Below are 54,161 nucleotides of genomic sequence, written 5' to 3'. Positions count from 1 at the left end.
CACGATCATCATCGGCAGGTTGTTCAGGCCGAAGAAGGCGATAATCGCCAAGGCAACGAGGCTGCCGAGCAGGCCGATGCGCAGGACCTTGGTGTAACCGAGGACCGGGGCAAGCCGGCCGCTGATGGGGCCGAACAGCCAGCCCAGCAGCGCGTAGGGGGTCAGGATAATGAGCGACATCTCGGTGGGGCCAACGCCGAAGCCGGGATCAGCTGCCTGAACATAGGCGGGGACTATGCCGTTGATGACGGCGAAGATGCCGGTCATGGTGAGGGTGGTGGTCAACAGTGGAGCCCAGGTGGAGCGCTGGCGCAGGTGCACGGTTTCCACCATGGGCTGCTTGGCGCGCTTCTCCACGGTCCAAAACGCAAAGAATGCGACGGCGGCGATCACCGTGAGCACGATCGCGAGGGTCAGGGTCCCGGCGTCGAAGGCCGTGGCCAGTTTGGCGCCCTCGTTCAGGGCGGTCAGCAGGGCGCCGACGGCGATGACGATGAAGAACACGCCCAGCCAGTCCATGGTGGTGCCTGCGCCAGGCTTGCTTTCGCCGGCCAGGACGGCGATCAGGACCGTAGCTACCAAGGCCAGCGCAACCATCAGCCAGAAGATGCTGCGGAAGCCAAAGTTTTCAGCGAAGTATCCGCCCACGAAAGAGTCGACGCCGGCCACGCCGCCGTTGACTGCCGTGATGAGGCCCATGAGGGTGCCGTACTTGCGCGGATTGGTGACCGCTGAACGGAGCATGATCAGGCAGAGCGGAACTGTCGGGCCGCTGACACCCTGGATGATGCGGCCCACGAACAGCCACGTGACGTCCGGCGCCATTGCTGCGATGACAGAGCCAACAGCCATCAGGAGCATCATGCCAACGAGGATCTTCTTGCGGCCAACGATGTCGCTGAGGCGCGGGAGGAAGAGGGAGAAGAGTGCTGCGGCGGTGAAGAACCAGGTCTGCGACAGGCCGATGGTGGCTTGGTCCGTGTTGAGTTCGTTGCCCATGGTGACAAGTGCGGGGCTGAGCATGGACGCGTTGAGCTGGAAGGCCACGCAGGCTGCCAGTAACGCAACCATGAGGGCGGTGACGTTGCCGCGGGTGGATTTGGATTCTGTTGTGGGGGAGGACATTACTTGGCTTCTCCTGCCAGGACCGTCTCGGCTACTTCGGTGGCGGTAGCGCCGGCGTCGTGCATTGGTTCGCCGATCCGTTCAATCGCATCGGTGACCAAATCCCAGAACTTCTTGTGGTCCAGGTCCACGGCAACGGAGGTGTGGCAGTCATCCGGCGCGGGTGCGCGGAAGTCTGCAACGGTCATGCCGAGGGTGAGTTTGCCCTGCAGTTCGATGTCCACCGGGACCTTGCGGGTGGTCATGACGGTGGGGTCGATGACATAGGCCACGGCGCACGGGTCGTGGACCGGCGGGAAATCGAAACCCTGGGCATCTTTGTAGGTCTTCTGAAAGAAATCCATGAGTTCCATGACGAACTTGGCGGGCTTGGTGCCAATTTTCGCGATGCGGTCCACCACTTCGTCCGTGGCCAGCGCCTGGTGCGTGAGGTCCAGGCCCACCATCACCAGGGGCCACTTTTCATTGAAGACAATGTGCGCAGCTTCGGGGTCGATGATGATGTTGAACTCCGCCACGGCGCTCCAGTTGCCCACGTGGTAGCCGCCGCCCATGAGGACAACTTCCTTCACGCGCTCAACGATGCGCGGCTCCTTGCGGGCAGCCATCGCGATGTTGGTGAGGCCCGCCGTGGGGACCAAAGTGACGGTTCCCGGCTCGTGCGCCATGACGGTTTCGATGATGAGGTCGACGGCGTGGCGCGGGTCCAGCTCGATGGCGGACTCGGGCTGCGCCGGGCCATCCATCCCGGAATCTCCGTGGATGCTGGGGGCCGTTTCGATGGTGCGCACCAAGGGGCGGTCGCAGCCGGCGGCGAAGGGGACGCCAGTGATGCCGGCAATGGTGGCTACGGAGAGCGCGTTCCGAGTGACCTTTTCAAGAGTCTGGTTTCCCACCACGGTGGTCACCGCCAGCAGTTCGATGTCCGGGTTGCCGTGAGCCAGCAGCAATGCCACTGCGTCGTCATGGCCAGGGTCGCAGTCAAGAATGATCTTCTTGCGTGCCGGTGTCATGGTGTTGGGTTCCACGGTTCTCTCCACGTCATTGGGGCCTGCCTGGTACTTGCCCGGGGCAGGGCGCTAAGCATTCAGGGGAATTCTGGCACTGCATTGCGGGGTACGTCAAACGCTTAACGTTCCTCCTGTGCTCGGTACGTCAAGCGCTTGATGCCTTCTCGCAGGTCAGAGCCGCTTATGAACGCTACGATCGATGCATGGAATCCCTGGATCGGCGCCACGGTCGCGCGCAGCGCTCACCTCGCGTGACGGCTGCGATGGTGGCCGCCCGGGCAGGCGTTTCGACGGCGACCGTCTCACTGGTGGCGAACGGAAAAACGCAAGGGCGGGTATCCGAGGACAACATTTCCCGAGTCCGTTCTGCCATCGCCGAACTCGGTTATGTGGTGGACAGCATTGGCAGTTCCCTGGCCCGCGGTGTCAGCTCGATCGTCATCTTGGTGACGCCGGACGTTTCCAACCCCTTCTTTGCCAACGTCATCGCGGGCGTGCGGGAATCATTGGGCGCCCGGTATCAGCTGCTGCTTTCCGTGACCGATGCCGGCGAGTCACCCCAGGCTGATGATGTCCGCAAGTTGCTGGCACTCCGCCCCGCCGGTCTGCTGGTGGGCGCTCCCAGCGCGGAATTCCTGGAAGACCTGTCCGCTGCGGGGCCTCTGGTGCTGTTGGACGCCCCGGGCCTCGAGTCCTACGCCCCTTCCGTGAATCTGGATGTTGCCCAAGGTGCGCGGGAGCTCGCCCGGCATTTGGCGTCTTCCGGGCACACCCGCGCGGCCTACGTGGACGGCGTGACAGGCACAACTACATTCCAGTTGCGCCGCGAAGCCTTCCTGGCGGAGGCTGCTGCGTGCGGACTTTCAGTGGCCGATGGGCACGTCATCAGCACCCCGATCGACGTCGGTGCTGCCGCCGCCGCGTTCGCCGAAGCCTGGCCGGAGTGGCAGCGCCAAGGGGTCACCGCCGTCGTCTGCGGTACGGATACGCATGCCTATGGCGTGCTGCAGGAAGCCCGCGTTGAGGGTGTCCGGATCCCTGAGGAACTGGCAGTTGCAGGCTTCGATGATCTTCCCTACTCGGCCACCAGCAATCCCAGCCTCACCAGCGTCCACCTGCCTGCGACGCCCCTGGGACGCAAAGCGGGGGAGCAGCTGCGGGGGCTGATGGAAGGCCTGCCGTTGGAGGAATCGCATGTGACGCTCGAGAGCTCGCTGGTGGTGCGGGGATCTACGTCTCTGAGCTAGGGGCAGCCTTTCTAGCTAGGAGATAGAGGGCGAAGCTGGTCCTCCGTCACGGGTAGCAAGACCGTGAAATATATCTGGGGAGCGGTCATGTCGCCCCAATCTTCCTTCTTCACTCGAACCACGGACGGCGTCACTTCCGCTATCCGCACGCGCAACCAACCGCCGTCGTCGAGCCGTAACTCGTGAGGGTCGGCGAGGTAGCGCAGCCCGAGTTCGTCAAGAGTTTCTTCCGCGCTCAACCAATCCACAACGTCGGTCCGGGGACGGCCCAGCAAGTCCACGGCAACAAACCCGTCATCCATGGGCTTCATCCAACCCACGTGCTCACCGTCGTCCGCGCGTCGGTGTTCGATCCACTCCGGTTCCATGCCCTCGACGGTAGCACCGGGGGTCGGCTGGGTTGCCTGGCTACTGCATTGATTTGAAGAGGCTAGTGAATGACTGCGAGCAGGATGCCCACCAGGACGAACAGGCAGCCGAAGACGCGATTGAGTACTTTCTGGCCACGCTGGTCGTGGGTGAAACGTTGGAATGACCGTGCCGCCAGGGCGAAGAAGAACCACATCACCAGGATGTCGATGACCAGAACGGTAGCTGTGAGCACGGCATATTGCTGGAGAAGCGGCTGGTCCGGCCTGATGAACTGCGGCATGAACGCCAGGAAGAACACGATGGCTTTCGGGTTCAGCAGGTTCACCCAGATGCCGCGCTGGAACATGGACAGGGCCGACTCGTTCTTTTGGCTGTCGACCTTTTCCTCGTCCAAATCCGGCTTGCGCAGGAACTGCCGGATCCCGAGGTACACCAGATACGCGGCGCCAGCATAGCGAATGACATTGAAGATGACGGGTGAGTTGGAAACCAGGACGCCCACGCCCAGGGCGACGATGACGATATGCATGACCAAGGCCACCTGCTGCCCGAGGATGCCCCAGATGGAGCGTCGGAAGCCGGAACTGAGCGAGTTGCTCATGGTGAAGATGGCGCCGGCGCCGGGAGTGAAACTGATCAGGGTGCCGGCACCAACCAGGGCCAGCCAAAGTGAAAACTGCACATCTCAGCTTATGCCCGTGAGGTGGGTGCTCGGGACGCGTTGCTTCACCACCTACTTTGGCGGATGACGGGGCGGAATGCACCCGCAAGAGGTTGATTTCCCTGCCAACTGAGCTCAAAGAAGGTCAGGAAGCCGCGGCTTAGGGCAAACTGGTGCCGTGAGCGGAATCCCGTGGGTGCTGCACGTTGACCTGGACCAGTTCATTGCCGCTGTGGAGATACTCCGGCGGCCTGAGCTCGCGGGCAATCCCGTCATTGTGGGAGGCAGGGGGGACCCCACGGAAAGGGCTGTAGTGTCCACGGCCTCCTATGAAGCCAGGGCGTTCGGCGTCGGCTCCGGCATGCCGCTGCGGATAGCGGCGCGGAAGGTGCCGGACGCCATCATCCTGCCGGTCGATCAAGAGGCCTACCTCGCGGCTTCGGAAGTAGTCATGACCACCCTCCGCGCACAGCCGGGCTCCACCGTTCAAGTACTGGGGTGGGATGAAGCATTCGTGGGCGTTGAAACTGAGGACCCTGAACAGTATGCGAAACAGATTCAAGCTGCCGTCCTGGAACAAACCCAGCTGCACTGCAGCGTGGGCATCGGTGACACTTTGGTGCGCGCCAAGAATGCGACCGACTTCGGCAAACCAGCCGGCATATTCAAGCTGACCAAAGAGAACTGGCTCGATGTCATGGGCGCCAAGCCCACCAAGGAGCTGTGGGGCGTTGGACCCAAAGTCTCGCAGCGGCTGGCGAAACACCACATCACCACGGTGGCAGAGCTAGCTGCGTGCGATCCCCAGGTCCTCGTCCCTGAGTTCGGCCCGAAGATGGGGCCTTGGTACGCGCAGTTGGGGCGTGGGGAAGGTTCCAGCGAGGTGGATGACACGCCGTGGGTCGCCCGGGCACATGGCCGCGAGACCACCTTCCAGCAGGACCTGACCGAGCCAACGCAGATCAGCGATGCCATCAAGGAGTTGACCGCGCGCGTCCTTGAGGACGTGGCAGCGGAGGGACGTCCTGTGATCGGACTGACCCTCAAAGTCCGCTATGCACCGTTTTTCACCAAGACCTACGCGAGGAAAATCCCGGAGACCTTCGACAAAGAAGAAGTCCTCACCCAAGCCTTGGACCTCACGGCGAAGATGGAGCCGGACCGTCCCATTCGGCTCCTCGGGCTGCGGGCAGAAATGTCCATGCCTGAAGAAGCCCGCAAGGGACATACGCCAACCCGCAGTGGTTGGTAACGCCGTCGGGCTCTAAGGGCCCGACGGCGGCCCGGAAGCTACCAGCGCGGGTGGATCGCTTCGCGGAAGTAGCGGTCATAGATGTCCCGAACTCCGTCAGCCAACCCTGCCCCGACGGATTGCATCCCGCCGGCCTCGGCATTTGCGGCTGCCTGCGAAGCGGATCGTGCACCCGGAATGACCGAGGTGACACCGTCCTGGGCGATAACCCAGGCGAGGGCCGCTTGTGCGGTGCTGACGCCGTCGGGCACTAACCCGCTGAACTCTTGGGCGGCTTTGACACCGGTTGCGAAATCGACGCCGGAGAACGTCTCGCCAACATCGAAGGAAGACCCGTCGCGGTTGTAATTCCGGTGGTCATCCTCGGGAAACTCGGTGTCCGGCGTGTACTTCCCGGACAGCAGGCCAGAGGCAAGCGGCACCCTGGCAATAATGCCAACGACTGCTTCCTTGGCTGCCGGCAGCACGTCGTCGAGGGGCTTCAGACGAAAGGCGTTGAGGATGATCTGCACGGATGCGGTGTTCCCGCGCTTAATCGCCTCAAGGGCTTCATCCGTACGTTCGACGCTGACGCCGTAATTGCGGATGGCGCCTTCGCTGACCAAGGTGTCCAAGGCATCGTAGACCTCGTCGCTGCTGTAGACGGACGTGGGAGGGCAGTGCAATTGGACGAGGTCAAGGGTGTCCTGCTGCAAGTTGCGCCGCGAACGGTCGGTCCACGCCCGGAAGTTCTCCAGCGTGTAATTTTCGTGGAGTTGATCCACGCGACGGCCCATTTTGGTGGCAACGGTGATGTCCAGGTCCGGATGTGCCCGGAGGAAGCGTCCGATGAACTGCTCGCTGCGGCCGTCTCCGTAAACGTCTGCGGTGTCGAAGAAATTGACGCCGCCTTCCACCGAGGCTTCAAGGACGGAATTGGCGTCCTCTTCAGTGACGGAACCCCAGTCGGCTCCAAGTTGCCAGGTTCCCAGACCGATGGTGGAGACGGACCGGCCGGTCTTGCCAAGTATGCGTTGTTCCATGGATTCGACTATATGGGCTATTGCTGGTCCATCCGCGCTACTTTTCCCATCAAGTACTTTCGTTCGGGCAGGCTTCCGGTCTTTTTGGCGGCGGACAGGTAGGCTGCGCGGGCCTCCACGTAGGAGCCCGACATCTCCAGTAAATGTCCCCTGACGGCGTCCAAGCGGTGCGTCCGGCCAAGCGCGTCATCCAACCCGACAAGCAGATCGAGTCCGGCGGACGGTCCATGAACCATGGCCACGGCTACCGCCCGGTTCAGCGTGACCACAGGGCTGGGTGCAACTGCTTCCAGGACTGTGTAAAGCGCTAGGATCTGCGGCCAGTCAGTCTTCTCATCGGAGGTAGCCTCCGCGTGAACGGCGGCGATGGCTGCTTGTAGTTGATATGGTCCAGCTGCCCCGCGTCCCAGGACGGATGACAGCAGCGCGATGCCCTCTTTGATCTGCACCTGGTTCCAGAGCCGTCGGTCCTGCTCCGCCAACGGCACGGGGGTTCCATCCGGCAACACGCGCGCTGCACGCCGGGAATCGGTCAGCAGCATCAGCGCCAGCAAGCCGACCGCCTCCGGTTCACGCGGCACTACGGCCACCAACAGGCGCGTCACCCGGATGGCTTCAGTGGTGAGCTCCTCGCGCTGCAGCCAAGGACCCGAGCTAGCGGCGTAACCTTCGTTGAAAATCAGGTACAGGACGTGAAGTACGACGCCGAGCCTTGCCTTGCGCTCGGAAGCCGGCGGCATGCTGAACGTGGCTCCCGCTTTGTGGATCCCTTGTTTCGCGCGGCTGATGCGTTGTCCCATGGTCGCTTCGGGGACCAGGAAAGCCGAGGCGATTTCCGCCGTCGTGAGTCCTCCGACGGCCCGGAGCGTTAAGGCGAGTTGCGACGATGCTGAGAGAGCCGGGTGGCAGCAGAGGAACATCAGGGTGAGCGTGTCGTCGGCCTCCGGGAGGGAGCTGTAGGAGAAATCGACGTTCATGGCCGCGACTCGTTCTTCGCGGGCTCGTCGGGCGCTTTCGCTGCGCCACATATCCACCAGCCTGCGGGATGCGACCGCCATCAACCACGCCCTGGGGTTGTCCGGCAGCCCTGAGGGCCACCGAAGAGCGGCCTCAAGGAGCGCTTCCTGGACGGCATCCTCGCAGGCATCGAACTGTCCATGCGTCCGTGCCAGCACGCCGAGGACCTGCGGCGCCAACGTGCGCAGCAGGTCCTCGATGCGCGTGTCCCGCGGGGAACCCAGTTAGACCTCCGGCAAAGCTTCCTGCGGCGGAGCTTCCTGGACTGCGCGAAGCTCAACCACTTGCGCGTACTTCACGATGCTTGAACAGATCTCCACGGCACGTTCTTCGCTGGCCACATCGACCACCCAGTAGCCCACCAGGGACTCCTTCGACTCTGCGAACGGGCCGTCGGTGGTAATGACGCCGTCGGGGGTCTGTTTGACCAGCTTCGCGGTGCTGCCATCAGCCAGGCCGGCGTTGAACACCATCTCGCCGGACTCCGTCAGGTCCTTGTCGATCTGAATCATGAACCCGATCATTTCCTGGATCCAGGCTGGATCGGCTGTCTCCATCATGCCCTCGGCCGATCCGAACATCATGATCATGTATTTCATCTCAAACTCCTTGTGAGGAGCGCCCTTTGTGGGTGCTTTCACTCATGGGTCGGAACTGCGGTGGGCATTTCTACATGCTTGGGCAAACCTTTTGCGAAGATTACCTTTTTTGTGAGGACTAAGCCCGGGCAATGACCTCGCCATTCGGAATGAGGAAGAATCCGTCATCCGTGGCTCCCCACCGGTGCCAGCCCGCGGCGATCCTGGCGAGATCGGCCTCGTTGGCGAATCCATACTCAAGGGCTTGCTCGGCGAACGCTGAGTGCAGCACCCGTTCGCTCCATACCCTGGATTGCCACGCGCGCTGCTGCGCGGTGGCGTAAAGCCAGTTGCTGCTGGTTGGTGCCACCTGGGTGAAACCTGCTTGCTGAGCCCACGAAACCAAGCGACGACCGGCGTCGGGTTCTGCTCCGTTGCGGCGGGCGATCTTTTGGTAGAGCTCCATCCAGTCGTCCAGCTCCGGGACTTCCGGGTACCAGCTCATGCCGTGGAAATCGGCGTCGCGCACCGCCACGATCGCCCCGGGTTTGGCCACGCGACGCATCTCGCGGAGGGCGGCGACGGGGTCGGTCAGGTGCTGGAGGACTTGGTGGGCATGGACGAGGTCGAAGGACTCGTCCTCAAAGTCGAGGTCGTAGATGTTGCCCGTCTGGAAGGTCACGTTGTCCACGGCGCGCTCGGTTGCCAGTTCGGTGGCTTGAGCGACAATGTCGGCGGACCGGTCCAAACCGATCACTTGAGCGGGCGCAACCAGCCCCGCGAAGTCGCAAGTGATACTGCCTGGTCCGCATCCGACGTCGAGCACTGACGTTCCGGGGGTGAGATGGGGGATCACAAACGCGGCCGAATTCTCGACCGTCCGTGAGGCGTGGGCCCGGACAACCGACTCGTGGTGTCCGTGGGTATAGACATCTTCAGGCTGCTGCGCGTTCATAGGGAAACGCTACAACTTGGAAGGTGAATTTAGGTGGAGCGCGTTGCGTCGGGTTGGGTGGCTTCCTCGCGGGCTGCCAGGGTGGCTTCCACCATGTCTGTCATGAACCGGGTGACAAGCTCCAGCTCCTCAGGGCTGTACGCGGCCATAGCCTTTCCCATGCGGATAGCCAACGGCATGAACATTGCGCTGCCATCCCGGTACGCCTTGGGTGTCATCTGCAACTGGACTTGCCGGCGATCCGCGCCAAGGCGTTCGCGCACCACGTGCCCGGACGCATGCAGGCGATCAACCAACGCAGTAGTGGCGGGGGAGCTGAGCCGGAGTTCGGCACGGAGAACGCCGGGCGTGACAACTTTGCCCGCTGCGGAATGGCGCATGATGACGGCTAGTGCGTTCAGGTCCGTGCGGTGCATGTCGTTCCGGCCACCTGCTGCGTCCACGTAGTGGTTCGCTTCGAGTGTGAAGTCCTGCAGGAGGCGCACAAGTTCCTGGGGAGCTGCGTTTTGGGGGCGGCTCGCCTCAGGTCGCGGGACTGTTGGGTCCGACATGTCCGCCCTCCTGCCAGCGTCGTCTCGTATTTACTGCCTTCCGGATATTACTCCCAGCGGTCCCGGAATCCGGCATCAGCAGTTCTGCGATCTATGAATAGTTCCATGATAGAGATAATCTATGATGGAATAAAGGTCGCATCATCATCCCCAAAGAAGAAGGACTCATGAACTCGCAGAAAGTACCGTTCTGGCTGCGCTGGCTTGTGCCCGTGGTGCTGGTCATTACGTGGCTCGGAATCGCAGGCGTTGGCGGCCCCACCTTTGGGCGATTGGAGGAAGTCTCCTCGAACGACCAGGCCTCCTTCCTTCCCGCTGGCGCCGAAGCCACGGAAGCTGGCGACTGGCAGGCCAAGTTCCGGGACTCCGAGGAGATTCCGGCTGTGGTCATCGTGGAGAACGGCACCGCGTTTACCCCGGCCCAGCTGGGCGAAGCAGCCCAACTGAAAGCCGACATTGAGGCACTTGGGCTGGGGAGCGCCGTCGTCGGGCCTATTCCATCCGAAGACAGCAAAGCCGTTCAATTCATTGTTCCCATGGCGTCCTCCGATGAGCTGCGGGAGAAAGTCCAGGAGCTGCGCGACGTCGTGCAGCCTGGTGCTCCGGACGGAATGCAGGCGTTCGTCACTGGGCCAGCTGGCCTGACCGCGGACCTCGTCAACGCATTCGGCGGGATCGACGGCATTCTGCTGCTGGTTGCCCTGGGTGCCGTGTTCGTGATCCTGCTGCTGGTTTACCGCTCGGTGGTGCTGCCGCTGGCGGTGCTGTTCACGTCGGTCTTCGCCTTGTGCGCCGCGATTCTTCTGGTGTTCGGCATGGCCAAGCTCGGCTGGATCCAATTGAACGGCCAGAGCCAAGGCATCCTCTCAATTCTTGTGATTGGTGCGGCTACCGACTACGCACTGCTGTATGTTGCGAGGTTCCGTGAAGCCCTGACCCACACCACTAACCGCACGCAGGCAGTCATTACAGCTTGGAAGGCATCGTTTGAGCCGATCCTCGCTTCTGGTGCCACCGTGATCATCGCCCTTCTCTGCCTGCTCTTCTCGGACCTGAACTCCAACAAAGCGCTGGGTCCCGTGGCAGCTGCCGGCATCCTCTGTTCCCTGTTCGCCGCGCTGACACTCCTGCCCGCGTTGATGGCTTTGCTTGGACGGGCCGCCTTCTGGCCCTTCCGGCCCAAGCTGCTGCCCGACGACGAACGCGAACCTGAGATTGTCACCGGACTTGAGGGGCAAAAGGGTTTGTGGCGCGCCACGGGCCGTCTGGTCTCCAAGCGGCCGCGCGTCGTGTGGGTGGCTTCCGTGCTGCTGCTCCTCGCTGCCTCTACCGGCTTGATGCAATTGAAGGCTAACGGCGTTCCGCAAACGGACGTCATTCTCTCTGCTTCCGACGCCGTCGACGGCCAGGAAGCGCTGGCGCGCCACTTCGACGCCGGCAGCGGCAGCCCCGCCGTCGTGGTCGCTTCCGAAGGTGCCGCGCAGCAGGTGCTGGAGAAGGTTAAAGCGGCCGGCGGCGTGGGCGACGCTTACCTGTTGGCTGATGGAAATGTTCCCATCACCGGCGCTCCCGGGACTCCTGCTGATCCGGCTGTCCGCGAGGGCAGGGTGTTGATCAACGCGACGTTGAACTCAGCTGCGGATTCGATCGAAGCTGAAGAAGCGGTGAAGTCGCTACGGGTGGTAGTTAAGGAGGCCGACGCCGACGCTCTGGTGGGTGGGGTCACGGCGACAGCACTGGATACCAACACCACTGCGCAACGCGACTTGGTGGTCATCATCCCGATCGTGCTGGTGGTCATCCTGTTCATCCTGATGCTCCTGCTCCGGTCGGTGGTGGCGCCCGTGCTGCTGGTGCTCTCTGTGGTGCTTTCCTACGGTGCTGCGATGGGTGTCTCGGCGTGGGTCTTCAATGGAGTCTTCGGATTCTCCGGCGCCGACGCTACCGTGCCGCTCTTCGGCTTCGTGTTCCTGGTGGCCCTGGGCGTGGATTACAACATCTTCCTGATGAGTCGTGTCCGTGAAGAGTCGTTGAAGCATGGGACACGTCCGGGAATCCTGCGGGGATTGGCTGTTACCGGTGGTGTCATTACCTCTGCCGGAGTGGTCCTGGCTGCTACGTTCGCGGCTCTTGGTGTTATCCCCATCATGTTCCTGGTGCAGCTCGCGTTTATTGTGGCGTTTGGTGTGCTGCTGGATACGGTCCTGGTCCGCTCCCTGCTGGTTCCTGCGCTGGCCTACGACATCGGCAGCAAGATCTGGTGGCCTGGGAAGCTGGCACGGGAGTCTTCGTCGGCGCCGGCCGCTCCTCGCGAGGAGGAAGAGGCATCGGTGGGCCGATAATCGTCAGTCGATGACCGGCGAGCGGCGCTCCAGCAGCAGGGTGTCGCGCCATTGTCCGGCGGCGGGTCCGGTGCTCACGCGAGCAATACGGTCCCGCCGTCCGACGATGGCAAAACCATTGGCCTGGTGGAGTCGAATGCTGGCCTCGTTCTCGGGGAAGATGCTGGACTGGATGGTCCAGATTCCCTTCGCCTCGGTGGAGGTGGCGAGTGCCTGGAGAAGCAGTTTCCCAACGCCTTGGCCGCGCGCGGCGCCAGCCACGTATATGGAGTGCTCAACTACGCCCGCGTAGGCCGGTCGTGAGGAAACGGGGGAGACGGCGGTCCAGCCCAAGATGGTGCCCTCCTTGCTGATTGCCACAAATCGGTGCTCAGGCAATCTGGAGTTATTGAAAGCGTCCCATTCGGGTGCGGATGATTCGAACGTGGCGAAGCCGGTGTCGATGCCTTCCTGGAAAATCTCCCGGACAGCCGACCAGTCTTCAGGCTTCATTGCCCTAAGTGTTACTGTCACAGCTTGGCCAGAATGCCGGCGACGTCGTCCAAGGCACCCGGTACCAGGGAGTAGTAGGCCCACGTGCCGCGCTTCTCCCGGTGCAGCAGGCCTGCATCCACCAAAATCTTCAGATGGTGCGACACGGTTGGCTGGCCGAGGCCCAATGGCTCAGTGAGATCGCACACGCAGGATTCACCGGAAGACTCAGCTTTGACCATGGAAAGAAGCCGCAGCCGGTTGGGGTCGGCGAGGGCCTTGAACACCATTGCCTTCCGCCTGGCTTCCTCTGCACCCAAGGCAGGCTGACCCATCGGGTCGCAGCAGTCCTGCCCGGTGGCAGGATCCAGTGTGGGTAGTGCAGTCATATAACAATTATGCCGGAACATTGACGATCATCAATGTAAGCCGGTTGCCTCGCCCGTACCGCCTCATGAGACAGGTTTGAACCATGCTCGCGTCCCGTGGAAGCGTGTTGCCCATGGGCAAGGTATACGGGGCAATCGATCAGCGGTTGAGCAAGTTTATTGAACAGCAAGTGGTCTTTTTTATTGCGACCGCTCCATTGTCCGGCGACGGGCACGTCAACGTGTCTCCCCGCGGGCTTCCGGGCACCTTCGCGGTTCTTGATGAGCATACGTTTGCCTGGCTCGATGTCACCGGCAGTGGGAGCGAAACGATAGCCCATTTGAGGGAGAACGGCCGGATTACCGTGATGTTCTGTGCATTCGACGGGCGCCCGAATATCGTCCGCCTCCACGGGACCGGGCGCGTCGTCACCCGGTATGACCATGACTTCGGATCTCTTGCTCAGCGCTTCGACGACAAACCTGGTGCGAGGGCCGTCATTGTTGTTGACGTCCACCGTGTTTCGGATTCATGCGGGTGGGGCGTTCCCTTGATGAGCTTTGAGGGTCACCGCGATTTGTTGGGTCCGTACTTTGAACGCAAGGGCGTGGACGGGAGTGCTGACTACCGGATCACCAAGAACCGCACCAGCATTGATGGCCTTGCCGCTTACGACTTTGACCCTGCGGCACCAGCAGTCGTCTGAGCCGCGTCAAGCGTGCGGGTGCCAAGGTCAAGGGCGCGCTGCGGGTACGTTCTGCTTTTGCTTTTCCCGGGACCGCCGCACTTTTTTGCGCTTTCGTCGTCGTTTTTCTGGTCCGCTGAAGGGTGGCCGGGGTGTACCCCGGAGTGGTCCGCTCCAGTAGTTGCCGCCCAAGAGGATGCCTGACAAGGCGCCGTAGGTCCACGCGAACGGAAGAGCCGGCTGGCTGGTGTTCCCGCCCAGGAAGATCAGCAGGAAGAACTCGACGGGGATCGTCAGGAGGAGCATATTCCTGGTCAGTGCCGAGGGTGGGAAGCGGAATAATGCCCAGCCGCAGATCAAGGCGCCCGCCAAAACTGAGCCGACTGCCGCCGTCGGACTCTGGAAGATGAGGTGGGACAAGCCTCCTGCCATGAGGACAGCCACGCAGGCTGAGTTGATCAAGAACAAGCGTGGGCCTCCAGCAGATTCTTTGCCCTCTACGCCGCTGCTGTCGCCCCTATTAGTTTGCGGACGCTTTCCCGTCCACGGGTATCCGCTGGCGATCGCCCCTGCGATGAACCCCAGGATCCATGAGGCGGCTGCCGGTACCCCAAGGTCGTCTTCTGCGGAGAGCCATGAGAACAGGATCAGGGGCAGTGCGAAGTGCATCACCGTATAGGCACGGGAAGCTTGCGGGATCTCTCGGAACAGGAGGAAGGTATACGCAGCCCCCAGGACGAAGAACGGGGATGCCTCAAGCAGGACGCTGTGGGCTATCCACGCAAAGGCGGCCACGAGGACCATGATCATCGCGCCGAAAAAAATCGTCGTGTGCCATTGGGCTGGTTTCTTCTTCACTTCAGCATTTCCCCCGGCTACCAGGTTGGATCAAGGGCGCACGTCCACTGTGTGCGGCACGACGACATTTTCCGCGGCGCTTGAACCCAAAGGAAAAAGCACTAGGAGAAGGCCGGCTCCAATGGCGGCGCCGATCAGTTGCGCCAGGGCAAAGGCCGGTGCTGAGCCGGGTGCGATGCCTGCGAACGTGTCGCTGAAGATTCTTCCTACGGTCACTGCAGGGTTCGCGAAGGAGGTCGAGGAAGTAAACCAGTAAGCTGCCCCGATGTAGGCACCAACAGCGGGGGCTGCCAAGGAGCTCCTCTTGGTGGCAGCCAAGGAAAAGACCAGCAGGATCAATCCGGCTGTGGCCACTATTTCACCCAGCAGATGGCCAGGAGTTGCGCGATCCTTGCTGGAGATTGTCGTGCCCATCTCAAACATGGCGTTTGCCAGCACGCTGCCGCCGATCGCCCCACCGGTTTGAGATGCAACGTAAATGCCAAGTTCTTTCACCGACAGCCCGATTCCGGCTCGCCTGCCCAGGATCCAGTCCACGAGGGACACTACCGGGTTGAAATGCGCCCCGCTGGTTGGTCCAAAGATCAGGATGAGCACCGTCAATCCGAGCACGGTGGCCGTGCTGTTCTGGAGCAACTGCAGGCCTACGTCGTTTGGGGAGAGCTGCTGCGCTGCGATTCCCGAACCCACAACTATGGCAACAAGCATGCAGGTCCCCAAAGCTTCAGCGAGGGCGCGGCGCCACAGCCCGGGCGAATGAGTAGTCATAGGAACAGCTTGACCTATGAAACTAGTTCAGTCAAAATTGAATCAATGAATATTGAGCAAAACTCGAGCCTCTTGGAGAGGGCCGCTAAGTACGCGGCCTTGGCCGATCCTGCGCGGCTGCGCATTGTGGACCTGCTGACCTTGGGGGACTTGTCGCCCACGGAGTTGCAGTCGGAATTGGGCATGCCGGCCAACTTGCTATCGCACCATTTACGATCCATGGAGGCTGCAGGTTTGGCGGTTCGGCATCGTTCAGAAGGTGACAAGCGGCGCAGCTATGTCCGGCTGGCTCCTGGCGCGCTGGAAGGTCTCACTCCCGGCCGCGAGCACGGGGCCAGGCGCGTCCTGTTCGTTTGTACCCGGAATAGTGCGCGCTCGCAGCTGGCAACAGCGTTGTGGCAAACCGCCAGTGACATTCCTTCAGTGTCGGCGGGAACTCATCCGGCGGAACATGTGGCACCAGGTGCCGTGGAGGTCGCCCGCCGTCATGGATTGGACCTTGCGGGTGCAAAACCCTGCCTGATAGACCGAGTGGTGAGTGACGAGGATTTGGTGGTCACTGTCTGCGATAACGCCCACGAGGAATTGCCGGGTTTGCACGGCATTCATTGGTCCATTCCGGATCCCGTCCGACTTGACAGTAAGGAAGCGTTTGAAGATGCATTTGCGGATATCTCACGCCGCGTTCATGATCTCGCCCCTCGCCTCCGTGCTTCCTAGCTCCCGTTTTTCATATATTGACAATCATCAATATATGGTCCGATACTCAATGCATCGATGAACATCAATACATCGCGGCATGGGTGCGGAATGGCCACAACCAGACCAACCCAAACCGACACAGGAGAATCCGTGAGCACCGAAACTGCCAAGAAACCGTCCGTTCTGTTCGTCTGCGTTCATAACGCAGGACGCTCGCAGATGGCTGCCGCTTTCCTCACTACCCTTTCCAAGGGTGCCGTTGAGGTCAGGTCAGCTGGTTCCCAGCCAGCAGACAAAGTCAACCCTGCTGCAGTTGAAGCCATGTCTGAGCTCGGCATCGACATGTCCGCGGAAATCCCGAAGGTCCTCACTACGGAAGCCGTCAAGGAATCCGATGTGGTGATCACCATGGGCTGCGGAGATGAGTGCCCTTATTTCCCCGGCAAGCGCTATGAGGACTGGGTACTCGAGGACCCTGCTGGTCAGGGCGTGGAAGCTGTTCGTCCCATCCGCGATGAGATCAAGACCCGCATCGAGAATCTCCTTACAGAAATCCTGCCGGCTCGGCACATCGACGCCCAGTAATCCCACGCCTGTCACCTGACCCTTACAAGGAGAAATCGTGAGCCCCGAACAGCTGATCATCATCGGGTCCGGCCCTGCCGGCTACACAGCAGCTATCTATGCCGCCCGCGCAGGACTTAAGCCCTTGGTTCTGGCCGGCTCGGTCACTGCTGGCGGCGCCCTCATGAACACCACGGAAGTAGAGAACTTTCCCGGTTTCCCGGGTGGGATCCAAGGCCCGGAGCTCATGGATGGGCTCCAGGAACAGGCGGAAAAGTTTGGTGCGCGGATAGTTTTCGACGACGTCACTGAGGTTGATCTCAAGGGTCACCTCAAGCATGTGGTCACTGGAGGTGGCGAGACTCATGAGGCGTCGGCGGTCATCCTGGCCACGGGTTCTGCATATAAGGAGCTCGGGCTTCCAGAAGAGAAGAAGCTCAGCGGGCACGGTGTCTCCTGGTGTGCCACCTGTGACGGCTTCTTCTTCCGTGAACAGGACATCATTGTGGTTGGAGGCGGAGACTCCGCCATGGAAGAAGCTACCTTCCTGACGCGTTTCGGCAAGTCCGTGACCGTCGTAGTCCGTAAGGATGAACTTCGGGCATCCCGCATCATGGCCCAGCGAGCCAAGGACAATCCCAAAATCACCTTCGCGTGGAACTCTGCTATCACCAAGATCCACGGAGATACCAAAGTCACCGGTGTCACCCTGAAGGACACCCGGACCGGCGAAACCCGCGAGCAAGCGGCCACCGGTATTTTCGTTGCGATCGGTCACTTGCCGCGGACCGAACTCGTGGAGGGGCAAGTGGACCTCGACGCCGAGGGCTACATCAAGGTGGACTCACCCACTACGTGCACTAACCTTTCGGGCGTCTTTGCCTGCGGCGACGCGGTGGACCACCGCTACCGCCAAGCCATTACAGCAGCGGGCACAGGTTGCTCAGCCGCACTCGATGCCGAGCGCTACCTCGCAGCCTTGGAAGACGCCCACAGCATCGCCACCGCGCTGGTCGAAGAGCCCACCCACTTCTGAGTTCCCCTTACGGAGATAAGAGCAATCATGGATAAGCACCTCCCCATCGCAGTCATCGGGGCAGGCCCGGTTGGGCTGGCAGCCGCAGCGCACCTTCTCGAACGCGGCCTCGAGCCGATCATTTTCGAAGCGGGTGCCTCTGCAGGGGCAGCCATCGAACAATGGCGTCACATCCGCCTCTTCTCGCCATGGAGGTTCAATCTCGACGCCGCAGCTGTCCGGCTCCTTGAGCCCACAGGCTGGGAATCGCCTCGCCCCACCGCCCTTCCTTATGGCGGGGAACTCATTGATAACTACCTCACCCGGCTGGCGGAACTCCCCTCCATCGCTTCCCGCCTGAAAACCGGCGCCCGCGTCATCGCAGTCACCCGCGCCGGGCTCGACAAAACCCATGTTCGCGATCGCGACACCACCCCGTTTATGGTCCGGGTTGAACACGCCGGCGAGGTCCGCGATTACACAGTGTCAGCCGTCGTCGATGCTTCCGGCACCTGGGCCACCCGGAACCCGTTGGGAACCTCGGGGTTGCCCGCTATCGGTGAAGATCGTGCAACAGACCGCATCTCTTCGCCTCTGCCTGATGTTTCCGTGCGGGATCGGGAATCGTTCGCTGGTCGACGAGTCCTGGTGGTTGGCGCAGGCCACTCCGCTGCGAACACTCTGATCAACCTCGCGCAACTGGCCAAAGATGAGCCGGACACCAAGATCCTCTGGGCAATCCGCAGTGCTTCCGCGGAGAAGGTATACGGCGGCGGTGACGCGGACGGGCTGCCTGCCCGCGGCCAGCTCGGCTCGCGGCTGCGTCGACTCGTCGAAGCCGGCACCATCGAACTGCACACAGGCTTCGGCATTGGCTCCCTGACCGATTCGGAGGGCGGCCTGACCGTCAAGGCAGGTGACGGGCGCACTGTGGAGACTGACGTCGTCGTGCCTTGCACCGGGTTCCGTCCCGACCTTGAGATACTCCGGGAGCTTCGGCTCGGCCTGGACCCTGCTGTTGAAGCGCCAACGGAGTTGGGCCCGCTGATCGATCCCGAATTCCACTCATGCGGCACGGTCCCGCCGCATGGCGCGAAGGTCCTCGCCCACCCGGAGAAGGACTTCTATATCGTCGGCATGAAGTCGTACGGCCGCGCGCCCACCTTTCTGTTGGCCACCGGCTACGAGCAGGTCCGCTCCGTGGCTGCCGCGCTCGCCGGGGATCAGTTGGCAGCAGACACTGTTCACCTTGAACTGCCGGAGACCGGGGTATGTTCTTCCGACGCAGGTACCAGCTGTGACGTTCCCGCTGCCGATGCTTCGGCGATGGAGGCAGAAGCGGACTGCTGCTCGGCTCCCGAACCGGTGCTCATCGGCATCCCCACAGGAGTGGCTCACGGCCGCTCCGGCCTGTAGAAGGCTCGGCCGCCAGCGTTTTCAGGCAGTGACGGTGTTCCGTTCCCGGTAACCGTCCGCGGCGTAGACACCGAGCACCCGGACCTCCGTGGTGAAGAACTCCAGTTCCTCCAATGCCCTGCGGAGTCGAGCGTCCTCAGGATGCCCTTCGACGTCGGAAAGGAACATGGTGGCAGCGAACTCATCGCCCACCATGTAGCTCTCCAGTCGCGTCATGTTGAGGCCGTTGGTAGCAAAGCCGCCTAGTGCCTTGTAAAGGGCGGACGGAACGTTGCGAACGCGGAAGACGAAACTGGTGATCGCGGGACCGGGCAGTTCTTCCTTGCTGGGGAGCTCGCGTTCACGGGCCAGAACAACAAAGCGCGTGGTGTTTGTCGGGTCGTCTTCGACGCCGGAGGCCAGGACCTCGAGGCCGTACAGGCCAGCGGCTAGTGGAGGAGCAAGGGACAGCTTGCGGGGATCGTTCCAGTCCCGGACTTCGCGGGCCGAGCCCGCGGTGTCACCGGCGATAACAGGCTTGAGGCCGGCTTCCCGAATGATCCTGCGGCATTGTCCGAGTGCATGGATGTGGCTGTGGACCTCCGTGGCGCCCTCGATGGTGCTGCCCGGAATGCCCAAAAGGTCGAAACGGATGGGTAGGAAATATTCGCCCACGATCTGCAGCTTCGACTGGGGGAGGAGGACATGGATATCGGCCACACGTCCGGCGATTGAGTTCTCAATCGGGATCATGGCCAGATCGACTTCGCCTGTGGACACGAGTTCAAAGGCATCCTCAAAGCTGGCGCACGGAACGCTTTCGAGTTCGGGAAACATTTCCTTGCACGCGAGATCCGAATTGGCTCCGGGCTCACCTTGGTACGCAATCTTCTGGGGCATGTTGCTCATGTTTACACGGTGAGCCTCCGGCCTCCCAACCGCGTCCACCCTGTGACTGGACAAGTGGGTGCCACCGGCCCTAGGTTCGCAGCAAGGATTGGGGGCAGCCGATGGCGACTGCGATGGCGTTCCACGCGAAAAAGGCACAGCAGGTCAACGAGCAGCGGATTGCAAGGTTTGCAGGCACAGTCATTGGGCTGTTCACGCTCCTGTGGACCTTCATGCTTTCAGGCGAAGTGGGCGAATACGTACGGCCGGCAGGGCCATGGCTGGTGGCGTCTCATGGGCTGAATTTGTTGTCAGCGCTCATCGTCTACCTTTACTGTCGGCGTCTGAACCACTGGACCAGCGCGGCCGGGCTGCTCTGCTTCGTTGCCGTTGCCTTCTTCATCGCGGACATCGCTTTGGGCTTCCACTACAGCGCGTTCTTCGGCATCTCACTCATCGCTTGGGCTGCCAGCGCCCGAAGAGCCTTCATGGCGGGGGCGGGAGTCCTTGCCTGTGGCGCAGCCATTTTCGCCAGGTTCGAGCCCTCTTTGGCCGCCGTCGTCATTGCCGTCTCCGGCGTGATCATCCTGGCGACAGCACTGGCCCTACGCCGGGCACCGGAAACCCAAGTAGGTCGCAGTTGAGGCCGTTTTGACGGCTCAGAACGGCCTGAACTGCGACCTACTTGGGCCAGCACACCTTGGGGTTAGCCGTTGATGACCTGTGGGACACCCAGAGCCTTGAGGCCCTCGGCGCCGAACTCCAAGCCGTAGCCGGACTGCTTCGCGCCGCCGAACGGGACACGGGGGTCCACGGCGCCGTGCTTGTTGATCCACACCGTGCCGGCCTGGATCCGGGAGGCGACTTCGCGTGCGGCACCCAAGTCGGAGGACCAGACTGAGGCGCCCAGTCCGACGTCGAGCGCGTTCGCCTTGGCGACTGCCTCGTCAACCGTGCTGTATTTGATGATCGGCAGGGCTGGGCCGAATTGTTCCTCGGCAACCAAGGGGTTGTCGTTGTCGATGTCCGCGACCAGCGTGGTGGGATAGAAGTTGCCGGGCGCGTCGGCGTCGGGGTTGCCACCCAGCAGCACACGGGCACCGGAATCCTTAGCGGCTTCCACCAGCCGGGCCACGATGTCGTACTGTTGCCGGTTCTGCAGGGGACCAAGAACGTTGTTCTCATCCAAGCCGTTACCCATCGGCATGGCAGCGGCGACAGCAGTGAGTTCTGAACACACAGCCTCGTACTGGGACTCGTGTACGTACAAGCGCTTCAACGCGGCGCAGGTTTGGCCGGTGTTGATGAATGCGCCCCAGAACAACCCCTCCGCAATAGCTTTGGGATCGGAATCGGGCAGGACGATACCGGCGTCGTTACCGCCAAGTTCCAGCGTGAGCCTCTTGACGGTATCGGCCGAGGAACGAATGATCGCCTTGCCCGTGGCGGTGGAGCCGGTGAACATGACCTTGCCGATCGCGTCGTGTGCGGCCAGGGATTCGCCGACGTCGCGGCCGCCGGAGACCACGGACAGCAGGCCGTCGGGCAGTTCCTGGTTGATGATCGAGGCCAGCGCCAGTACGGAGAGCGGTGTGTACTCGGACGGCTTGACCACCACGGCATTACCCATGCGCAAGGCGGGCGCGATCTGCCACACGGTGATCATCATCGGCCAGTTCCAGGGACCAATGGCACCGACGACGCCGATGGGCCGATAGTGCAGCTCAGCGTGCGTTTCGCCGTCGTCCACCACGGTTTCAGGGTCAAGTGGTGTGGCGGCCGTGGCGCGGAGCCAAGCGGCGCATGCTCCAACTTCGAAGCGCGCGTTCGGGCCGTTCAATGGCTTGCCCTGCTCGCGGGAGAGCAGCTGGGCGAGTTCTTCGGCGGAACGTTCGACGGCGTCGGCGGCCTTCATGAGGGCGGCGGACCTGGCTTCGTGGCCCAAGGCAGCCCAAGCGGGTTGGGCGGCCGCAGCACCCGCGATGGCGGCTTCGAGGTCCTCGACGGTATGAATAGGGGCTTCGCCGACAGCTTCGCCCGTTGCTGGATCAAGGATGGTGCGGCTGTCCTGTCCGGGGGCCGGGGTGATCGAGGCCAGCAGGGCGTCGTAAGTCTCCATTGGTACTCCGCTCGGGTAGTAAGTCTTGGCGGCCGGTGAGGCACGCGGCGATGCTTCCAGTGTGGTCGGCATCATGCGCATGAGCCTTGTCTATGCACGAACAGCCCTTGACGGGAAGCGAACGCTTTCCGTTCAACGCCCCGTGCCTGATAATCGAGCTTGTGACTCTCGCTTCCCTCGCAGCTTTTGCCGGCCTTTGCCTGGTTCTGTCCGTAACCCCCGGGCCGGACACTTTCCTGGTCCTGCGTATCGCATTGAACCGTCCCAGTGCAGGAATTGCTGCGGCCGCAGGGTCTGCGATTGGCGCGATTGCCTGGGCTGCATTGGTGGGAGTGGGCCTCGCCGCCATTCTGGAGCAGTCCGCGGAATTGTTCCGCTGGGTCAAAATCGCGGGCGGCCTGTACTTGCTGTACTTGGGTGTCTCGTCGTTCATAAGGTCCCGCAGGGCAGCAAAGGCGGCCAAAGCAGCTACAGCAGGCGGAGCAGCAGAGAACGCGCCGCTCCCATACAGCCGACTCTCCGCGCTGGCAGCCGGGGCACTGTCCACGCTGCTCAACCCCAAGGTTGGCTTGTTTTACCTGGCTGTGGTCCCGCAGTTCATCCCACACGGAGGGGACACCATGGGCACCTCGCTTATTCTCGGCGTAGTGGTGGCCGTGATCGCGTTCGCCTATCTGTCAATGATCGCCGTCGTGGCGTTCAAGGCGATGCGGTGGCTCAAGCGCCCCAAGGTGAGTACAGTCGTCGAGCGTGTCAGCAGCGGTGTGATCGCCGGGCTCGGCGCGGGCGTGGTGGCCTCCGGCGCCACCACCTAGCCGGCCAGCAGCGCCAGGTAGTTATCCAATTGCCCTGCCAAATCCTGCGAGAAATGCTCGGCGGGGGACAGGGCCACAACGATCTGTGCGCCGAGCATCATGTTGAGCAGGTGATCGGCGACGGCGGCGTCCCCGATGGGGGCGTGGATCTCTCCTGCCGCGCGGGCTGCTGCGCAATGGGCGGTAATGGTGGTGTGCCACTGGCCCATGGACTCGCTGTGCAGGGTGGCCATCTCGGCATCATTGAGTGCCTTCTGCCAGAACGGAATCACGATGCGGGCTTCGTTGACGCGCTCCTCGTCCAGTGGGAGGACTTCTGCGCAGAACGCGCGGAGGGCCGCTACGCCGGAGAGTCCCTCGGTCATGGCGGCGATGCGCTGGTTGGTGCGGTTGAACACGTGCCCGAAGGCCGACGTCAGGAGTAGGTCCTTAGTGGGGAAGTAGGGCTTCAGGGCGCCGTTGGCGAAGCCTGCTTCCTCTGCGATTTCCCGCATAGTGGCGCCTTCCATGCCCAGTCTGGCGATGATGCGCCAGGTTGCGTCCACCAGTTCGAGGCGTCGTTGATCGTGGTCCACAATCTTTGGCACTGAAGGGGCTCCCGAATAAATAAATGGCGGACAGGTCTTGTGACCCATCTTACGTTTTGGTTATTCTCTACATCTATAGAAAATAAATCCTGACCCATTTAGGTCCCGGACATGAGGCAGCCATGACGCCCACAGCAACTGAGACAGCAACTGACGCCGTCGCCCTTGAGGAAACGCAGTACGCAATGGCAACGGGAGCCGAAATCTCCCAGGTGCAGGGGATACTGCAGGCCGCCGGCCACCTTGGCGCCGAGAAGCGAATCGCCTACCTGGGGTTGGTGGACCCGGCCCGCAGCCAGTCGGAGCAGGACCGCCGTTTCCGCGTCTTCATCCATGACATTTCCGGCGGGGCTCCCAGCGACGTCCTCGTCTCCGTGACCCACAGCGAGATCCTGAAAGCCATCGAACTGGATACCAAGGTCTCCGGCGAACTCCCCGTGCTCGAAGAGGAATTCGAGGTTGTGGAAACACTCCTCGCAAGCGACGAGCGCTGGCTCGCCGCGCTTGCGGCCCGCGACCTGGACGTCGCCAAAGTACGCGTTGCTCCACTGTCCGCCGGCGTCTTCGAGTACGACGACGAGAAAGGTCGCCGCATCTTGCGTGGCCTCGCTTTCGTCCAGGACTTCCCGGAAGACAGCGCGTGGGCGCATCCCGTAGACGGTCTGGTGGCCTACGTGGATGTGGTGAATAAGGAAGTCACCCAGGTCATCGACCTCGGCGTGATGCCGATCCCGGCGGAGCACGGAAATTACGCGGATCCTGAACTGACAGGCCCCCTCCGCGAAACCCAGAAACCCATCAGCATCACCCAGCCGGAGGGCCCGAGCTTCACTGTCACCGGCGGCAACCATGTTGAGTGGGAAAAGTGGAGCGTAAACGTCGGCTTCGACGTCCGCGAAGGAGTTGTCCTCCACAACCTGGCCTTCCAGGATGGCGACAAAAAGCGCCCCATCATCAACCGGGCCTCGATCGCAGAAATGGTGGTTCCCTACGGCGATCCTTCCCCCATCCGGTCATGGCAGAACTACTTCGACACGGGCGAATATTTGGTGGGCCAGTACGCCAACTCTCTGGAACTGGGCTGCGATTGCCTGGGTGACATCACCTACCTCAGCCCTGTCATCAGCGATGCTTTCGGCAACCCGCGCGAGATCCGCAACGGCATCTGCATGCACGAGGAAGACTGGGGCATCCTTTCCAAGCACTCCGATCTCTGGACCGGCATCAACTACACCCGCCGCAACCGCCGTTTGGTGATCTCCTTCTTCACCACCATCGGCAACTACGATTACGGCTTCTACTGGTACCTCTACTTGGACGGCACCATCGAGTTCGAGGCCAAGGCCACTGGCGTCGTGTTCACCAGCGCATTCCCGGAAGGCGGTTCGGACAACATCTCCCAACTCGCACCGGGCCTCGGTGCACCCTTCCACCAGCACCTCTTCAGCGCCCGCTTGGACATGGCCATTGACGGCTTCACCAACCGCGTGGAAGAAGAAGACGTGGTCCGCCAGGCAATGGGTGAAGGTAACGAACGGGGCAACGCGTTCTCCCGCAAGCGCACAGTCCTGGCCAGAGAGTCAGAGGCCAGCCGCGAAGCCGACGCCCGCTCTGGCAGGACGTGGATCATTTCCAACCCGGACTCCCGCAACCGACTAGGCGAGCCGGTGGGATACAAACTCCACGCCGAGAACCAGCCAACACTGCTCGCCGACCCCGGGTCGTCCATCGCGAAGCGCGCGGCATTCGCTACCAAGGATCTCTGGGTCACCCGCTACTCCGACGAGGAACGCTACCCCACGGGCGACTTCGTGAACCAGCACTCCGGCGGCGCCGGCTTGCCGGCCTACGTGGCCCAGGACCGCGACATTGATGGCCAGGACATTGTCCTCTGGCACACCTTTGGGCTGACGCACTTCCCACGTGTGGAAGATTGGCCGATCATGCCCGTGGACACAGTTGGCTTCAAGCTCCGCCCGGAGGGTTTTTTCGACCGCAGCCCCGTCCTGGATGTGCCGGCCAATGCTTCGGGTTCGAGCTGCCACAGCGCGGAAGCGGCCGTCCAACGCGGCGAGCACGGCGACCCCGCCGGTCACTGCCACTAACACTCATCCGGGACACCTACAGTGACAACAACCGCAGGGCGGGTTCGGGCCTCCGTGCCCGTCCTGCACCCCCGGATCTGCGCAGCCCTCACGGCAGTCTCCTGCCTGGTGCATCTATGGCTCGCAGCCTCGGGACACCACCAGGCGTGGCTGGGTATCGCCATGATTGGCCTGGCGGCTGTCTGCGTTCCCTGCACGGTTCACATCTGGCGACACAGCCGCGTAGGCGCACTCCAGCAGGTGACCGCGTCGGCCCTGGCCATGGTGGGCCTCCACTCCGTCCTGCTGCTGGGAGCGGGTGGTTCCGGACACGCGCACGGTGGGGGACCGGCGTCGAACGCTGTTGATACCTCCGGCGCTGTTTCATCCGGCGTTGCCGGGCTGTTGCTCGTGATCGGACTGGAAATCACGACGGCGTTACTCGCCGCGACGCTGGTAGCGCGCCTCCGCCGTCGGGCGGCTGTGGCGTCCTGACCCACCCAGCCGCCGAAGTGGCCCATCTTTGCCGCAGCAAAGCCCGGTGTTCAGCCTCAAGGGGTGGGCCAGGGCCGCCAAAGATGGGCCAAAACGGCAGGGGTCAGAGCGAAATCCGCGTCAGCTTGTCCGGATTGGAGAGTTGGCGCAGCTCGCGGATGCTCCCGTCCGGGGCGGTGTCGATCACCAGGACGTCCGAGCGGCCATGATGCCTGAGCACCAAGGCCGCTTCGTCGTTTACCTCGATGACCCAGGCGCGTACCGGCTCCACGGGGTCGAAAACCACCGCCTTGCCGAGGATGCCCGCAAAGAAGCGTGCGATCCTGGCTGCGCCGAACAACGGATTCATGGCACTCTTGACCTTGCCGCCGCCGTCGGCCCAGAGGACGGCGTCCCGATCCAGCATCGCTACAACCGTGTCGATCTCACCCTGCTCGATGGCGCGAACCAGTTTTTCCAACGCTGCGCGGTCCTTGGCCCGGGGAGCTGGCGCCTCCGGATCGATCTGCAGGCGACGCTCGGCCCGTGAAATCATCTGGCGCACGGCCGCGGGCGTTTTCTCAAGGATTTCCGCGATTTCCGGAGCGGACATCGCGAAGGCGCGATGCAACACGAGCGCCGCCCGGGCCTCGGGAGCCAGTTGTTCGGCCAGGTGCAGCAAGGTCAGGGACAGGAGTTCGCGGTTGGCCACTGTTTCTTCCGGAAGCTTGGACGCATCCACTGGTTCGGGCAGCCAGGGACCTGTGTATTCCTCCCGCACGGCGGCAAGTTGGCGCACCCGATCAACAGAGCGGCGTACGCACACGGTTGTGAGCCATGCGGGCCAGGAATCCACGCCGTCCGCGTCGGCTTTCCGCTCTCGTTGGACCGCATCGATCGCCACTTCGGAGACCACGTCCTCCGCATGCCCGAAGTCGCCCAACATTCTGTAAGCGATCCCCATGAGGCGATTACGTTCGCTCTGCCACGCCGAAGTGGCTGACACCGCAAGAGTCATGCTGCCAACGCTACCTCTCAGACGATCGGGTTTTTCTCATCTACGGGCGGCTCCATTTGTGTGCTGACGGCGATCCTGTTCCACACGTTGATGGTGGAGATGGCGAGGATCAGGCCACCCATCTGGCTCTCATCGAAATGCGTGGCAGCAGCATTCCAGATTTCGTCCGTGACAGTCTCCGGGCCGAGCTGGGTTACCGCGTCCGTCAAGGCAAGAACTGCCTGCTCGCGCGCATCGAAGAACACCTTCGAATGCTGCCACGCCGCTACGGCATGCAGCTTCCTTTCCGGTATGCCACGCTTCCGGCCGTCGGTTGCATGCATGTCCACGCAGAAGCCGCAGCCGTTGAGAATGGAGGCGCGAAGTTTGATCAGTTCGTACAGATCGGGATCGACTGACTTGCGGGCATAGCCTTCGAGTCCGATGACGGCGGCGTAGCCGAGCTTGTTGCTGCGGCCGATGTTGATGCGGGGCATGTTGTTTTCCCTTCAGTGGTGGTGCCTTACATGAGGGATGTCGTGTACGGCGGGAAAAGTGTGACAGGGGCCGGCAATTGTTAGAGTCAGTCGATGCGCGCAGTAGTTTTTGATGAGGTCCGGACCCAGCCTGACGTTAGGGAGGTCGCCAAACCCCAGGCTCCCGTTGGAGGCGTGGTGGTGAAAGTGCTGGCGACGGGCATGTGCCGCAGTGATTGGCATGCCTGGGCCGGCCACGATGACATCGCCATGCCCCACGTACCGGGGCATGAGCTCGCCGGTGTCATCGACGCCGTCGGGGAAGGCGTCCAGCACTGGAAGGTGGGCGACCGCGTCACCGTCCCGTTCGTCTGTGGCTGCGGCGCCTGCGAATGGTGCCTGGCCGGCGACGCGCAGGTCTGCCCGGACCAGCAGCAACCCGGCTTCACCCACTGGGGATCGTTCGCCGAATTTGTGGCCTTGCACGCTGCCGACAGTAACCTGGTGGCCATCCCTGAGAGTGTTGAATTCACGACGGCGGCAAGCCTCGGCTGCCGCTTCGCCACGGCCTACCGTGCTTTGGCAGCCCGTGCGCAGGTGAAGGCCGGCGAATGGGTGACCGTGGTAGGCGCGGGCGGGGTCGGCCTCAGCGTCGTGATGATCGCCCAAGCGATGGGTGCAAGGGTCATTGCCGTGGACCGGAACCCCGAGGCGCTGGCCGTAGCCGAGCGTTTGGGTGCTGAACATACTGTCCTCGCTGACGGTAGAGATATCCCGGCCGCAGTCAACGTCCTCTCCGGCGGAGGCAGCCACATGGCGGTAGACGCCGTCGGAAGTGAACAGACCTGCGCCGATGCAATCCTCAGCCTTCGGAGGCGCGGCCGGCATGTCCAGATCGGTTTGCTTCCTTCCGTCGACGGCAACCCGCAAGTGCCCATGGCGCGTGTGATCGGCTGGGAACTCGACCTCTTGGGTAGCCACGGTATGGCCGCTGTGGACTATCCGGGCATGATGGCCCTCATCGAACAGGGCGCGCTCCAGCCGCAGCTGCTGATTGAGCGCACCATTGGCCTGCAAGAAGCAGCGACGCTCTTGCCCGGCTTCGATCGGGCAAACCCTGCTGGTATGACCATGGTGGACCCTGCGCTGTAAGAGCCTTCCCGCGTGCCCAACTGCGACTTACTTGGGTGCGTCCGCAGGCCGGTTCCGGTACGCAGTGAGGAAATGGTCGATACGGCGAACAGCTTCCTCGATGTCCTCAACAGCCGGCAGGATCACGAAGCGGAAATGGTCCGGAGTGGGCCAGTTGAAGGCTGTTCCGTGCGAGACCAGGATCTTCTGCTCCTGCAGGAGTTGGAGGACAAACTTCTCGTCGCTCTCAATGGGATAGATCTCCGGGTCCAGCTTTGGGAACAAGTACATGGCGCCGGCCGCGGGCACGCAGCTGACGCCCGGGATTGCGGTGAGGAGTTTCCACGCCAGGTCCCGTTGGTCGCGGAGCCTGCCGCCTGGACGTATGAGCGCTTCGATACTCTGGTATCCGCCCAGGCACGTCTGGATGGCATGCTGTGCAGGAACATTGGCGCACAACCGTAATGAGGCGAGCAGTTCCAAAGATTCCCGGTAGGCGATGGTTGCGGTCCGGGGTCCCGTGACGGCAACCCAGCCTGCCCGGTACCCGGGCATGCGGTAGGCCTTGGACAACCCGCTGAATGTCAGGACACAGACGTCTTCAGCAACTGCCGCAGTGTGGATATGAGGGGCGTCCACATAGCGGATTTTCTCGTAGATCTCATCCGAGAACAGCACGAGATCATGCTTCCTGGCAAGCGCAGCGAACTGCTCCAAAATGTGGCGGGGATAGACGGCGCCGGTGGGATTGTTCGGGTTGATGATCACTATGCCCTTGGTGCGTGGCGTGATCCTGGCTTCGACGTCGGACATGTCCGGCCACCAGTTCTCGTCCTCATCACAGAGGTAGTGCACGGGGTTGCCGCCGGTCAAAGTCACTGCTGCGGTCCACAAGGGGTAATCCGGTGCCGGGATGAGGATTTCGTCGCCGTTCTCCATGAACGCCTGCAAGGTCATGGAAATGAGCTCGCTGACGCCGTTGCCAATGAAGACGTCCTCGACGCCGATAGTCATCAGTCCGCGCGTCTGGTAGTACTGCGAGATGGCGGTGCGGGCAGAGAAGATGCCCTTGGAATCGCTGTAACCCTGTGCCCCGCGAAGGTGATGGATCATGTCCACCACAACAGACTCCGGTGCCTCCAGTCCAAACGGTGCTGTGTCCCCAAGGTTCATCTTGAGGATGCGATGCCCCTCGGCCTCCATGGCCTTGGCCGCTTGGAGGATGGGCCCACGGAGTTCGTAGCGGACATTCTGAAGTTTGCTGGAGTGCTGCATCGGACGCATGGTAGATCTTTTCATGACACCGCCCCGCCCGAGTAAATGGTTCCAAAAATCAGTGTCCAATTGGTTAAGGAATCAGAGCCAGCGAATAACCACTGGAAGTCTCTTGGTGCTGGCCGAAACTTCCCGCTCAGTTCCGTCCACCGCGACAGCGAAGTGCTGAAGTTCATCAGCCGAGGCCAGGACCTCAAAGTGTCCCGTGGCATCACTCACGGCAGCCGTAGCGGATGAATGGGCGTGGATATACGCGTCGGGGATGCCCTTGTTATGCACATCAACCAGCCGTCCCCGGATCCGGCGCGCGGCACCTGAATTTCCTGTGGCAGGTTGGGCGGGAAGATCGGAAGGTTCCTCGAAACGCAGGGATACAGGGATGCGAACCAGGAATCCCAGGCCTTGCTGGATGGCGCCGGAGTACTCCTCGGGCCGGAATTCCCCCTTGGACACTACTGAGTACTGGCTATGGAGTTCCACAGCCAGCAGCAATTGCTCCATGTTGTCCAGCTGTTCAGGGCCGTGGCATTCCACCGCGACCCGCAGCTCCAAATCCAGGACTGGTCCGTCTCGGCGTGACCTCCCCATCCGGTTGAGCGTGACGGCGCGGACGGTGACCGGGGCGTCAGGCGGGGGAACGACGGCGGTGGGGGACCCGTCGTCGAACCTGACATGCTGAGGGGCGACGGCGTCGGAAAGTACCCCCAGAAGGTCGGACAGCGACGAACGCACATGGCCCACGGCAGAAACCCCAGCCGGACAGAGATCCACTAAATCAACTGGAACTAGGCTACTCCCGGAGTTGTCCGTAGTCACTGGGATTCAGAAGTAACTCCAATCGATTGAACGCAGAGCCGGCGGGGGTACGACTACCTCTGGAGCGGGATTCTCTCGGACGGATCCGGTCCACGACCGGTTGGACCGGAGGACGCCAACCGGTTCAGTTGCTCTGCGGTGACCCTGATGTGGCTTGCGACTGTTGAGATGCCTGCAAGTGCGGCATGCGGCGTCAGTATGGGGCTGTGAAGAAACCATGACAGAAGCCCGTCGATGTCACTGTCTGGAAGGGGAAGGGGGACCGCCAGCATTTCACTTCCTACTTCCCAACGACCCTCCAATGGATCGGCAAAGCGGACGCCTTCGGCCACCTCCTTGGCTGTCTGGGCCACGTTGCTGACAGACAACAGCACATGGGTTCCGCGTTCCTTATCAACCGTGAATTTGGCCAGACCCAGGGCGCGAATGTGTTCAGGATCCAAGTGCAGTCCCAACTCCTCCCGGGCTTCGCGGGCCAACGCGCGCCTGGGGTCCGGTATGCCCCGGTGATCGCTGTCAGCGAGGATGCCATCGCGGGGTCGGAGTTCAAGATTGCCATTCACTGCCGGACCAAAGAGCTCGGCGTGGGATCCGGCGTGCTTCGACCGCCCCGCAAAGAGCATCTTATTGTCCCCGGTGATGACAACGGTAGACAGCGTAAGAAGTTTTGCATTTTCTCCGGCTGCGACCCGGGATTGCATGCCAGCGGCCTCCCCGGGTTTTCTGAAGGTCGCCGGATAGTGATCGGTCAGAACGGCCGCGTAAGTGGTTTCTGCCATGGCGAGGTGCAACCTCATGCGACCGTTCCCGTTGTCCCGCTCGGCGCGCCAATCGATGAGCCGTGGAAGGACGCTGTCAAAGGTACGCAGGTTCTGGAACTTGTCCCGAAGTATTCCGGATTCGACCGCAGTGGTTGGCAGGAGTTCCGTTTCCAGATCCTCGGCTTCGATGGCCACCGGACTTACTCGGGCACCTGGTTCGTGGAAGTCAGGCGCCAGCCTGTGACGCCTGTAGCTGACGAAAAGATCGTAGGCGAGTGTGCCCGATTCGAAATCGGGAAGTTGCCAAAGGTCAAACGTCCGTTCATCGGGCAGCTTCAGGTGCACAGCCCAGCACCGGCAGGAGACTTCCGCGCCTCCACCAGACGCAGCAGATGCCAGCGCCGCGGACGTGTCAATGGCGGTCTGTGCTTCTTTGGTAATCAGGGGAGCCGAGGCGGTGCCCAGGAATGAACCCTTCCGCAGTTCCGCTGCGTACAGGGAGTAGGCCTTGGAGAGTCCACCCAACGCCACTGTGGATGTGGAGAAAGTCAGCGGCATCGGATTCCCGGTTCCGCAGGTCATTGCAGGCGAAACAGCGTTGCCCCGATAGACGGTGGCCAGCCAGTTCAGTTCGTCGGCAGCGGAGGCAGGTCCATTTTCGGCGATGCTTTTCACCCTGAGCTTGCTGTCGCGAGGACTGATTCCGAGCCTCTGCATGGTGCGGATTCTTGCTCTTTTCATCAGGCGTTCCGGGTTGGCGCGCCATGCGGCGCGCAACGCCCAGATGGCAATAATGCCTGGAATGAACGAGAACCAGTCCGACAACGGCATTTCCAGCAGCTTGTCCAAGCACGTCCCCCAGGGGTAGCGATTCATTGTGGGCGGCATTGCTGCCAATGAACCATCCTATTCATCTCCATGGAGCCCACCGCTGTGCTTGCCGGGTGGGCTGGCTCGTCTATGCTCAGTTCATGACGATGGGGGAGAGCCCTAAGCGGCCGGGGGCGGTGACGTTCTCGGTGGTGCTGATGTACATCGGTGGCATCGTTCAAATCATTCTGGGGATCCTGACGATTTTCCTGCGGTACTCACCGGAGGCCCAGTCCGGTGGCATTGCCCTGCCTATCACTTTGCTCGGTGCAGGCATGATCCTGTTCGGCTTATTGGTGATCGGACTGGCCTCCGGGGTCGCGCGGGGGAGTGAAGCAGCCCGTCGTGGTGCAACAGCGGTGATGCTGCTTGGCTTGGCCTTTGCGGTGTTGGACCTCATCATTGCCGCAGATAATGATTGGTCGGCTGTTATCTCCCAGTCCGTCGCAACGGCGGCGGTGCTGGTGCCGTTGTGGGTGGGACGTGGTCGCCGCTATTTCGAGACGCGCTTCGTGACCCGGTGATGCAACGCTTCCTGGGCGTCCCTGTAGGCTACGCGTCGGTGAACGAAGCGGACGATCTCGATCAGCGCGATGCAAGCCACGGACGTTCCCAGGACGAGTAGTGCTGTAGGGAGCGTGGGATCGGTGAACTGCAGGAAGTCACGGGCTATAGGCACTGAATAGACCAGAACGAGCCCGATCATCATCGCCCCGATAACCAGGCCTTTGAAGCGGGTAACCGGACGCGAGAGCACCACCAGGATCCAGATTCCGATAATCGTCAGAATGAGCGTGGACCCGGTCCTGATCTCGGCTTCCGGGATCTGCAGGTTCGCGGCAAGGCGCGCGTAGGAAGCAAGCCCCAAGGTGACGGAAACGCCTGCCGGCACGGCGAATGTGAGCGACCGCCGCAGGAAACCAGGAACGTAACGCTGGGCGTTGGGCAGCAGCGCCAGGAAGAACGCGGGAATGCCGATGGTCAAGCCATCTGTCACGGAGAGCTGCCTGGGAAGGAACGGAAAAGGCAAAAGAAGGATGCCGAACGCGATGGCAAGGAAGGTGGCGTAGGCGGTCTTCGTGAGGAACAGCATTGACACACGCTCGATGTTGGCAATGACCTGCCGGCCCTCGGCAACGACGCTCGGCAGGTGGGAGAACTTGCCGTCCAACAGCACCAAACGTGCCACCGCCTTTGTTGCGGCGGCACCCGAATTCATGGCTACACCGATGTCCGCTTCCTTGATGGCCAAGGCATCGTTCACGCCGTCGCCGGTCATGGCCACTGTGCGACCGGCGGCCTTCAGCGCCACGACGATCCGCTTCTTCTGGTCAGGTGTCACACGGCCGAAGACCACGTTGTTATTGATGACTTCCAGGAACTCGTGGTCATCGTTCGGCAACTCACGGGCATCGAAGCCGTGGGGCGCATCCAGACCAACTTCCCGGGCAATTGCGGCGACCGTTTGCGGGTTGTCACCGGAAATGATCCGCACGTCCACATCCTGTGCTGCGAAGTAGGTGAGCGTTTCGGCAGCATCCGGGCGGATGTTCTCCTTGAAAGTCAGGAGAACTACGGGGACAGCATCCGCCGGGACGGTCTCGTCGTCAGTGGGCGTGCCGTGTGCCAGGACCAAGGTGCGCCGACCAGTCGCTGCCAACTCCACTGCCTGGGTGGCGAGCTGCTGAAGCATGGGATCGCGTGGGTTGCGCTCCGGGAACACCATTTCCGGTCCGCCCAGAACCCACATCCCGTCGTCGAAAATCACCGCGCTCCACTTACGGGCGGAAGAGAAGGGCACCCGATCAAGCGGTTGGCCGGCCGGCTGGTTGAAGTGCCCGTTGAGGCTGCGGGCTGTTGCGTTGGCATCCTTCTGCACGCCATACCAGGAAAGAACGGACTCCCAGCCGGGACGCGCGGCCAGGGGGTGAGCGGCGTCGAAAACGATGTCGCCTTGGGTGAGCGTCCCGGTCTTGTCGAGGCAGATGATGTCCACGCGGGCCAGGCCTTCGACGGCCGGAAGTTCCTGCACGAGGACCTGTTGTCGGGCCAGCTTCACCGCCCCCACGGCGAAGGTAATGCTGGTCATCAGCACCAGCCCCAAGGGGACCATGGCGACGACGGCGGCAATAGTCGCCGTAGCCGCGTCCCGCCACGCTCCACTCGCCGAGGCTTCGGTCCAACCGCCCTGGGCAATCATCTGGGCATTCAAAACCAGCAACGCCACGGGACCCACGAACCAAGTCACCCATTTGAGGACGCGGTCAATAGAGGAGCGGAGCTCGGAGGCCACCAGCGAGAATCGTTTGGCTTCGGCTGCGAGGGAGTTCGCGAAGGAATCGGCGCCCACCCGGTCCACCACAGCTGAGCCTTCACCGGCAACCACAACGGAGCCGGACAACACGCGGTCCCCGTTTTCCTTTTCAACGGCATCGGATTCACCGGTCAGCATGGACTCATCCACTTGGAGTCCACGTGAGCCTGTCACCACCCCGTCGGCGGGGACCTGGTCGCCGGCCCTTAGGACAAGGGTGTCGTCCAGCACCACGTCATCCAGGGCGATTTCTTCCTCTGAGCTTGCGCGCATCACCCGGGCGTGGGGTGCGTTCAGGAGCGCCAAACGGTCCAACGCCCGCTTTGCCCGGTACTCCTGGACGCTGCCGATCACCGCGTTGGCGACGGCACTGAAGCCGAAGAGCGCGTCCTGCCAGCGGCCGATAGCGAACAGGACAATGAAGCAGGCCAGGATGATGCCGTTGAACAGGGTCAGCACGTTGGCTCGGATGATGCTCCACACGCTGCGGCTGGTGTCCTGAACAAAGGCGTTGGTTTGCCCCGCGGCCACTCTCTGGGCCACCTCAGCAGTGCTCAATCCCTGCACCGACGACCCTACGAGCCGGACGGCAGGTCCTGGAAGATCCTTCTCGTTTGGCACTCATGCCCCCGTGTGTTGAGTCGGTGGAGCGATGGGTCTGAGTATGCCAGCCGCGGGGCGTTATGTCGCCGTCGTGGTTGTTAGGCTTGCTTCAATCTACTCGCGGAGGTACTGGCGGAGCCCGGGGATTGCGAAGTCCACCTTGCCGTAGCTGGCCGACTCGATCAGGCCCGCAGCGATGAGCCGGTTCCGATACTTGGAAATGACGTTGGGCTTGGCCTTGAGGATGGCGCCGATTTGACCAGCGGCAGATGGGCCGTCCTGGAGGGCCATTGCGTCGAGGAATTCGCGGTCTCTTTCTGAGATGTCCGACAGGGCTGACTCGACGACCACTAAGGTGTTCCGTCGTTGGGCCGCTGCGATTCCATTCTGAACGCGGCTCTGGTCCAGTTTCCATCCTGATTTGCCGGCTTCGAGCCAAAGGTAATAGCCGACCAGTTGGATCAGAAAGGGATAACCCTCGGTGGCTTCGGCTGCTTTGCTGATGAGGTCGGGGGAGATACTAACGCCGCCCTGACCGAAGAGCTCGCTGTAGGAAGCGGTGACTTCCGCGATGGCGGCTTCGTGGAGGTTGATCCTGTCAGCCCGCCGCAGGAACGTGGCCACGCCCTCATTGAGGAGGTCGGATACGGCCGCTGGCAGGCCAGCAAAGATCAGGCCGATGGGCAGCCCGTCGCGGATGAAGTGCTGGACGTCGGCGGCCAGTTGAGCGATTTCTGTCCTATCGACCGCATGGATCTCGTCGATGGTAATGACCAGTCCTGTGCCTTTCTCGTCCAGCAGACGCAACAGTTCGTTCCCTGTCCACCGCCAGTCGAGGGACCGTTCGGGTGGGAGCTGGGTTGTCAGTCCGAAGCCTGCTGCTGAAAAGGCGGTGATCTTCCGGGATGGAGGTCGGTCTCCGAACTCATCGAGGAGGCGGAGCATGTCATCGCCAACCCCCGCGAGGAAGCCTGGCGTGGCTGTTCGAGATATCACGGCCCAGCCATGATTCCGGGCGATACCTTCGGCTTCGCTCAACATGACTGTCTTGCCGATGCCTCTTGAACCGGTGATGATGGTCAGAAGCCCCGGCGCTCCGGAACCCTGCTGCAAGCCGTACTCGAACTCGTCCAGCAGCCCGGCACGCCCCACCAGCTCGGGAGGCGTGGCTCCGGCAGTCGGCTTGAAGGGATTCTGCATACACCCTCCTTGGGTGAAACCGGGTGAAACTGGTGAAAGTGGTGAAACTCCTGCCACCATAGGCCGACCCTCAGCTGGAAGCAAGCCTGGCGCGGGATAGGGGATATCAAGAGCGGAGGACAAGCGATGGACCAGCCAACACCATCCCCGGAGACCGGTTACGCAGAGATCAACGGACTACGGATGTACTACGAACTCCACGGTTCCGGTGGCACGCCCTTGCTGCTCCTGCACGGCGGGCTGTTCGACATCGAGCAGCAGTTCGGCGCACTTATCCCGGCCTTGTCAGCGGAGCGTCGGGTGATCGCCACGGACTTCCAAGGCCACGGCAGAACCAACGACATCGACCGCCCATTGAACACCGCCGATTTGGCCTCGGACGTCGTGGGTCTTCTGGAGCACCTGGACGTCGGAGAGGTTGACGTCTTCGGATTCAGCGTTGGCGGGGCCGTTGCACTGCATCTGGCGATCAAACACCCCGAACTCGTCCGTAAACTCATTGTCTCGTCAGTGTCTTTCAACCCCGACGGCGATCGCGGCGGAAACGCTGAGGTGGTCACGGAAATGACCGTTGACATGATTGCCGGAACGCCCATGGAGCAGCGGTATCTGGAGGTCTCTCCGCACCCGGACCACGAGCATCTCCAAGGACTCTTGACCAAGCTCGGCGGCTACGACTCCGGTTCAAAGGGATGGACGGACGACGAGATCCGCGGCATCCAGGCCCCCACCTTGATCACTGTAGGGGACTGCGACATGGTCAAGCTTGAGCACGCAATTCGGTTCCTGCAGTTGCGCGGGGGAGATGTGAACGGCGATTTTGAGGGTGTGCCCGCCTCGCAGCTGGCCGTCTTCCCCGGTACGACGCATTTCTTTGGCCTCGCGAGGACAAACCTTGTCTTGGATGTGGTGACTACGTTCCTCGACGCGCCACCGCCATCCGGCTGGCAAGACCAGTAGCCTCTCAAGCTCCCTGGCCCAATTCAGGCCCCAGAATCGCCGCCTTCTTCAAATCGCCTGCCGTGCAGCACCCCGCCACCACGCCACCGTGGCCGCTGCTGCTTCCGCCAAAGGCGTGGGTTCAAGGCCCAGCAACCGCTGGCTTTCGGAGGAGTCCATCACGAAGGGACGCTCGAACTGGTACAGCAATTCGGCCAGCTCGCGCATTTCCGTGGAGAAAATGCCCGCCACCCGCAGCACCCAACCGGGCACGGCGCTCACTTTCGGGGTGGCCACCCCAGCGGCGCCCGCATAGGCAGCCGCAACTTCGCGCTGAGTCATTGGCGAGCCGGTGGGCCCATGCAGCACGCTGTTCCAGAGCTCGGGCTTCTGCGCTGCGACGATCATTGCCGCGGCCAGGTCGGGAACGTAAGTAAAGGAGTGCGGCTGATCTGCGCTTCCGATTGCTTGGATTGGCTTGCCCGACAAGACCAGTGGAACCATCCGTTCGCCGGCATGGGCCATTTTCACACGAGGCCCAAAGAAGTCTCCTGCCACGACGCTCACAGTGTTGGCGGGATGGGCCTCGCGTGCTCTAAGCAGCTGGACGCGGATGCCGCGCTTGCCACCCGCAGCTTCCCGCGGGCTCGTTTCGGTCATGATCCGGTCCGGCTCGCTGTACGAGTAAAGGCTTTCGGGGAAGACGACGACGGCGCCGGCGGCTTCCGCTGCGTCCATCACCACTTGCTCGGCCTGGGGGAGTTCGGCGGCCCACGTTGTTGCCCGATAGGCGGAAGCGTGGATGCAGTGGAAGACTGCGCCGGCTCCAGTGATGGCCTGGCTGAGCTGTTCGCGATCTGACGCGTCCACCTGCAGCCGCTCCACCAAAGGGTGGTCAGGGCCGCTGCCCGAGCGGGTGAGGACGCGCACTTGATGACCTTGCTCCGCGAGTTGTTCGGCGACGGTGTATCCAACTGGTCCTGCTCCGGTGACGACGTACATCGTGGTCCTTCTCTCGGGTCTCTTCTCCAGATAATGAAACTGAGAGCACTGCTCTCTCAATTAGGATGAGTCGCGAAGTACGCAAAGTCAAGAGCACTGCTCTCATGTGCTGCTACCGCTCTCATTTGTGGCAAGCTGTGGTCATGAGATCAGTCGAACCCACTTCCGCGAAACCCAAGGAGAAGCCCCCGACTCCCCGCGAACGTGCCCGCACTCAGACCATCGCCGACATCGTTCGGATCGGCCGGGAACACTTGGCTCTCCATGGTGCCGCCGCCCTATCCCTGCGTGCGGTGGCGAGGGATCTTGGCGTAGTTTCCTCGGCCGTTTACCGTTACGTCGAGAACCGCGACGAACTACTTACGCTCCTGCTGATCGACGCCTACAACGAGTTGGGCGACGAAGTTGACGCAGCTGTGGACGCGCTGCCGGAGAATGCCTTCGCCGGACGGTTCAAAGCGCTGGCAAAGGCCGTCCGGGCGTGGGCCATCCGTGAGCCAGCAAGCTACGCCTTGCTCTTCGGCAGCCCCGTGCCCGGATATCAGGCACCCGGTGAGCGCACAACCGTCCCTGGGACGCGGGTTATCTACCGTCTGGTGAGCATCTTCGACGCCGCCCACCGCGCAGGTGCCTTGGACGCCGAGGCGACTGCCGGCGTCGTGATTCCACCTGCTTTGGCAAAAAACCTGGCGAGCATTCGAACGGAACTGAATCTCGCTGTACCTGATGCGTCACTGGCGCGGGGAGTCTTGGTGTGGACGTCCGTGTTCGGTGCGGTCAGTTTCGAGGTGTTCGGGCAGTACGGTCCGGATACCTTCACGCCCCGGGACGAACTTTTCGACCATCAGCTGGGCGTGCTTCAGGGTGTCATGGGGCTCCAAGGCTAGGGCGCTACAGTATTCAGATGGCTCGAGGACTTGCAGACATTGGTGCGGAGGGTGTCCTTCTCGCCGGTGCGGGCCGCGCGATTCTCCTTCAGATTGCCGACCCCAGGGTTGGTCACGGAGTCGCGGACCACAGCGACTTTGCCCACCGGCCGCAGGACAGGCTCCGGGCCACGCTGACTTATGTTTACGCCGTGGTTTACGGAACGGAAGAACAGGTCGCGGCCGTGCGCCGCGCAGTCAATCGCGCCCACGCGCCGGTCCGCCGGAACGCTGACAATGCATCAGCCGGTTACAACGCCTTCGACGCCGATTCCCAACTGTGGGTTGTCGCCACCCTTTACGACACGGCGGTCACCGTTTACCAGCAGGTTCACGGACTACTCGACGACGAAACCGCCGATCGCATGTACCTCGACTATGCGCGGATCGGGACGGCACTGCAGCTTCCGCCAAACAAGTGGCCCGCTGACCGCGCGGCCTTTGCCGCGTATTGGGACGCGCACGTGGCAACTTTGCAGCCCGATGAGAAGGCCCGCAAAATCGCCCGGGACCTGCTCTACCCGGCAGCAGGTCCGCTCCTGATGCGCTTGGCAATGCCGCTGGCCCGCTTCCTCACGGCGGGCTTGTTGCCGGAGCACCTTCGTAAGGATTTCGGATTCACCTGGGGTCCCAGCCAGGCGCGACGCTACGAACAGACGATGCGCCTAGTGGGGCGCGTTTACCCGCGGCTGCCGCAGCGTATTCGTCACTGGCCGAAGGACTACTACTTGGGCCAACTCAAACCAGGCAGAATGCCCCACCATGCGTAATTTCACCTCGGTTGAGCAGTCCATTGATGACGCCGCCCACCGATATTTGGACCGGCCCGGAGTCGGCCGCATGCGCGGACGTCTCACGGAGTTCGTGGTCTTTGGGCTGAAGCAGGCCTGGGCTTGTGTGTTCGGAGCGGCCTTACTCGCAGTGATCATCGCGGCCCGTCTTTGGTACCCGGACAATGCGGCTCTCGCCCGGAATGACTTCCTCACCATCGCCGCCGTCGTAATCCAAGTACTAATGATCAGTTTCAAACTCGAGACGCTGCGCGAGCTGCGGGTGATCCTGCTCTTCCATGTGGTGGGGACGGTGATGGAGTTGTTCAAAACGGACGTCGGTTCCTGGGCTTATGAGGCGGAAGGCGTCCTGCGGATTGGGGCCGTGCCACTGTTTAGCGGGTTCATGTACGCGGCCGTTGGTTCCTATATGGTGCGTGTTTTCCGGCTGTTCGACCTCCGTTTTGATCGATACCCGCGGCGGTGGGTCACGGCTGTTGTTGCTGGCGCGATCTACGTTAATTTCTTCTCGCACCACTACATCTTCGATGCACGCTGGGTGCTGCTGGCCGCCGTCGTGCTTGTCTACGGGCGGTGCGTCATGCACTTCAGGGTGTTCCGGCGTCGATTCCGCATGCCGATCCTGGTGTCGTTCCTGCTGGTGGCGCTGTTCATTTGGTTCGCCGAGAACATCGGCACTTGGTCACGCGCGTGGCTGTACCCGAACCAGCTGGACGGGTGGCAGGCGGTCTCCATCGACAAGCTCCTGGCATGGTTCCTGCTGATGATTATCTCGGTGGTGCTGGTTGCCTGGGTGTACAAGCCGGAGCCGCTTGGCGCCGTCGAAACCGCTGAAGTTCCTAGGCTTCGCCGCGTAGCGCCTTGAGCGCCGCGCGCCGCGCTTGAAGCAAGGGCTCGACGTCGGACACCCGACTGAGGTTGACGGCTTCCGGGGAGGGAGGGTCGCGTTGGGCGTCGATCACGATCCCGAAGCCGCCGAATGTGCCGGCGGCGAGCCACGAGTCTCTTCCGGGCCAAAGGGTGAAGTGTGTGGCTGCGCCGTCAACAGTGATCGTAATGCGCCCGCTGGGGAGGGCATTGAAGGTGGCGTTCTGCCGCTGAAGTTCCTCCAGGTTGTGCGGAATTCCGGCCGAGGCGCGCCACCGGTTTCGGGCAGTCTCCCGGGGATCCTGTTTTGTTGTGATGACTTCCACCAGCGGCCCTGTTGGAGAGAAGGTGTCGCCATGCACCACCCCGCCCTCGCTGCCATCCAGTTGCCAGTTGCCCAACATGACCGGGACATCCCACTCCTTGATGAAGAACAGAGGGAGCCGGTCCGCGCCTTCCCTGACCTCCTGATCCATTCGGTCGTTCATGGCCCAGAACTCGTCCGGCGGCAGGTATCCCGTGAACTCCATCGCGTCAGTCTGCCAGTTCACCCTAGGCGAAACCAGCCCTGCAACCGCGTGATTCCGGCATTTTTCAGTCGGCAAATGAGAAAATTGAGCGTACTTCACTCAACTTTGGATTGACTTAAATCTGAGCCTGAGTACAGTTGAGTGCAGAACGCTCAACTAGCCGATTGTTGAGTGGGCTCCCGGCAGTGAAACCGCCCAGCGGACCGCTGCCAGGTGCAATCTCCAACATCGGCCATTGAAAGGAAACAAGATATGTCACGTGCAGTAGGTATCGACCTCGGAACCACCAACTCCGTGGTCTCTGTTCTCGAAGGTGGCGAGCCCACCGTTATCGCCAACGCAGAAGGCGGCCGCACTACGCCGTCCGTCGTTGCGTTCTCCAAGTCCGGCGAAGTCCTGGTCGGCGAAATCGCCAAGCGCCAGGCCGTCAACAACATCGACCGCACCATCGCTTCCGTCAAGCGCCACATGGGCACTGACTGGAGCGTCGCCGTCGATGACAAGAAGTACACGCCGCAGGAAATCTCCGCGCGTATCCTCATGAAGCTCAAGAACGACGCCGAGAGCTACCTGGGTGAAAAGGTCACCGACGCAGTGATCACCGTTCCGGCCTACTTCAACGACGCCGAGCGCCAGTCCACCAAGGAAGCCGGCGAAATCGCAGGCCTCAACGTCCTCCGCATTGTCAACGAGCCCACCGCGGCTGCACTGGCATACGGCCTGGACAAGGGCAAGGAAGACGAACTCATCCTGGTGTTCGACCTCGGTGGCGGTACCTTCGACGTCTCCCTCCTGGAGGTTGGCAAGGACGAAGACAACTTCTCCACCATCCAGGTCCGCGCAACCGCCGGTGACAACCGCCTCGGTGGCGACGACTGGGACAACCGTGTTGTCGAGTGGCTCCTGAGCCAGCTCAAGGTCAAGGGCATCGACCTCTCCAAGGACAAGATCGCCCTCCAGCGTCTCCGTGAAGCTGCAGAGCAGGCCAAGAAGGAACTGTCCTCCTCCACCAGCACCAACATCTCCCTTCAGTACCTCTCCGTCACCCCCGACGGCCCGGTCCACTTGGACGAGCAGCTGACCCGTGCCAAGTTCCAGGACCTCACCAAGGACCTGCTGGACCGCACCAAGAAGCCGTTCCAGGACGTCATCGCTGAAGCCGGCATCAAGGTTTCCGACATCGACCACATCGTCCTCGTCGGTGGCTCCACCCGTATGCCTGCCGTCTCCGAGCTCGTCAAGGAACTCGCCGGCGGCAAGGAGCCCAACAAGGGCGTCAACCCGGACGAAGTTGTGGCCGTTGGTGCCGCACTGCAGGCAGGTGTCCTGAAGGGTGAGCGCAAGGACGTCCTCCTCATCGACGTCACTCCGCTGTCCCTCGGCATCGAAACCAAGGGTGGCGTCATGACGCACCTCATCGAGCGCAACACCGCTATCCCCACCAAGCGTTCCGAGACCTTCACCACCGCTGACGACAACCAGCCGTCCGTGGCCATCCAGGTCTTCCAGGGCGAGCGTGAATTCACCCGCGACAACAAGCCGCTGGGCACGTTCGAACTGACCGGCATTGCTCCGGCGCCGCGCGGCGTTCCGCAGGTCGAGGTCACCTTCGACATCGATGCCAACGGCATCGTGCACGTGTCCGCAAAGGACAAGGGCACCGGCAAGGAACAGTCCATGACCATCACCGGTGGCACGGCACTGTCCAAGGACGACATCGACCGCATGGTCCGTGAAGCCGAAGAGCACGCTGCAGAGGACAAGGCCCGCCGCGAAGCTACGGACACCCGTAACTCCGCAGAGCAGCTCGCCTACTCCGTGGACAAGCTGATCGCCGACAACGACGACAAGCTGCCCGAAGAGGTCAAGACCGAGGTCAAGGCCGACGTCGACGCCCTCAAGTCCGCGCTGGAAGGCACCGACGACGCCGCTGTGAAGACTGCTTTCGAGAAGCTCCAGGCTTCCCAGACGAAGCTCGGCGAAGCCATCTACTCGCAGGCTGCCGCAGCTGACGCTCCGGGTGCCGGTGCAGAAGGTGCTCCGGCCGGTGAGAAGGCTGCTGATGAGGACATCGTCGACGCCGAAATCATCGACGAAGACGAAGCGAAGAAGTAGCCATGCCTCACCACGGCAACGAAGCAGAGCACTCAGAAGGCAACGAGCCGCGTAAGCCAGTTATCCGGGACAACCGCAAGGTTGATCCGGAGACCGGCGAAGCACGTCAGCCTGAAAGCGAAGCTGCGGCTCCTACCGAAGGCAACGCCGCTCCCACGGACGGCGACGCCCTCTCCCAAGCTGAGGAAATCCTCAACGGGGTAGAGGTGCCGGCCGAGGAATCGGTAGCCTCCGGTGCCGCGGCTGAAGCCCAGGCAGCGGAGCTCCGCAACGACCTCCTCCGCCTTCAGGCTGAGTACGTCAACTACCGCAAGCGCGTCGAACGCGACCGCGCCGTAGCAGGAGAGATGGCCGTCATCGGCGTCCTGAACTCGCTGCTCCCGGTGCTGGACGACGTCGACGCCGCCCGCCAGCACGGTGACCTCGAAGACGGCCCCTTCGCCGCTATCGCCACCAAGCTGGAGAATGCGCTGAAGACGTACGGACTGGAGCGCATCGCCGATACCGGAGTCGAATTCGACCCCACCATCCACGAGGCACTCATCCAGCAGCCCGGCGAAGACATCGAGGTTGACACGGTCAGCCAGGTGCTGCGCTCCGGATACCGCTCCGGCGAGCGTGTCCTGCGTGCAGCCCAGGTCATCGTGGCTGTTCCGGCTTAGTACCCCTCTCGAGATGGCAGTTCGTGACAGTGTTTGAGTAGAACATTGGCGCGAACTGCCATCTCGTTCCCCAAACGAAAGGAAACGCTCTTGGCCAGCCAGGACTGGGTTGAAAAGGATTTTTACGCGATCCTTGGTATTGCCAAGGACGCGTCCGACGCGGATATCAAGAAGGCTTACCGCAAGCTAGCCCGCGAGCATCACCCTGACACGAACTCGGGCAATGCTGCTGCGGAGAAGAAGTTCAAGGACATTTCCGAGGCCTACTCGGTGCTGTCGAATCCCGAGGATCGGCAGCAGTACGACGCCATCCGCGCCATGGGTGGTGCCCGCTTTGCTCCGGGTGCCGGAGCCGGACGCGGTGGTGCCGGGGCCAACGGTGGGTTCGAGGACCTGTTCGGCGGCTTGTTCGGCGGCGGGCCCGGTGCTCGTCAGCCTGCTGGCGGTGGAATACCTCCGGAGTTCGCTGACCTGTTTGGCGGTGGCTTCGGCGGAGCCGGCCAGACCGGATTCCAGCGTGCACCGCAAAAGGGTGCTGACCGGACGGCCACCACATCCATCTCGTTTGCCGGCTCCATCAAGGGGACTACGGTCAGCTTGCGTGAAAGCAACGGAAACGTGATCGACGTCAAGATTCCCGTCGGCATCAAGGACGGGCAGAAGGTCCGTCAGCGCGGCAAGGGCAACGTTGGCCCGGCCGGTAATGGCGACCTCATCATCACGGTGAGCGTGAAGCCCCACGACTTTTTCCAGCGCGACGGCGACAATATCCGCATCCACGTGCCCGTCACGTTTGCGGAAGCGGCGCTGGGCGCCACCATTGAAGTGCCAACGCTCGACGGCGACACCGTCAAGGTTCGCGTCCCGGCAGGCACACCATCGGGCCGGACACTCCGGGTCAAAGGCCGGGGTGTGAAAACGTCCAAGTCCACCGGCGACCTGCTGGTGACAATCGACGTCGCGGTTCCCCAAAACCTGAACAAGGAAGCGGAAGAAGCTGTGAAGGCGTTCGCTGCCGCAACCACCGACGCCAACCCACGTCACGACCTGGCCGCAAAGGCCCGGTTGTAAGGAGGCGGTCATGGCCATCGACGTCAACCAGCCGATCTTTGTCATCTCCGTCGCTGCGGAGCTTGCCGACATGCATCCGCAGACGTTGCGCCAGTACGACCGCCTGGGCATCGTCTCGCCCAGTCGCGCGCCCGGCAAGTCCCGCCGCTATTCGCAGAACGACGTCAACAAACTGCGGGAGGTCCAACGCCTCTCGCAGTCCGGCGTCTCCCTCGAGGGCATCAAGCGCATCCTCGACCTCGAAAACCAAGTGGCCGCGCTGCAGTACAGGGTGACGGAGCTGCAGGAAGAACTGTCCCGTCGCCGTTCACCACTGGACGCGCGGATTTTCGCTGCGGGAGCAGCCGGGGACGTCGTCAGCCTGGCCCGCGGTCAACGGCCTCGGGCAAGGTCCCAGGCTGTTGTTGTGTGGCGGCCGCGGCAGGGCGAAAACCTGTAGCCTCAAGCCCTACGGCAGGGTCCGGTCCCAGCTCACCACCACGCGGGCAGCACCTTCTTCGGTTCGTTCCACGTTGGTGACGATCTGCGTTTCCCTCGCTCCCATGTCACGGATCTGCTGTTTGTAATCCTCGATGTGCTCCAAGAGCGACTCTTCGGTCCACTCGCCCGGCCGCATCCTTGTTGAGATCTCGACGGGCTCTTCAGGGACAAGGATTTCCGCCGGCTGTGCCACATGGGGTTGGGAAGCGTCAGTGGGCGACGTTTCCAGCCGCGAGGCTCCCCTTGGCTCGTGCCCCCGGTTCCGGACCGGCTCGGGCTCTCCTGGCGGCACCAGCATACGGAAAGCGAACGCTCCACCTGCCACCCCCGCTACGAGACCCATGGCGACGAGCCAGAGGGCCCGTCCGGATCGGCGCCGCTTCGGCTCCACGCCGGGAGTAGCCAGCGGCCTAGAATGTGTTGCCTTCTTAGCGCTTCGTCGTGCCATGGGGATTTCAACTTTCCAGTCGGCGGTTGGATTTCCGTACTCGTGGTGCGTCAGGAACCTGCCCCTCCATCGTAAGCATGCTTAGGACCCTTGGTAAGTTGTGAAGACGGTCCTGGTGGGAAATCCCTCGAGTGGAGGCCGTTTTGCCTGTGGCTAGAAGCCGTGAACGGGCAGATAATGAAGGCATGGCACGGCAAGCAGCGCTCGTGCAGATGTTCTGAGCATCGCCGCAGGTTGCGGCCCTGCTCGTGTGGTGAGGAATTCCGATGTCGTTGTCGGATGAAGAACGCAGGAGCTTGGAAGAGCTGGAGCGGGATCTCGCTGCAACGGATCCCGACCTCGCGTTTGAGTTGAAGTCGGGCCGCCCGCGTGGGGCGATAGCCCGTACGGTTTCCGGCGCCCTGGCAGTTTTGATCGGTTTTGTCCTGGTCATTGCAGGGATCGTCACCCAGCTGGTGATCCTGGGCGTTGCGGGCTTCCTGCTAGCCAGCGCCGGAGCGTATTGGCTCCTGGCCGGAACCTCGCTGCGGAGACGGATTGAACGGCGCGACGAGGACCCGGCCCCTTGACGACGACGACCCGGCCCCTTAACGGGGCCGGGTCGTCGTCGAGATGTCCGGGCAGTCGCGTCGAGATGTCAGGGCACCGGAGGGACGGGCTGCTGAAGCGGTGCCTCCGGCTGTTTGACCGGCTCCGGTTCGCCCGGTGGCACCATCATGCGCCAGGCAAACACTGCACCCGCGCCTACAACAGCTGCAGCCAAGGTGGTAAACCATACAGCTCGGCGGGAGCTGCGCTGTGTGGTCTTGCGGCTGAGGGCCTGGGTGGTCCTCTTCACTGCTCTGGCGGCAGTGCGACGGGCTTCCTTGGCTGCCTTCTTGTTCCCAGTCAGTGTGAGCATGACTCCATGTACCACTGATGGAACGTCGGCGTGGTTGATCCGGGTCAAAGCCCACCTCACCACTGCGTCTGTCTGCGCGGACGTGCCCTCTGTTGCATGCGTTACCCACTCACGGGCGAGATCTTGGGCCGCGGGAATGATGGTTTGCGCTTTGTACATGATGAAACCCCTCACGTAGTTAGACGGCGTCGTTGTCAGCCTACGCCGGAGCTGCGGCGACCAACAGATGCCACTGCTTGCCGTTAGTTTCGAACCACCGATGCCAGCTCCACCGATTCCTCCAGCCCGGCCCAATGGCCGTTGAGAGTGAGCTCGCCGTGAAGCTCCTGGGCCGCTGCGGTATTGGCGGAGACGTCGGCTGCTACATCCAGGACACGCGCCACCTTCAACCGCAGCTCGCCCGCATCAATGATCGTCACGCCGCTGCCCGAGACCGGCGCCGAGGCACTCAAGGCCGGGACACCGCCGTCGAGCTGTCCGCTGCCTTTCACCGTGACCGTGCTGGGCCGGGGCTCCGGCTCGCCGTCAACGATCAGTTCTGCTTCTTTCTGGCCGGTCAAAATGGCCGTAGCGAGGGCTTTGACGTAGATGGGGTCCGCGCAGGCGTCGTACACCCAGCGCTTGCCGAGGACGGAGTGGTCCATGGTTCCGATCAACCACTCCTCAGCACCGGCCAGTGCGTATCCGCGGTAACTGAGGGGCACTTGGTAAACGCGTTCGCCGGCAGTGACAACGTGCGTCTCCAGACCCACCTCGCCGGCGGGATCGTCAAAGCGGTAGGCGCCGATGAGCTCCGGGGAACCGTCCTGGATGAACCAGGGCTGCTTCGGGAGGTAGTCAGCGATGAGTTCGAGCTTGGACGGGGAAAGGGTTGCCTTGTGAATGATCGCCATGGTCCCCAGCCTAGGGCAGGGTGCAGGGGTCCCGAAGACCAGCACCCTGCCCCGACAGCTAGCGCGTAGGCAGCCCGCTCACGAACGTGGCCACCACGGACGTCCTGGCCAGTTCTTCCGGGGTGACCAGCAGGGGATCCTGCTCGAACACCGTGAGGTCGGCCAGCTTCCCCACGCTGATGGTGCCCGTTTCCGCAGTCAGGCCGGCAGCGGCGGCGGCATGGCTGGTGTAACCCTCCAAGGCCATCAGGGCGGTGAGTGCCTGCTCAGGCTGGACCGGCTCAACGTCCGGCCGTTCAACCGGCCGCCGAAGGATTGAATCGGCCATCATTGCCCGCGGATCGTACGGTGTGATGGGCCAGTCTGAGCCCAGGGCCACGGTCACCCCGGCTTCCCGGAGATCCCGGCACCGCCAGCCGCGGGCGGCCCTTTCGCCGCCCAGGCGGACGGACCAGTTGTCCGTGCGGTCGGCACGAGTGTGGTGCGTGCCGTGAACCGGCTGCATGCTGGCCGCGACACCGAGTTCGGCAAACCGGGCCACTAAATCGTCGGGGATGGTCTCGATGTGCTCGATCCTGTGTGCGGCCAAACCCCGGGAATCCCCGGCGGCCTCCAGCGCATCAAGAACGTACCGGACCCCTTGGTCACCGATGGCGTGCGTGGCTGTGGGAATGCCACGCTCCACAAAGAACCTCAGTGCTTTCTGGAAGTCCTCGGGATCCGTCCATACCGATTCGTGGTTCTCGCCGTAAGCATCAGGTTGTTCCAGCCACGCCGAACCGTTGTCGATGGTGCCGTCAATGAAGAACTTCACACCTTCCACCCGCCACCGCCGGCCGCCTGTGCCTTGCAGCGCGGCAGCTTTCCCGAGCTCGTCCAGCGAAGCGCCGGCATGGACCATGGGGGAGAAGCGCAAGCGGAGGGGAAGCTCGCCTGTTGCCTCAAGATGGGCGGCGAGTTCCCCCGACCCCTCCGCATAGTCCATGACATGCGTGGAAGTGATTCCGACGGCGGCCATTCCGTTGAGCAGCTCGCCCAGCCTTTCGGCGCGGACATCGAAGCTCTCCTGCGGGAGGGCTTTCGTCGCCAGGTCCATCGCGCTGAACTCGACGAGGTAGCCGGTGGGCGTGCCGTCGTCGTCGACGTCTATCAGTGACTCGTCCGGAAAATCCACCGGACCCGTGATCCCGGACGCGGCCAACGCCGCTGAATTGACGATCGCCGAGTGGCCGTCACGCATGCGCAGGAACATCGGCACCGGGCCGGTAGCGTCGTCGAAAAGGCGACCGCTGAAGCCGATGCCGGTGAAGAGATTAGGGTCCAGGCCCCAACCGATCACCCACTCGCCGGGCTCGGCAGCCGCGGCGGCGTCCCCGATGATCCGTTGCACCTCGTCAAGGGGACCGAGGTCGGTCAACTGCAGGCCGCGGGCCAGATCGAGGCCGAAAATCACATGGGTGTGGCTGTCGTTCAGGCCGGGGACGATCGTCGCGTCGCCGTAGTCCAGGACAGTGGTGCCGGGTCCGCTGAACGGCTTCAGTTCTGAAGGGGACCCGACGGCGGCAATCCGGCCGTCTGTGATCGCAAGGGCGGTGGCGGTTGGCAGGTCCGGGTCCAGCGTGTGGATTCGGCGTGCCAGGACGATGGTGTCTGCGACCGTCACGTCAGTGCTCCTTCACTCATGGGTTCCTTCTTCTTCAGTCCCTCGAAGAGCGAGTCAACGCGGGCCTGTTCTGGGGCGGGGGCTGGCTTGACGATGGAAACCACCAGGTAGACGGCGAGGTTGACGATCAAACCGGCCACTCCGGAGGTCAGCCCACCCAACCACGGAATCGAAAGGGGGCTTGGGTACATGAGCTCCAGAACGGCTGCCACCAGAATCCCCGAAACCATGGCGGCGTTGGCCGCAGCCGCTGTCCCGCGGCGCCAGAAGATGCCGAGCAAGAGCGTAGGGGCCAGCTGGCAGATGGCCTGGTAGGACACGAAGGCCACCACGATCAGGCCGGAGACCTGGTTTGCCATCAGGAGTGCCGCGCCGGCTGAGATAAGGGTGATGGCGGCGACGGCGATCTTTGCGCCCTTCGCGGACTCGATGCGCTCTTGTTTGCGAACGCCGATCACATCGTTGGCCAACTGCGTGCCGACGGCCTGCAGGTTGGCTCCGACGTTGCCCATGGTGGCGGCCACAACACACACGCCGGCAATGGCAACCATGCCCGCTCCGCCGATTCCAGCCAGGATGAACCACACGGTATCCGGGGCGTCGGAAACACTCGGGATACTGGTGGCCAGGAGGCACACTGTGGTGAGCGCGGCTGAGAACAGGAACATGATCGGTGCTGCCTGAACGGCGGACTTCTGTACCGTTTTGGGGGTTTTGACGCTGAACATCCGGACAAAGAGGTCCGGCCAGCACCAAGCGCCCATCATTCCCGTGAAAATCAGGGAGAACAGGTAGAACGGGCCCGCTGCGCTGCCTGGACCGGGCAATTGGAGCAGGCTGGGCGATACCTCGTTGACCCCATGGCCATTGGTAATGAGCCATACCAGGAGTCCGAGGATCACCAGGAAGCCAACCCCGTAGGCGAAAATCCCTTGAACCATGTCGCTGATGATCAGGCCGCGGGTACCCAGCTTGACCGTCCAGATCTGGCGGGCGGCGATGAAGAGCACGCCGATCACCACAGCGACGTAGGGGGAAACCTGTCCAAAGGACAGGGTGGAGAAGACGAGCCCCAAGGACTGCATCCCCAGGACAACCCATGGAATGGAGGCAAGGACGCCGATGAGGGCAGCGATGACCCGTACCGAGCGTGAGTTGTAGCGCAGGCCGAGCAGATCTGCCTGGGTCCGGAGATCGTGGATGCGACCCCACTTGTTCACCGGGGTGCCGAGGAAGAACATCAGCACCACGCTGAGCAACGAGTAGGACAAGGAATAGAAGCCGATGGCACCGGCGCTGGCAGTGAGACCGGCGAAGGAAATGAACATGGTGCCGGCAAGCCAAGTGTTGAGGAATGCCATGGTGCCGAACCAGGAGCTGAAGGAGCGGCCGCCTGTGGCGTATTCGCTCATGGATTTGTCAGCCCGCCGGCTGCGGCTCATGACAACCACCACCAGCACGGTGAACAGCAGGATGGCTCCATAACCGATCAGCATGTTCATGGCGTTGCCTCGTCATCGATTTCCCGTGTGAACCACAGGGCGAAGAGGGACAAGGTCACCAAGGCGTTGGCCACGAGAAAGTACCAGATGGTGGATTGACCGTCGGCGAATAACCAGTGCACGGGTGGGGCAAGCAGGAGCAGGATATCGATCACGAAGACCGTCCTGCGTATGGTGCTTCGGCGGTCCGAAGTCAGGACAGCATGGGACATTGGGGGATCCATTCCTCCGGGCGTCGTTGGCCGGATGTAAGCGAAGGAGACGATGTGCGGGAACGTTCCCGCAAGTAAAAGTGTGGGACGTCACAGAGTCGATGTCAAGGGCTTCCCGAACATCACGGAAGCGTCCCTACCTGGGCGCCGCCTAGGATGAGGTTATGGCGAGAACCCGGGCAACCATCATGGACATCGCGCGCGAGCTCGGGCTGTCCAAGACCACAGTGTCCAGCGCACTGGGCGGCTCCGGCCGTATCTCCGATGAGAAACGCGAACTCATCCAGAAAACTGCGGACCGCCTCGGCTACGTCACCAACCGCGCCGCCCGCAGCCTGCGCGTCAACCGGATCGGCACCATCGGCCTCCACATACCTCCGGTTGCCCGGAGCCTCGCTTTTTACATGGACTTTGCCTTTGGCGTCACGGAGGGCGCGGCTGCCGCTGATTACGACGTCACTCTTTTTGCGCGCGAACTCACTCCCCGGATGGCTTTCCAGGTGGATGGAGTCATAGCCATCGACCCTGCCCCGGGGGAGCCGCTCGTGGCGGCCCTGCTCGCCGACGGCATCCCGACTGTCAGCGTTGGACGGTACGCCGGTCCTGGTGAGGAGCGTGTCAAAGGAACGCTGGAAGCGCATCACGCTGAATTGCAGACCGAGGTGTTGGAGCATTTGCTGGACCGTGGGCGGCGTCGTCCGGCGTTGCTCGCCGTCGACGACGCGATCGCTTCGTCCTGGGCCGTTGACACCCGCCGCACCTACACCGACTGGTGTGTCCGGAATGGTCTTGAGCCCCGCGTCCATGAGGTTGGTGCGGGTGCAAGCCCGCGGGACCTGGTGGCTGCCATTACCCACGCTGTGGACATCGGTGGCGCAGATGCGCTGGTCTGCGGCGCCCAGGGGCAGGCTGCCCAGAGCCAGATCGTTTTGGAAAGCCGGGGGATTGTGCTGGGCAGGGACCTGGATGTTGTCTCGTTCGCAGGTGCGGCCACGGTGGAAACGGGCAATCCGCTGATCAGCTCAATCGACCTCGCACCCCGCGCCTACGGGAAGGCGGCTACTGAACTGTTGGATGCAATTATCAGGGAACCGGACGGCCCGCCAGTGCATCAGTGGTTTGAGGGCGCGAGCGTACTGTTGGCGCGCTGACCTGGCGCCCATGGCCGACGCGCTGGCCCTAGGGTGCCGTGTTGGAAGTGAGGGTGCCAGGAGCCGCGCCGACCATTCCCTCCACTGCGCGGGTGAGGTGGGTGCCGCGATCGTTGACCCCATCCCAGCGGACCAAGGCTTGGGCGTTCAGGCCGTCAACCATGCCCAGGATCTGCCATGCGACGGCGGCGGCATCGGAAACGTTGAACGTTCCGGTCGCATTTCCGTCCTCCACAACACCCTGGAAGACCTTCTGCCAGGCATCCATTTGCTCACGGACAGACGCGGCCAGGGTTTCGTTCCGGCGTCCCAACGTCCAGGCTTCCACCCAGATTGCGGTGACGTCCAGCCTGCTGCTGTCCAAGAGCGTCTCAACCAGCAGGCCAAGGCGTTCGGATGGGTTGGGGCGCTGGCTTAGCAAGCCTGCGATCTCCTGTGTTTCGGCGGCCACGATGGCGGCAAACGTGTTTGAAACCAGCGCGTCCATATTGGGCTGGTAATGCGCCACCAGCCCGGAAGCGACACCCACGCGTGCGGCAACATTGCGCAGGGTGAGTGCCGTGAGGCCTGCTTCGAGTGCGATCTCGCGGGCGGCCTCGGTGATTTCTGCGGCGCGTTCGGCCGGCGACTTTCGGACTGCGCGCTTCTGTGGAGTGCTTGACATCAAGGACCAGTCTAGATTACCTTTTCAACATTATTGATCGTGCGATCAACAAGAGAATTGCAAGAAGACGAAGGAGTCACCCATGGCTTGGAGAATGCCGGCCGAAACCGCACCGCATGAGCGCACCTGGATGGCGTTCCCCCGCACCGGCCTGACGCTTGGGGACGACGCTGCTTCTGCCGAGGAGGCTTACGCGGCGTGGACCGCCGTGGCCCACGCGGTTGCTGAGTTCGAGCCGGTCACCATGGTGGTGGACCCCAGCGAGCGCGCTCGCGCCGCCCGCATGCTTGGCAGCGGCATCGAGCAGCTCGAGGCACCTCTGGATGAGTTCTGGATGCGCGACGTCGGACCCACCTTTGTGTTGGATGGCGAGCGTCCCGGCGTGCTGGGGGCAGTGGACTGGATCTTCAACGGCTGGGGTGCGCCGGCCTGGTCCGAGTGGCAGAAGAGTGCGGGAATGGCCCGTTTCGTTGCGGAAAATTCCGGCGCCGAACTGGTCAGCTCGCTGCTGGTGAACGAAGGCGGTGCCATCCATGTGGACGGCCAAGGAACCGTGTTGGTAACAGAAACCGTGCAACTGGATCGTGGCCGGAATCCCTACGCCGACAAGGCAGCAGTTGAAGCCGAACTGGCCCGCACCATTGGTGCCACCAAGGTGATTTGGGTTCCCCGCGGCCTGACCCGCGACTACGAGGATCTGGGCACCCGCGGCCACATCGACATGGTGGCGACCCTCCCCGCTCCGGGCCGGATCCTGTTGCACTCACAGACCAATCCGGAGCACCCGGACCACGAGGTCAGCCGGACCCTGCACTCCTTCCTGGAAACCCAGACCGACGCCGCAGGCAAACCTTTCGAGATCGTGCCGCTGCCTGCCCCGGAAACGCTGCGCGACGAAGAAGGCTTTGTGGACTGGAGCTACGTCAACCACCTCGTGGTCAATGGTGGCGTCATCGCCTGCGGTTACGGCGAAGA

The 54,161-nt window shown here is 62.4% G+C and carries 57 protein-coding genes (2 of these 57 running past the window's edge); 25 read left to right on the top strand and 32 right to left on the bottom strand.

Annotated features, from left to right (window positions below; translation table 11 throughout):
• Both ACIQTW_RS08385 and ACIQTW_RS08380 read right to left on the bottom strand, forming a co-directional pair.
• Positions 1-1,125 carry the 5' portion of an MFS transporter gene (locus tag ACIQTW_RS08385; protein ID WP_402935965.1) on the bottom strand. Its footprint begins 321 nt before the window's first position, so the window shows 1,125 of its 1,446 coding nt (coding positions 1-1,125); the start codon lies at positions 1,123-1,125; its stop codon lies off the left edge, out of view.
• The gene (locus ACIQTW_RS08380) at positions 1,125-2,138 is read right to left on the bottom strand and encodes a nucleoside hydrolase (protein ID WP_402936280.1); all 1,014 of its coding nucleotides are present in this window, start codon (positions 2,136-2,138) and stop codon (positions 1,125-1,127) included. Before ACIQTW_RS08380 ends, ACIQTW_RS08385 begins: the two co-directional genes overlap by 1 nt.
• Before the next feature lie 200 nt (positions 2,139-2,338).
• Here ACIQTW_RS08380 and ACIQTW_RS08375 point away from each other — a divergent pair, with 200 nt between their 5' ends.
• Positions 2,339-3,382: a LacI family DNA-binding transcriptional regulator gene (locus ACIQTW_RS08375; RefSeq protein WP_402935963.1), complete on the top strand. Its 1,044-nt coding sequence runs from the start codon at positions 2,339-2,341 to the stop codon at positions 3,380-3,382.
• Between the two features lie 11 nt (positions 3,383-3,393).
• Here ACIQTW_RS08375 and ACIQTW_RS08370 read toward each other — a convergent pair whose 3' ends face one another.
• Both ACIQTW_RS08370 and ACIQTW_RS08365 read right to left on the bottom strand, forming a co-directional pair.
• Positions 3,394-3,750 (bottom strand): hypothetical protein, encoded by a 357-nt coding sequence (locus ACIQTW_RS08370; RefSeq protein ID WP_402935961.1) that lies wholly within the window; start codon positions 3,748-3,750, stop codon positions 3,394-3,396.
• A 62-nt stretch (positions 3,751-3,812) separates the two neighbouring features.
• Entirely contained in the window at positions 3,813-4,436 is a 624-nt protein-coding gene (locus ACIQTW_RS08365) for a LysE family transporter (protein WP_402935959.1), read from the bottom strand.
• A 175-nt stretch (positions 4,437-4,611) separates the two neighbouring features.
• On the opposite strand from ACIQTW_RS08365, the gene ACIQTW_RS08360 reads away from it, so the two are divergent.
• Complete coding sequence (locus ACIQTW_RS08360) at positions 4,612-5,667, top strand: DNA polymerase IV (protein WP_402936278.1); 1,056 nt, start codon at positions 4,612-4,614, stop codon at positions 5,665-5,667.
• Between the two features lie 38 nt (positions 5,668-5,705).
• On the opposite strand, the gene ACIQTW_RS08355 is transcribed toward ACIQTW_RS08360, so the two are convergent.
• The 5 genes from ACIQTW_RS08355 to ACIQTW_RS08335 form a co-directional block, all read right to left on the bottom strand.
• Positions 5,706-6,689 (bottom strand): aldo/keto reductase, encoded by a 984-nt coding sequence (locus tag ACIQTW_RS08355; protein WP_402935957.1) that lies wholly within the window; start codon positions 6,687-6,689, stop codon positions 5,706-5,708.
• A 17-nt stretch (positions 6,690-6,706) separates the two neighbouring features.
• Positions 6,707-7,885: an RNA polymerase sigma factor gene (locus tag ACIQTW_RS08350; RefSeq protein WP_402935955.1), complete on the bottom strand. Its 1,179-nt coding sequence runs from the start codon at positions 7,883-7,885 to the stop codon at positions 6,707-6,709.
• 45 nt (positions 7,886-7,930) lie between these two features.
• Positions 7,931-8,305 carry a YciI family protein gene (locus ACIQTW_RS08345; protein WP_141280548.1) on the bottom strand — a complete coding sequence of 125 codons (375 nt, stop codon included), beginning with the start codon at positions 8,303-8,305 and terminating at the stop codon, positions 7,931-7,933.
• 118 nt (positions 8,306-8,423) lie between these two features.
• The gene (locus ACIQTW_RS08340; protein ID WP_402935953.1) at positions 8,424-9,239 is read right to left on the bottom strand and encodes a methyltransferase domain-containing protein; all 816 of its coding nucleotides are present in this window, start codon (positions 9,237-9,239) and stop codon (positions 8,424-8,426) included.
• Positions 9,240-9,268: 29 nt separating this feature from the next.
• Positions 9,269-9,790, bottom strand: a complete 522-nt coding sequence (locus ACIQTW_RS08335; RefSeq protein ID WP_402935951.1) for a MarR family winged helix-turn-helix transcriptional regulator — start codon at positions 9,788-9,790, stop codon at positions 9,269-9,271.
• A gap of 167 nt (positions 9,791-9,957) precedes the next feature.
• On the opposite strand from ACIQTW_RS08335, the gene ACIQTW_RS08330 reads away from it, so the two are divergent.
• Complete coding sequence (locus ACIQTW_RS08330; RefSeq protein WP_402935949.1) at positions 9,958-12,132, top strand: MMPL family transporter; 2,175 nt, start codon at positions 9,958-9,960, stop codon at positions 12,130-12,132.
• A 3-nt stretch (positions 12,133-12,135) separates the two neighbouring features.
• Here the strand turns inward: ACIQTW_RS08330 and ACIQTW_RS08325 are convergent, their stop codons facing one another.
• Both ACIQTW_RS08325 and ACIQTW_RS08320 read right to left on the bottom strand, forming a co-directional pair.
• Positions 12,136-12,645: a GNAT family N-acetyltransferase gene (locus ACIQTW_RS08325; protein WP_402935947.1), complete on the bottom strand. Its 510-nt coding sequence runs from the start codon at positions 12,643-12,645 to the stop codon at positions 12,136-12,138.
• Positions 12,642-12,992 carry an ArsR/SmtB family transcription factor gene (locus ACIQTW_RS08320; protein ID WP_402935945.1) on the bottom strand — a complete coding sequence of 117 codons (351 nt, stop codon included), beginning with the start codon at positions 12,990-12,992 and terminating at the stop codon, positions 12,642-12,644. Before ACIQTW_RS08320 ends, ACIQTW_RS08325 begins: the two co-directional genes overlap by 4 nt.
• A gap of 113 nt (positions 12,993-13,105) precedes the next feature.
• On the opposite strand from ACIQTW_RS08320, the gene ACIQTW_RS08315 reads away from it, so the two are divergent.
• Positions 13,106-13,678: a pyridoxamine 5'-phosphate oxidase family protein gene (locus ACIQTW_RS08315; RefSeq protein WP_402935943.1), complete on the top strand. Its 573-nt coding sequence runs from the start codon at positions 13,106-13,108 to the stop codon at positions 13,676-13,678.
• Positions 13,679-13,705: 27 nt separating this feature from the next.
• Here the strand turns inward: ACIQTW_RS08315 and ACIQTW_RS08310 are convergent, their stop codons facing one another.
• Positions 13,706-14,515 (bottom strand): hypothetical protein, encoded by an 810-nt coding sequence (locus ACIQTW_RS08310; RefSeq protein ID WP_402935941.1) that lies wholly within the window; start codon positions 14,513-14,515, stop codon positions 13,706-13,708.
• Positions 14,516-14,545: 30 nt separating this feature from the next.
• Positions 14,546-15,283, bottom strand: a complete 738-nt coding sequence (locus ACIQTW_RS08305; protein WP_402935939.1) for an aquaporin — start codon at positions 15,281-15,283, stop codon at positions 14,546-14,548.
• Between the two features lie 45 nt (positions 15,284-15,328).
• Here ACIQTW_RS08305 and ACIQTW_RS08300 point away from each other — a divergent pair, with 45 nt between their 5' ends.
• From ACIQTW_RS08300 to ACIQTW_RS08285, 4 genes are all read left to right on the top strand, one after another.
• Positions 15,329-16,003, top strand: coding sequence for a helix-turn-helix domain-containing protein (locus tag ACIQTW_RS08300; RefSeq protein WP_402935937.1), 675 nt, complete (start codon positions 15,329-15,331; stop codon positions 16,001-16,003).
• 132 nt (positions 16,004-16,135) lie between these two features.
• A complete protein-coding gene (locus ACIQTW_RS08295) occupies positions 16,136-16,570 on the top strand; it encodes an arsenate reductase ArsC (RefSeq protein WP_402935935.1) in 435 nt (144 codons plus the stop codon).
• A gap of 37 nt (positions 16,571-16,607) precedes the next feature.
• The gene (gene trxB / locus ACIQTW_RS08290; RefSeq protein ID WP_402935933.1) at positions 16,608-17,585 is read left to right on the top strand and encodes a thioredoxin-disulfide reductase; all 978 of its coding nucleotides are present in this window, start codon (positions 16,608-16,610) and stop codon (positions 17,583-17,585) included.
• Positions 17,586-17,612: 27 nt separating this feature from the next.
• The gene (locus ACIQTW_RS08285; protein WP_402935931.1) at positions 17,613-18,980 is read left to right on the top strand and encodes an NAD(P)-binding domain-containing protein; all 1,368 of its coding nucleotides are present in this window, start codon (positions 17,613-17,615) and stop codon (positions 18,978-18,980) included.
• A 21-nt stretch (positions 18,981-19,001) separates the two neighbouring features.
• On the opposite strand, the gene ACIQTW_RS08280 is transcribed toward ACIQTW_RS08285, so the two are convergent.
• On the bottom strand, positions 19,002-19,859 hold the full coding sequence (locus ACIQTW_RS08280) for a prephenate dehydratase (protein ID WP_402936276.1): 858 nt from the start codon (positions 19,857-19,859) through the stop codon (positions 19,002-19,004).
• A 110-nt stretch (positions 19,860-19,969) separates the two neighbouring features.
• On the opposite strand from ACIQTW_RS08280, the gene ACIQTW_RS08275 reads away from it, so the two are divergent.
• Complete coding sequence (locus tag ACIQTW_RS08275; protein ID WP_402935929.1) at positions 19,970-20,491, top strand: hypothetical protein; 522 nt, start codon at positions 19,970-19,972, stop codon at positions 20,489-20,491.
• A 62-nt stretch (positions 20,492-20,553) separates the two neighbouring features.
• Here ACIQTW_RS08275 and ACIQTW_RS08270 read toward each other — a convergent pair whose 3' ends face one another.
• The gene (locus ACIQTW_RS08270) at positions 20,554-21,966 is read right to left on the bottom strand and encodes an aldehyde dehydrogenase family protein (protein ID WP_402936274.1); all 1,413 of its coding nucleotides are present in this window, start codon (positions 21,964-21,966) and stop codon (positions 20,554-20,556) included.
• Between the two features lie 161 nt (positions 21,967-22,127).
• Here ACIQTW_RS08270 and ACIQTW_RS08265 point away from each other — a divergent pair, with 161 nt between their 5' ends.
• Positions 22,128-22,781 (top strand): LysE family translocator, encoded by a 654-nt coding sequence (locus ACIQTW_RS08265; protein WP_402935926.1) that lies wholly within the window; start codon positions 22,128-22,130, stop codon positions 22,779-22,781.
• Here ACIQTW_RS08265 and ACIQTW_RS08260 read toward each other — a convergent pair.
• Complete coding sequence (locus ACIQTW_RS08260) at positions 22,778-23,368, bottom strand: TetR/AcrR family transcriptional regulator (RefSeq protein ID WP_402935923.1); 591 nt, start codon at positions 23,366-23,368, stop codon at positions 22,778-22,780. The two genes, ACIQTW_RS08265 and ACIQTW_RS08260, sit on opposite strands and share 4 nt — an antisense overlap.
• Positions 23,369-23,490: 122 nt before the next feature.
• Here ACIQTW_RS08260 and ACIQTW_RS08255 point away from each other — a divergent pair, with 122 nt between their 5' ends.
• Both ACIQTW_RS08255 and ACIQTW_RS08250 read left to right on the top strand, forming a co-directional pair.
• Positions 23,491-25,473: a primary-amine oxidase gene (locus tag ACIQTW_RS08255; protein ID WP_402935920.1), complete on the top strand. Its 1,983-nt coding sequence runs from the start codon at positions 23,491-23,493 to the stop codon at positions 25,471-25,473.
• A 21-nt stretch (positions 25,474-25,494) separates the two neighbouring features.
• Complete coding sequence (locus tag ACIQTW_RS08250; protein WP_402935917.1) at positions 25,495-25,947, top strand: hypothetical protein; 453 nt, start codon at positions 25,495-25,497, stop codon at positions 25,945-25,947.
• Positions 25,948-26,050: 103 nt separating this feature from the next.
• On the opposite strand, the gene ACIQTW_RS08245 is transcribed toward ACIQTW_RS08250, so the two are convergent.
• Positions 26,051-26,944, bottom strand: a complete 894-nt coding sequence (locus ACIQTW_RS08245; protein ID WP_402935915.1) for a sigma-70 family RNA polymerase sigma factor — start codon at positions 26,942-26,944, stop codon at positions 26,051-26,053.
• Positions 26,945-26,961: 17 nt separating this feature from the next.
• A complete protein-coding gene (locus ACIQTW_RS08240; RefSeq protein ID WP_402935912.1) occupies positions 26,962-27,420 on the bottom strand; it encodes a carboxymuconolactone decarboxylase family protein in 459 nt (152 codons plus the stop codon).
• A gap of 93 nt (positions 27,421-27,513) precedes the next feature.
• Here ACIQTW_RS08240 and ACIQTW_RS08235 point away from each other — a divergent pair, with 93 nt between their 5' ends.
• Entirely contained in the window at positions 27,514-28,551 is a 1,038-nt protein-coding gene (locus ACIQTW_RS08235) for an alcohol dehydrogenase catalytic domain-containing protein (RefSeq protein WP_402935909.1), read from the top strand.
• Positions 28,552-28,578: 27 nt separating this feature from the next.
• Here ACIQTW_RS08235 and ACIQTW_RS08230 read toward each other — a convergent pair whose 3' ends face one another.
• The 3 genes from ACIQTW_RS08230 to ACIQTW_RS08220 form a co-directional block, all read right to left on the bottom strand.
• Positions 28,579-29,814 carry a pyridoxal phosphate-dependent aminotransferase gene (locus tag ACIQTW_RS08230; protein ID WP_402935907.1) on the bottom strand — a complete coding sequence of 412 codons (1,236 nt, stop codon included), beginning with the start codon at positions 29,812-29,814 and terminating at the stop codon, positions 28,579-28,581.
• Positions 29,815-29,886: 72 nt separating this feature from the next.
• Positions 29,887-30,546, bottom strand: a complete 660-nt coding sequence (locus tag ACIQTW_RS08225; RefSeq protein WP_402935904.1) for a hypothetical protein — start codon at positions 30,544-30,546, stop codon at positions 29,887-29,889.
• 128 nt (positions 30,547-30,674) lie between these two features.
• Complete coding sequence (locus ACIQTW_RS08220; RefSeq protein ID WP_402935901.1) at positions 30,675-32,279, bottom strand: hypothetical protein; 1,605 nt, start codon at positions 32,277-32,279, stop codon at positions 30,675-30,677.
• A 74-nt stretch (positions 32,280-32,353) separates the two neighbouring features.
• On the opposite strand from ACIQTW_RS08220, the gene ACIQTW_RS08215 reads away from it, so the two are divergent.
• Positions 32,354-32,776, top strand: a complete 423-nt coding sequence (locus ACIQTW_RS08215; RefSeq protein WP_402935898.1) for a hypothetical protein — start codon at positions 32,354-32,356, stop codon at positions 32,774-32,776.
• Here the strand turns inward: ACIQTW_RS08215 and ACIQTW_RS08210 are convergent.
• Complete coding sequence (locus ACIQTW_RS08210) at positions 32,746-35,187, bottom strand: HAD-IC family P-type ATPase (RefSeq protein WP_402935895.1); 2,442 nt, start codon at positions 35,185-35,187, stop codon at positions 32,746-32,748. The two genes, ACIQTW_RS08215 and ACIQTW_RS08210, sit on opposite strands and share 31 nt — an antisense overlap.
• 96 nt (positions 35,188-35,283) lie before the next feature.
• On the bottom strand, positions 35,284-36,369 hold the full coding sequence (locus ACIQTW_RS08205) for an AAA family ATPase (RefSeq protein ID WP_402935892.1): 1,086 nt from the start codon (positions 36,367-36,369) through the stop codon (positions 35,284-35,286).
• 126 nt (positions 36,370-36,495) lie between these two features.
• Between ACIQTW_RS08205 and ACIQTW_RS08200 the strand changes: the two genes are divergently transcribed.
• Positions 36,496-37,329 carry an alpha/beta fold hydrolase gene (locus tag ACIQTW_RS08200; protein ID WP_402935890.1) on the top strand — a complete coding sequence of 278 codons (834 nt, stop codon included), beginning with the start codon at positions 36,496-36,498 and terminating at the stop codon, positions 37,327-37,329.
• 48 nt (positions 37,330-37,377) lie between these two features.
• Here the strand turns inward: ACIQTW_RS08200 and ACIQTW_RS08195 are convergent, their stop codons facing one another.
• Positions 37,378-38,310 (bottom strand): NAD-dependent epimerase/dehydratase family protein, encoded by a 933-nt coding sequence (locus ACIQTW_RS08195; protein WP_402935888.1) that lies wholly within the window; start codon positions 38,308-38,310, stop codon positions 37,378-37,380.
• Positions 38,311-38,453: 143 nt separating this feature from the next.
• Between ACIQTW_RS08195 and ACIQTW_RS08190 the strand changes: the two genes are divergently transcribed.
• From ACIQTW_RS08190 to ACIQTW_RS08180, 3 genes are read left to right on the top strand one after another with little or no spacing between them, the layout of a single operon-like run.
• Complete coding sequence (locus ACIQTW_RS08190; RefSeq protein ID WP_402935885.1) at positions 38,454-39,197, top strand: TetR/AcrR family transcriptional regulator; 744 nt, start codon at positions 38,454-38,456, stop codon at positions 39,195-39,197.
• 17 nt (positions 39,198-39,214) lie between these two features.
• A complete protein-coding gene (locus ACIQTW_RS08185) occupies positions 39,215-40,006 on the top strand; it encodes an oxygenase MpaB family protein (protein WP_402935882.1) in 792 nt (263 codons plus the stop codon).
• Positions 39,999-40,892, top strand: coding sequence for a DUF817 domain-containing protein (locus tag ACIQTW_RS08180; protein WP_402935879.1), 894 nt, complete (start codon positions 39,999-40,001; stop codon positions 40,890-40,892). Before ACIQTW_RS08185 ends, ACIQTW_RS08180 begins: the two co-directional genes overlap by 8 nt.
• On the opposite strand, the gene ACIQTW_RS08175 is transcribed toward ACIQTW_RS08180, so the two are convergent.
• Positions 40,867-41,424, bottom strand: coding sequence for a hypothetical protein (locus tag ACIQTW_RS08175; RefSeq protein ID WP_402935876.1), 558 nt, complete (start codon positions 41,422-41,424; stop codon positions 40,867-40,869). The genes ACIQTW_RS08180 and ACIQTW_RS08175 overlap by 26 nt on opposite strands.
• 252 nt (positions 41,425-41,676) lie before the next feature.
• On the opposite strand from ACIQTW_RS08175, the gene dnaK reads away from it, so the two are divergent.
• The 4 genes from dnaK (at position 41,677) to ACIQTW_RS08155 (ending at position 45,711) form a co-directional block, all read left to right on the top strand.
• Positions 41,677-43,539, top strand: coding sequence for a molecular chaperone DnaK (gene dnaK, locus ACIQTW_RS08170; protein WP_402935873.1), 1,863 nt, complete (start codon positions 41,677-41,679; stop codon positions 43,537-43,539).
• Positions 43,540-43,541: 2 nt separating this feature from the next.
• Positions 43,542-44,201, top strand: coding sequence for a nucleotide exchange factor GrpE (locus ACIQTW_RS08165; RefSeq protein WP_402935870.1), 660 nt, complete (start codon positions 43,542-43,544; stop codon positions 44,199-44,201).
• A 90-nt stretch (positions 44,202-44,291) separates the two neighbouring features.
• Positions 44,292-45,272, top strand: coding sequence for a DnaJ C-terminal domain-containing protein (locus ACIQTW_RS08160; protein ID WP_402935867.1), 981 nt, complete (start codon positions 44,292-44,294; stop codon positions 45,270-45,272).
• A 10-nt stretch (positions 45,273-45,282) separates the two neighbouring features.
• Positions 45,283-45,711 carry a heat shock protein transcriptional repressor HspR gene (locus ACIQTW_RS08155; protein WP_402935864.1) on the top strand — a complete coding sequence of 143 codons (429 nt, stop codon included), beginning with the start codon at positions 45,283-45,285 and terminating at the stop codon, positions 45,709-45,711.
• A gap of 9 nt (positions 45,712-45,720) precedes the next feature.
• On the opposite strand, the gene ACIQTW_RS08150 is transcribed toward ACIQTW_RS08155, so the two are convergent.
• Positions 45,721-46,095: a hypothetical protein gene (locus ACIQTW_RS08150; RefSeq protein WP_402935861.1), complete on the bottom strand. Its 375-nt coding sequence runs from the start codon at positions 46,093-46,095 to the stop codon at positions 45,721-45,723.
• Positions 46,096-46,466: 371 nt separating this feature from the next.
• Here ACIQTW_RS08150 and ACIQTW_RS08145 point away from each other — a divergent pair, with 371 nt between their 5' ends.
• On the top strand, positions 46,467-46,769 hold the full coding sequence (locus ACIQTW_RS08145; RefSeq protein WP_402935858.1) for a DUF3040 domain-containing protein: 303 nt from the start codon (positions 46,467-46,469) through the stop codon (positions 46,767-46,769).
• A 68-nt stretch (positions 46,770-46,837) separates the two neighbouring features.
• Here ACIQTW_RS08145 and ACIQTW_RS08140 read toward each other — a convergent pair whose 3' ends face one another.
• The 5 genes from ACIQTW_RS08140 to ACIQTW_RS08120 form a co-directional block, all read right to left on the bottom strand.
• Positions 46,838-47,260 carry a hypothetical protein gene (locus ACIQTW_RS08140; RefSeq protein WP_402935855.1) on the bottom strand — a complete coding sequence of 141 codons (423 nt, stop codon included), beginning with the start codon at positions 47,258-47,260 and terminating at the stop codon, positions 46,838-46,840.
• An 83-nt stretch (positions 47,261-47,343) separates the two neighbouring features.
• Positions 47,344-47,994: a hypothetical protein gene (locus tag ACIQTW_RS08135; protein WP_402935852.1), complete on the bottom strand. Its 651-nt coding sequence runs from the start codon at positions 47,992-47,994 to the stop codon at positions 47,344-47,346.
• A gap of 58 nt (positions 47,995-48,052) precedes the next feature.
• Positions 48,053-49,657, bottom strand: coding sequence for an amidohydrolase (locus tag ACIQTW_RS08130; protein WP_402935849.1), 1,605 nt, complete (start codon positions 49,655-49,657; stop codon positions 48,053-48,055).
• Positions 49,654-51,159 (bottom strand): sodium:solute symporter, encoded by a 1,506-nt coding sequence (locus tag ACIQTW_RS08125; RefSeq protein ID WP_402935846.1) that lies wholly within the window; start codon positions 51,157-51,159, stop codon positions 49,654-49,656. Before ACIQTW_RS08125 ends, ACIQTW_RS08130 begins: the two co-directional genes overlap by 4 nt.
• Positions 51,156-51,371, bottom strand: a complete 216-nt coding sequence (locus ACIQTW_RS08120; RefSeq protein ID WP_402935843.1) for a hypothetical protein — start codon at positions 51,369-51,371, stop codon at positions 51,156-51,158. Before ACIQTW_RS08120 ends, ACIQTW_RS08125 begins: the two co-directional genes overlap by 4 nt.
• A gap of 164 nt (positions 51,372-51,535) precedes the next feature.
• On the opposite strand from ACIQTW_RS08120, the gene ACIQTW_RS08115 reads away from it, so the two are divergent.
• Positions 51,536-52,522, top strand: coding sequence for a LacI family DNA-binding transcriptional regulator (locus tag ACIQTW_RS08115; protein WP_402935840.1), 987 nt, complete (start codon positions 51,536-51,538; stop codon positions 52,520-52,522).
• A gap of 28 nt (positions 52,523-52,550) precedes the next feature.
• Here the strand turns inward: ACIQTW_RS08115 and ACIQTW_RS08110 are convergent, their stop codons facing one another.
• Complete coding sequence (locus tag ACIQTW_RS08110; RefSeq protein ID WP_402935837.1) at positions 52,551-53,186, bottom strand: TetR/AcrR family transcriptional regulator; 636 nt, start codon at positions 53,184-53,186, stop codon at positions 52,551-52,553.
• 82 nt (positions 53,187-53,268) lie between these two features.
• Between ACIQTW_RS08110 and ACIQTW_RS08105 the strand changes: the two genes are divergently transcribed.
• Positions 53,269-54,161 carry the 5' portion of an agmatine/peptidylarginine deiminase gene (locus tag ACIQTW_RS08105; RefSeq protein WP_402935834.1) on the top strand. It continues 166 nt past the right edge of the window, so 893 of the gene's 1,059 nt are visible here — the first part of the coding sequence; its start codon is at positions 53,269-53,271; its stop codon lies off the right edge, out of view.

Origin of the sequence: Paenarthrobacter sp. NPDC090517, assembly GCF_044769165.1 — a bacterium.
Classification (GTDB): Bacteria; Actinomycetota; Actinomycetes; order Actinomycetales; family Micrococcaceae; genus Arthrobacter.
The sequence above is the reverse complement of the archived record's forward strand: the minus strand, read 5'-3'. Positions and strand labels throughout refer to the sequence as shown.

Coding starts and splice junctions, on each gene's coding strand:
- ACIQTW_RS08380 (WP_402936280.1), bottom strand. CDS start 2,138: ATGACACCGGCACGCAAGAAGATCATTCTTGACTGCGACCCTGGCCAT.
- ACIQTW_RS08375 (WP_402935963.1), top strand. CDS start 2,339: ATGGAATCCCTGGATCGGCGCCACGGTCGCGCGCAGCGCTCACCTCGC.
- ACIQTW_RS08370 (WP_402935961.1), bottom strand. CDS start 3,750: ATGGAACCGGAGTGGATCGAACACCGACGCGCGGACGACGGTGAGCAC.
- ACIQTW_RS08355 (WP_402935957.1), bottom strand. CDS start 6,689: ATGGAACAACGCATACTTGGCAAGACCGGCCGGTCCGTCTCCACCATC.
- ACIQTW_RS08345 (WP_141280548.1), bottom strand. CDS start 8,305: ATGAAATACATGATCATGATGTTCGGATCGGCCGAGGGCATGATGGAG.
- ACIQTW_RS08340 (WP_402935953.1), bottom strand. CDS start 9,239: ATGAACGCGCAGCAGCCTGAAGATGTCTATACCCACGGACACCACGAG.
- ACIQTW_RS08335 (WP_402935951.1), bottom strand. CDS start 9,790: ATGTCGGACCCAACAGTCCCGCGACCTGAGGCGAGCCGCCCCCAAAAC.
- ACIQTW_RS08330 (WP_402935949.1), top strand. CDS start 9,958: ATGAACTCGCAGAAAGTACCGTTCTGGCTGCGCTGGCTTGTGCCCGTG.
- ACIQTW_RS08320 (WP_402935945.1), bottom strand. CDS start 12,992: ATGACTGCACTACCCACACTGGATCCTGCCACCGGGCAGGACTGCTGC.
- ACIQTW_RS08315 (WP_402935943.1), top strand. CDS start 13,106: ATGGGCAAGGTATACGGGGCAATCGATCAGCGGTTGAGCAAGTTTATT.
- ACIQTW_RS08305 (WP_402935939.1), bottom strand. CDS start 15,283: ATGACTACTCATTCGCCCGGGCTGTGGCGCCGCGCCCTCGCTGAAGCT.
- ACIQTW_RS08300 (WP_402935937.1), top strand. CDS start 15,329: ATGAATATTGAGCAAAACTCGAGCCTCTTGGAGAGGGCCGCTAAGTAC.
- ACIQTW_RS08285 (WP_402935931.1), top strand. CDS start 17,613: ATGGATAAGCACCTCCCCATCGCAGTCATCGGGGCAGGCCCGGTTGGG.
- ACIQTW_RS08280 (WP_402936276.1), bottom strand. CDS start 19,859: ATGCCCCAGAAGATTGCGTACCAAGGTGAGCCCGGAGCCAATTCGGAT.
- ACIQTW_RS08275 (WP_402935929.1), top strand. CDS start 19,970: ATGGCGACTGCGATGGCGTTCCACGCGAAAAAGGCACAGCAGGTCAAC.
- ACIQTW_RS08270 (WP_402936274.1), bottom strand. CDS start 21,966: ATGGAGACTTACGACGCCCTGCTGGCCTCGATCACCCCGGCCCCCGGA.
- ACIQTW_RS08255 (WP_402935920.1), top strand. CDS start 23,491: ATGACGCCCACAGCAACTGAGACAGCAACTGACGCCGTCGCCCTTGAG.
- ACIQTW_RS08245 (WP_402935915.1), bottom strand. CDS start 26,944: ATGACTCTTGCGGTGTCAGCCACTTCGGCGTGGCAGAGCGAACGTAAT.
- ACIQTW_RS08240 (WP_402935912.1), bottom strand. CDS start 27,420: ATGCCCCGCATCAACATCGGCCGCAGCAACAAGCTCGGCTACGCCGCC.
- ACIQTW_RS08235 (WP_402935909.1), top strand. CDS start 27,514: ATGCGCGCAGTAGTTTTTGATGAGGTCCGGACCCAGCCTGACGTTAGG.
- ACIQTW_RS08230 (WP_402935907.1), bottom strand. CDS start 29,814: ATGCGTCCGATGCAGCACTCCAGCAAACTTCAGAATGTCCGCTACGAA.
- ACIQTW_RS08215 (WP_402935898.1), top strand. CDS start 32,354: ATGACGATGGGGGAGAGCCCTAAGCGGCCGGGGGCGGTGACGTTCTCG.
- ACIQTW_RS08205 (WP_402935892.1), bottom strand. CDS start 36,369: ATGCAGAATCCCTTCAAGCCGACTGCCGGAGCCACGCCTCCCGAGCTG.
- ACIQTW_RS08200 (WP_402935890.1), top strand. CDS start 36,496: ATGGACCAGCCAACACCATCCCCGGAGACCGGTTACGCAGAGATCAAC.
- ACIQTW_RS08195 (WP_402935888.1), bottom strand. CDS start 38,310: ATGTACGTCGTCACCGGAGCAGGACCAGTTGGATACACCGTCGCCGAA.
- ACIQTW_RS08190 (WP_402935885.1), top strand. CDS start 38,454: ATGAGATCAGTCGAACCCACTTCCGCGAAACCCAAGGAGAAGCCCCCG.
- ACIQTW_RS08185 (WP_402935882.1), top strand. CDS start 39,215: ATGGCTCGAGGACTTGCAGACATTGGTGCGGAGGGTGTCCTTCTCGCC.
- ACIQTW_RS08180 (WP_402935879.1), top strand. CDS start 39,999: ATGCGTAATTTCACCTCGGTTGAGCAGTCCATTGATGACGCCGCCCAC.
- ACIQTW_RS08175 (WP_402935876.1), bottom strand. CDS start 41,424: ATGGAGTTCACGGGATACCTGCCGCCGGACGAGTTCTGGGCCATGAAC.
- dnaK (WP_402935873.1), top strand. CDS start 41,677: ATGTCACGTGCAGTAGGTATCGACCTCGGAACCACCAACTCCGTGGTC.
- ACIQTW_RS08165 (WP_402935870.1), top strand. CDS start 43,542: ATGCCTCACCACGGCAACGAAGCAGAGCACTCAGAAGGCAACGAGCCG.
- ACIQTW_RS08155 (WP_402935864.1), top strand. CDS start 45,283: ATGGCCATCGACGTCAACCAGCCGATCTTTGTCATCTCCGTCGCTGCG.
- ACIQTW_RS08150 (WP_402935861.1), bottom strand. CDS start 46,095: ATGGGTCTCGTAGCGGGGGTGGCAGGTGGAGCGTTCGCTTTCCGTATG.
- ACIQTW_RS08145 (WP_402935858.1), top strand. CDS start 46,467: ATGTCGTTGTCGGATGAAGAACGCAGGAGCTTGGAAGAGCTGGAGCGG.
- ACIQTW_RS08140 (WP_402935855.1), bottom strand. CDS start 47,260: ATGTACAAAGCGCAAACCATCATTCCCGCGGCCCAAGATCTCGCCCGT.
- ACIQTW_RS08135 (WP_402935852.1), bottom strand. CDS start 47,994: ATGGCGATCATTCACAAGGCAACCCTTTCCCCGTCCAAGCTCGAACTC.
- ACIQTW_RS08125 (WP_402935846.1), bottom strand. CDS start 51,159: ATGAACATGCTGATCGGTTATGGAGCCATCCTGCTGTTCACCGTGCTG.
- ACIQTW_RS08120 (WP_402935843.1), bottom strand. CDS start 51,371: ATGTCCCATGCTGTCCTGACTTCGGACCGCCGAAGCACCATACGCAGG.
- ACIQTW_RS08115 (WP_402935840.1), top strand. CDS start 51,536: ATGGCGAGAACCCGGGCAACCATCATGGACATCGCGCGCGAGCTCGGG.
- ACIQTW_RS08110 (WP_402935837.1), bottom strand. CDS start 53,186: ATGTCAAGCACTCCACAGAAGCGCGCAGTCCGAAAGTCGCCGGCCGAA.